The 56426-nt window shown below is 46.0% G+C and carries 60 protein-coding genes, 2 pseudogenes, 5 riboswitches and 1 other annotated feature (2 of these 68 cut by a window edge); of the genes and pseudogenes, 25 read left to right on the top strand and 37 right to left on the bottom strand.

The features are described 5' to 3' along the window. On the top strand, positions 1–1058 hold the 3' portion of the coding sequence (locus MHI30_RS07565; protein WP_081379904.1) for a tetratricopeptide repeat protein. Its footprint begins 73 nt before the window's first position; only the last 1058 of its 1131 coding nucleotides appear in the window; the start codon falls outside the window, past its left edge; it ends in the stop codon at positions 1056–1058. Further along, a complete protein-coding gene (locus tag MHI30_RS07560) occupies positions 1048–1173 on the top strand; it encodes a hypothetical protein (protein ID WP_256700671.1) in 126 nt (41 codons plus the stop codon). The genes MHI30_RS07565 and MHI30_RS07560 overlap by 11 nt, the downstream gene beginning before the upstream one ends. Before the next feature lie 662 nt (positions 1174–1835). On the opposite strand, the gene queF is transcribed toward MHI30_RS07560, so the two are convergent. The 5 genes from queF to MHI30_RS07535 all read right to left on the bottom strand — a co-directional run bounded on the left by queF (position 1836) and on the right by MHI30_RS07535 (position 5483). Beyond that, complete coding sequence (gene queF, locus MHI30_RS07555) at positions 1836–2333, bottom strand: preQ(1) synthase (RefSeq protein ID WP_009328607.1); 498 nt, start codon at positions 2331–2333, stop codon at positions 1836–1838. 21 nt (positions 2334–2354) lie between these two features. Further along, the gene (queE, locus tag MHI30_RS07550) at positions 2355–3086 is read right to left on the bottom strand and encodes a 7-carboxy-7-deazaguanine synthase QueE (RefSeq protein ID WP_075753127.1); all 732 of its coding nucleotides are present in this window, start codon (positions 3084–3086) and stop codon (positions 2355–2357) included. Next, entirely contained in the window at positions 3079–3519 is a 441-nt protein-coding gene (gene queD, locus MHI30_RS07545) for a 6-carboxytetrahydropterin synthase QueD (protein ID WP_020451153.1), read from the bottom strand. Before queD ends, queE begins: the two co-directional genes overlap by 8 nt. A gap of 2 nt (positions 3520–3521) precedes the next feature. Then, positions 3522–4181: a 7-cyano-7-deazaguanine synthase QueC gene (gene queC / locus MHI30_RS07540; RefSeq protein ID WP_020451152.1), complete on the bottom strand. Its 660-nt coding sequence runs from the start codon at positions 4179–4181 to the stop codon at positions 3522–3524. Positions 4182–4319: 138 nt separating this feature from the next. After that, positions 4320–4364, bottom strand: a riboswitch (PreQ1 riboswitch). A gap of 81 nt (positions 4365–4445) precedes the next feature. Continuing rightward, positions 4446–5483 (bottom strand): transporter YkvI, encoded by a 1038-nt coding sequence (locus MHI30_RS07535; protein WP_020451151.1) that lies wholly within the window; start codon positions 5481–5483, stop codon positions 4446–4448. Positions 5484–5703: 220 nt separating this feature from the next. Here MHI30_RS07535 and MHI30_RS07530 point away from each other — a divergent pair, with 220 nt between their 5' ends. The 3 genes from MHI30_RS07530 (at position 5704) to motB (ending at position 9574) form a co-directional block, all read left to right on the top strand. Next, entirely contained in the window at positions 5704–7800 is a 2097-nt protein-coding gene (locus tag MHI30_RS07530) for an ATP-dependent Clp protease ATP-binding subunit (RefSeq protein WP_075753129.1), read from the top strand. Positions 7801–7998: 198 nt separating this feature from the next. Further along, complete coding sequence (gene motA, locus MHI30_RS07525) at positions 7999–8802, top strand: flagellar motor stator protein MotA (protein ID WP_020451149.1); 804 nt, start codon at positions 7999–8001, stop codon at positions 8800–8802. After that, on the top strand, positions 8795–9574 hold the full coding sequence (gene motB / locus MHI30_RS07520) for a flagellar motor protein MotB (protein ID WP_075753131.1): 780 nt from the start codon (positions 8795–8797) through the stop codon (positions 9572–9574). Before motA ends, motB begins: the two co-directional genes overlap by 8 nt. 23 nt (positions 9575–9597) lie before the next feature. Here the strand turns inward: motB and MHI30_RS07515 are convergent, their stop codons facing one another. Then, a complete protein-coding gene (locus MHI30_RS07515; RefSeq protein WP_020451147.1) occupies positions 9598–10053 on the bottom strand; it encodes a MarR family transcriptional regulator in 456 nt (151 codons plus the stop codon). A gap of 237 nt (positions 10054–10290) precedes the next feature. Here MHI30_RS07515 and MHI30_RS07510 point away from each other — a divergent pair, with 237 nt between their 5' ends. Then, complete coding sequence (locus tag MHI30_RS07510) at positions 10291–11802, top strand: PAS domain-containing sensor histidine kinase (RefSeq protein WP_075753133.1); 1512 nt, start codon at positions 10291–10293, stop codon at positions 11800–11802. A gap of 58 nt (positions 11803–11860) precedes the next feature. Here the strand turns inward: MHI30_RS07510 and MHI30_RS07505 are convergent, their stop codons facing one another. After that, positions 11861–12103, bottom strand: a complete 243-nt coding sequence (locus MHI30_RS07505) for an aspartyl-phosphate phosphatase Spo0E family protein (protein WP_075753135.1) — start codon at positions 12101–12103, stop codon at positions 11861–11863. 215 nt (positions 12104–12318) lie between these two features. On the opposite strand from MHI30_RS07505, the gene MHI30_RS07500 reads away from it, so the two are divergent. Further along, a complete protein-coding gene (locus MHI30_RS07500; RefSeq protein ID WP_075753137.1) occupies positions 12319–12639 on the top strand; it encodes a YkvA family protein in 321 nt (106 codons plus the stop codon). After that, the gene (fosB, locus tag MHI30_RS07495; protein WP_020451143.1) at positions 12626–13090 is read left to right on the top strand and encodes a metallothiol transferase FosB; all 465 of its coding nucleotides are present in this window, start codon (positions 12626–12628) and stop codon (positions 13088–13090) included. The genes MHI30_RS07500 and fosB overlap by 14 nt, the downstream gene beginning before the upstream one ends. 27 nt (positions 13091–13117) lie before the next feature. On the opposite strand, the gene MHI30_RS07490 is transcribed toward fosB, so the two are convergent. From MHI30_RS07490 to MHI30_RS07470, 5 genes and pseudogenes are all read right to left on the bottom strand, one after another. After that, positions 13118–13654: a cupin domain-containing protein gene (locus MHI30_RS07490; protein WP_075753139.1), complete on the bottom strand. Its 537-nt coding sequence runs from the start codon at positions 13652–13654 to the stop codon at positions 13118–13120. 20 nt (positions 13655–13674) lie between these two features. Next, positions 13675–14295: a methylthioribulose 1-phosphate dehydratase gene (locus MHI30_RS07485; RefSeq protein WP_025805738.1), complete on the bottom strand. Its 621-nt coding sequence runs from the start codon at positions 14293–14295 to the stop codon at positions 13675–13677. Further along, a pseudogene (gene mtnX / locus MHI30_RS07480) lies at positions 14293–14958 on the bottom strand (2-hydroxy-3-keto-5-methylthiopentenyl-1-phosphate phosphatase); the annotation flags it as partial. The pseudogene mtnX and the gene MHI30_RS07485, both read right to left, overlap by 3 nt. Next, on the bottom strand, positions 14955–16172 hold the full coding sequence (mtnW, locus tag MHI30_RS07475; RefSeq protein ID WP_003181075.1) for a 2,3-diketo-5-methylthiopentyl-1-phosphate enolase: 1218 nt from the start codon (positions 16170–16172) through the stop codon (positions 14955–14957). The gene mtnW and the pseudogene mtnX, both read right to left, overlap by 4 nt. Positions 16173–16256: 84 nt before the next feature. Further along, positions 16257–16356: riboswitch (SAM riboswitch) on the bottom strand. Between the two features lie 49 nt (positions 16357–16405). After that, complete coding sequence (locus MHI30_RS07470) at positions 16406–17596, bottom strand: pyridoxal phosphate-dependent aminotransferase (RefSeq protein ID WP_075753141.1); 1191 nt, start codon at positions 17594–17596, stop codon at positions 16406–16408. A 95-nt stretch (positions 17597–17691) separates the two neighbouring features. Between MHI30_RS07470 and MHI30_RS07465 the strand changes: the two genes are divergently transcribed. The 3 genes from MHI30_RS07465 to mtnA all read left to right on the top strand — a co-directional run bounded on the left by MHI30_RS07465 (position 17692) and on the right by mtnA (position 21046). Continuing rightward, positions 17692–18471: a carbon-nitrogen family hydrolase gene (locus MHI30_RS07465; RefSeq protein ID WP_003181070.1), complete on the top strand. Its 780-nt coding sequence runs from the start codon at positions 17692–17694 to the stop codon at positions 18469–18471. An 83-nt stretch (positions 18472–18554) separates the two neighbouring features. After that, positions 18555–18698, top strand: a riboswitch (SAM riboswitch). An 84-nt stretch (positions 18699–18782) separates the two neighbouring features. Then, positions 18783–19979, top strand: coding sequence for an S-methyl-5-thioribose kinase (gene mtnK, locus MHI30_RS07460; RefSeq protein ID WP_075753143.1), 1197 nt, complete (start codon positions 18783–18785; stop codon positions 19977–19979). Positions 19980–19984: 5 nt separating this feature from the next. Next, positions 19985–21046 (top strand): S-methyl-5-thioribose-1-phosphate isomerase, encoded by a 1062-nt coding sequence (gene mtnA / locus MHI30_RS07455; protein ID WP_009328612.1) that lies wholly within the window; start codon positions 19985–19987, stop codon positions 21044–21046. A 6-nt stretch (positions 21047–21052) separates the two neighbouring features. Here the strand turns inward: mtnA and MHI30_RS07450 are convergent, their stop codons facing one another. The 3 genes from MHI30_RS07450 to MHI30_RS07440 form a co-directional block, all read right to left on the bottom strand. Beyond that, a complete protein-coding gene (locus tag MHI30_RS07450; protein ID WP_003181063.1) occupies positions 21053–21166 on the bottom strand; it encodes a hypothetical protein in 114 nt (37 codons plus the stop codon). Positions 21167–21257: 91 nt separating this feature from the next. After that, complete coding sequence (locus MHI30_RS07445; RefSeq protein WP_003181061.1) at positions 21258–21755, bottom strand: methylated-DNA--[protein]-cysteine S-methyltransferase; 498 nt, start codon at positions 21753–21755, stop codon at positions 21258–21260. Between the two features lie 7 nt (positions 21756–21762). Further along, on the bottom strand, positions 21763–23973 hold the full coding sequence (locus tag MHI30_RS07440; RefSeq protein WP_003181060.1) for a PAS domain-containing sensor histidine kinase: 2211 nt from the start codon (positions 23971–23973) through the stop codon (positions 21763–21765). 309 nt (positions 23974–24282) lie between these two features. Here MHI30_RS07440 and MHI30_RS07435 point away from each other — a divergent pair, with 309 nt between their 5' ends. Beyond that, positions 24283–25308: an acyltransferase family protein gene (locus tag MHI30_RS07435; RefSeq protein ID WP_003181058.1), complete on the top strand. Its 1026-nt coding sequence runs from the start codon at positions 24283–24285 to the stop codon at positions 25306–25308. Positions 25309–25360: 52 nt separating this feature from the next. On the opposite strand, the gene MHI30_RS07430 is transcribed toward MHI30_RS07435, so the two are convergent. The 5 genes from MHI30_RS07430 to htpX all read right to left on the bottom strand — a co-directional run bounded on the left by MHI30_RS07430 (position 25361) and on the right by htpX (position 30311). After that, positions 25361–25549 carry a hypothetical protein gene (locus MHI30_RS07430; RefSeq protein WP_003181056.1) on the bottom strand — a complete coding sequence of 63 codons (189 nt, stop codon included), beginning with the start codon at positions 25547–25549 and terminating at the stop codon, positions 25361–25363. Next, entirely contained in the window at positions 25546–25761 is a 216-nt protein-coding gene (locus tag MHI30_RS07425; protein ID WP_003181054.1) for a hypothetical protein, read from the bottom strand. Before MHI30_RS07425 ends, MHI30_RS07430 begins: the two co-directional genes overlap by 4 nt. A gap of 47 nt (positions 25762–25808) precedes the next feature. Continuing rightward, a complete protein-coding gene (locus MHI30_RS07420; RefSeq protein ID WP_009328614.1) occupies positions 25809–27809 on the bottom strand; it encodes a penicillin-binding transpeptidase domain-containing protein in 2001 nt (666 codons plus the stop codon). Between the two features lie 112 nt (positions 27810–27921). Then, positions 27922–29271: a TrkH family potassium uptake protein gene (locus MHI30_RS07415; RefSeq protein WP_003181050.1), complete on the bottom strand. Its 1350-nt coding sequence runs from the start codon at positions 29269–29271 to the stop codon at positions 27922–27924. 146 nt (positions 29272–29417) lie between these two features. Beyond that, positions 29418–30311, bottom strand: coding sequence for a protease HtpX (htpX, locus tag MHI30_RS07410; RefSeq protein ID WP_003181048.1), 894 nt, complete (start codon positions 30309–30311; stop codon positions 29418–29420). Positions 30312–30452: 141 nt separating this feature from the next. Here htpX and MHI30_RS07405 point away from each other — a divergent pair, with 141 nt between their 5' ends. Together MHI30_RS07405 and MHI30_RS07400 are read left to right on the top strand one after the other, a co-directional pair. Further along, entirely contained in the window at positions 30453–31172 is a 720-nt protein-coding gene (locus MHI30_RS07405) for a DUF1836 domain-containing protein (protein WP_075753145.1), read from the top strand. Between the two features lie 130 nt (positions 31173–31302). Beyond that, complete coding sequence (locus MHI30_RS07400; RefSeq protein ID WP_003181044.1) at positions 31303–31500, top strand: alpha/beta-type small acid-soluble spore protein; 198 nt, start codon at positions 31303–31305, stop codon at positions 31498–31500. A 12-nt stretch (positions 31501–31512) separates the two neighbouring features. On the opposite strand, the gene MHI30_RS07395 is transcribed toward MHI30_RS07400, so the two are convergent. The 4 genes and pseudogenes from MHI30_RS07395 to MHI30_RS07380 form a co-directional block, all read right to left on the bottom strand. After that, the gene (locus tag MHI30_RS07395) at positions 31513–32604 is read right to left on the bottom strand and encodes an anti-sigma factor domain-containing protein (RefSeq protein WP_003181042.1); all 1092 of its coding nucleotides are present in this window, start codon (positions 32602–32604) and stop codon (positions 31513–31515) included. Continuing rightward, positions 32601–33356: an RNA polymerase sigma factor SigI gene (sigI, locus tag MHI30_RS07390; protein WP_009328616.1), complete on the bottom strand. Its 756-nt coding sequence runs from the start codon at positions 33354–33356 to the stop codon at positions 32601–32603. Before sigI ends, MHI30_RS07395 begins: the two co-directional genes overlap by 4 nt. A gap of 292 nt (positions 33357–33648) precedes the next feature. Beyond that, positions 33649–34540, bottom strand: a pseudogene (locus MHI30_RS07385) (TerC family protein). A 147-nt stretch (positions 34541–34687) separates the two neighbouring features. Then, positions 34688–35329 (bottom strand): DedA family protein, encoded by a 642-nt coding sequence (locus MHI30_RS07380; protein WP_003181037.1) that lies wholly within the window; start codon positions 35327–35329, stop codon positions 34688–34690. Positions 35330–35618: 289 nt separating this feature from the next. Here MHI30_RS07380 and MHI30_RS07375 point away from each other — a divergent pair, with 289 nt between their 5' ends. From MHI30_RS07375 to MHI30_RS07360, 4 genes are all read left to right on the top strand, one after another. Then, positions 35619–36020, top strand: coding sequence for an MHYT domain-containing protein (locus tag MHI30_RS07375; protein WP_255220638.1), 402 nt, complete (start codon positions 35619–35621; stop codon positions 36018–36020). After that, positions 36008–37270 carry a diguanylate cyclase gene (locus MHI30_RS07370; protein ID WP_021837407.1) on the top strand — a complete coding sequence of 421 codons (1263 nt, stop codon included), beginning with the start codon at positions 36008–36010 and terminating at the stop codon, positions 37268–37270. The genes MHI30_RS07375 and MHI30_RS07370 overlap by 13 nt, the downstream gene beginning before the upstream one ends. Positions 37271–37423: 153 nt before the next feature. Then, positions 37424–38296: a Ku protein gene (locus MHI30_RS07365; RefSeq protein WP_075753147.1), complete on the top strand. Its 873-nt coding sequence runs from the start codon at positions 37424–37426 to the stop codon at positions 38294–38296. Positions 38297–38299: 3 nt separating this feature from the next. Then, entirely contained in the window at positions 38300–40150 is a 1851-nt protein-coding gene (locus MHI30_RS07360) for a DNA ligase D (RefSeq protein WP_075753149.1), read from the top strand. A gap of 5 nt (positions 40151–40155) precedes the next feature. On the opposite strand, the gene MHI30_RS07355 is transcribed toward MHI30_RS07360, so the two are convergent. The 3 genes from MHI30_RS07355 to MHI30_RS07345 form a co-directional block, all read right to left on the bottom strand. After that, on the bottom strand, positions 40156–40617 hold the full coding sequence (locus MHI30_RS07355) for a MarR family transcriptional regulator (RefSeq protein ID WP_020451117.1): 462 nt from the start codon (positions 40615–40617) through the stop codon (positions 40156–40158). 173 nt (positions 40618–40790) lie between these two features. Continuing rightward, positions 40791–40970 (bottom strand): hypothetical protein, encoded by a 180-nt coding sequence (locus MHI30_RS07350; protein WP_020451116.1) that lies wholly within the window; start codon positions 40968–40970, stop codon positions 40791–40793. A 104-nt stretch (positions 40971–41074) separates the two neighbouring features. Next, a complete protein-coding gene (locus MHI30_RS07345) occupies positions 41075–41230 on the bottom strand; it encodes a hypothetical protein (RefSeq protein ID WP_142238611.1) in 156 nt (51 codons plus the stop codon). A 191-nt stretch (positions 41231–41421) separates the two neighbouring features. Here MHI30_RS07345 and MHI30_RS07340 point away from each other — a divergent pair, with 191 nt between their 5' ends. Further along, positions 41422–41754 (top strand): MerR family transcriptional regulator, encoded by a 333-nt coding sequence (locus MHI30_RS07340; RefSeq protein ID WP_020451114.1) that lies wholly within the window; start codon positions 41422–41424, stop codon positions 41752–41754. A 32-nt stretch (positions 41755–41786) separates the two neighbouring features. Here the strand turns inward: MHI30_RS07340 and MHI30_RS07335 are convergent, their stop codons facing one another. The 3 genes from MHI30_RS07335 to MHI30_RS07325 form a co-directional block, all read right to left on the bottom strand. After that, the gene (locus MHI30_RS07335) at positions 41787–42194 is read right to left on the bottom strand and encodes a hypothetical protein (protein WP_075753153.1); all 408 of its coding nucleotides are present in this window, start codon (positions 42192–42194) and stop codon (positions 41787–41789) included. A 90-nt stretch (positions 42195–42284) separates the two neighbouring features. Then, positions 42285–43640, bottom strand: a complete 1356-nt coding sequence (gene mgtE / locus MHI30_RS07330) for a magnesium transporter (RefSeq protein ID WP_075753155.1) — start codon at positions 43638–43640, stop codon at positions 42285–42287. A gap of 248 nt (positions 43641–43888) precedes the next feature. Next, positions 43889–44053: riboswitch (M-box (ykoK) riboswitch) on the bottom strand. Between the two features lie 139 nt (positions 44054–44192). Next, on the bottom strand, positions 44193–44348 hold the full coding sequence (locus MHI30_RS07325; protein WP_020451111.1) for a transcriptional regulator SplA domain-containing protein: 156 nt from the start codon (positions 44346–44348) through the stop codon (positions 44193–44195). 292 nt (positions 44349–44640) lie between these two features. Here MHI30_RS07325 and MHI30_RS07320 point away from each other — a divergent pair, with 292 nt between their 5' ends. From MHI30_RS07320 to MHI30_RS07305, 4 genes are all read left to right on the top strand, one after another. Further along, complete coding sequence (locus MHI30_RS07320) at positions 44641–45594, top strand: S8 family peptidase (RefSeq protein ID WP_003181011.1); 954 nt, start codon at positions 44641–44643, stop codon at positions 45592–45594. Between the two features lie 132 nt (positions 45595–45726). Next, positions 45727–45914: riboswitch (cobalamin riboswitch) on the top strand. A gap of 149 nt (positions 45915–46063) precedes the next feature. Further along, complete coding sequence (metE, locus tag MHI30_RS07315) at positions 46064–48352, top strand: 5-methyltetrahydropteroyltriglutamate--homocysteine S-methyltransferase (RefSeq protein WP_075753157.1); 2289 nt, start codon at positions 46064–46066, stop codon at positions 48350–48352. A 207-nt stretch (positions 48353–48559) separates the two neighbouring features. Continuing rightward, a complete protein-coding gene (locus tag MHI30_RS07310; RefSeq protein ID WP_075753159.1) occupies positions 48560–48874 on the top strand; it encodes a DUF5082 domain-containing protein in 315 nt (104 codons plus the stop codon). Further along, a complete protein-coding gene (locus MHI30_RS07305; RefSeq protein WP_075753161.1) occupies positions 48871–49584 on the top strand; it encodes a hypothetical protein in 714 nt (237 codons plus the stop codon). Before MHI30_RS07310 ends, MHI30_RS07305 begins: the two co-directional genes overlap by 4 nt. A gap of 160 nt (positions 49585–49744) precedes the next feature. Here the strand turns inward: MHI30_RS07305 and MHI30_RS07300 are convergent, their stop codons facing one another. Further along, entirely contained in the window at positions 49745–50377 is a 633-nt protein-coding gene (locus MHI30_RS07300) for a histidine phosphatase family protein (RefSeq protein ID WP_075753163.1), read from the bottom strand. A 146-nt stretch (positions 50378–50523) separates the two neighbouring features. Between MHI30_RS07300 and MHI30_RS07295 the strand changes: the two genes are divergently transcribed. Next, positions 50524–50994 (top strand): nucleoside deaminase, encoded by a 471-nt coding sequence (locus tag MHI30_RS07295; protein WP_020451105.1) that lies wholly within the window; start codon positions 50524–50526, stop codon positions 50992–50994. A gap of 34 nt (positions 50995–51028) precedes the next feature. Here the strand turns inward: MHI30_RS07295 and MHI30_RS07290 are convergent, their stop codons facing one another. Further along, a complete protein-coding gene (locus MHI30_RS07290; protein ID WP_075753165.1) occupies positions 51029–51691 on the bottom strand; it encodes a hypothetical protein in 663 nt (220 codons plus the stop codon). Between the two features lie 71 nt (positions 51692–51762). Beyond that, positions 51763–52176 carry an organic hydroperoxide resistance protein gene (locus tag MHI30_RS07285; RefSeq protein WP_075753167.1) on the bottom strand — a complete coding sequence of 138 codons (414 nt, stop codon included), beginning with the start codon at positions 52174–52176 and terminating at the stop codon, positions 51763–51765. A gap of 160 nt (positions 52177–52336) precedes the next feature. Between MHI30_RS07285 and MHI30_RS07280 the strand changes: the two genes are divergently transcribed. Beyond that, complete coding sequence (locus MHI30_RS07280) at positions 52337–52789, top strand: MarR family transcriptional regulator (protein WP_020451102.1); 453 nt, start codon at positions 52337–52339, stop codon at positions 52787–52789. A gap of 40 nt (positions 52790–52829) precedes the next feature. Here the strand turns inward: MHI30_RS07280 and MHI30_RS07275 are convergent, their stop codons facing one another. The 4 genes from MHI30_RS07275 to purU form a co-directional block, all read right to left on the bottom strand. Next, positions 52830–53255 carry an organic hydroperoxide resistance protein gene (locus MHI30_RS07275; protein ID WP_075753462.1) on the bottom strand — a complete coding sequence of 142 codons (426 nt, stop codon included), beginning with the start codon at positions 53253–53255 and terminating at the stop codon, positions 52830–52832. Positions 53256–53364: 109 nt separating this feature from the next. Beyond that, positions 53365–54612 (bottom strand): glutamate-5-semialdehyde dehydrogenase, encoded by a 1248-nt coding sequence (locus tag MHI30_RS07270; RefSeq protein ID WP_075753169.1) that lies wholly within the window; start codon positions 54610–54612, stop codon positions 53365–53367. 12 nt (positions 54613–54624) lie between these two features. Further along, positions 54625–55722, bottom strand: coding sequence for a glutamate 5-kinase (proB, locus tag MHI30_RS07265; protein WP_075753464.1), 1098 nt, complete (start codon positions 55720–55722; stop codon positions 54625–54627). Between the two features lie 60 nt (positions 55723–55782). Continuing rightward, positions 55783–56001 (bottom strand) — a binding site (T-box leader). A gap of 55 nt (positions 56002–56056) precedes the next feature. Further along, positions 56057–56426 carry the final stretch of a formyltetrahydrofolate deformylase gene (gene purU, locus MHI30_RS07260; protein WP_075753171.1) on the bottom strand. Its footprint extends 533 nt past the window's final position, so the window shows 370 of its 903 coding nt (coding positions 534–903); the start codon falls outside the window, past its right edge; its stop codon occupies positions 56057–56059.

The raw sequence follows: 56426 nt of genomic DNA, 5'->3' as shown, positions 1-56426 counted from the left end.
GCGTGCCAGATGCAGAGGCTTTAAAAGAAGAAGTAGAGAAGGACATTAATCAAATGGAAGAAGATCAGGACTTACTCCTTTACTATCAATTGATGTGTTTTAGGCATCAATTAATGTTAGAATATTTAGAACCCACTAAAAAAAGAAAGCATGGGAGTTCATTACTCGAATTGTTGGCCCAAATTGAGGAGCCTCGAAGAGATTTAAACGGACTCCTTAGTTATTACTCATTTTTCTTTAGGGGTATGTATGAATTTGAGAAAAAACAGTATATTAAAGCGATAGAGTTTTATCGAAACGCAGAAAAACAGTTGTCACTCATTACTGATGTTATAGAACAAGCCGAGTTTCACTTTAAAATGGCTGAAGCGTACTACATCATGAAACAGACGCATGTATCCATGTATCATATATTAAGAGCCTTTAAAATATATAATAATCACGAACTCTACAAAGTCCGTAAAATCCAATGTTTATTTGTAATCGCAGGTAACTATGACGATTTAATGTGCCACGACAAAGCCTTACCCCACCTGGAAAACGCACTCGAATTAGCGATAGAGATTAACAATAAAAGGCTCATTAGTTCTGCCTATTTTAATATAGCCGATTGTCATGAATGTATGGGGGACATCGATGCAGCAGTTGAATATGCTGAAAAAGCCGTAGAGATTAACCTAAAAGAAGAATATAACAACCTACCACAATCATTATATTACTTTACTCAACTTCTTTTTAAGCAGAAAAACTACGAGCGCGCAATCGAGATATTTCGTATTGGTAGACAAACAGCTCGAAAATTCAACGATACCCTGTTCACTTCTCTATTTGAATACCTTGAGGCGTTATATATCTATTCTGTGAATAAAGAAGAGATTTTAGAGGTATTTAAATACTTGGAGGAGAATAAAATATATGCATACATAGAAGAGCTTTCACTTGAAGTTTCCAACCAATACCTTGAAAGAAAAGACCACAGAAATTCGATCGAATTCCTTCAAAAAATGATGTATGCGCAAACACAAATTAAAAAAGGGGAGTGTGTCTATGAGTATTAAAAAGCTCGTTATTCCCATTTTAGCCGCCGCGTTATTAACGATGGGTATGAGCGTTGTTTCAGCAACCGACCAGTCTGACGGCGTATATCAAATCGCTACCCGTAAGCAAACGTAAGAAACGCCCCAAATGTGGGGCGCTTTTTATTTCTACGGTTTCTTAACGTTAAACATCGTGATTAACTTCTTATCAGCTGTCGGCAAGATTAACGTATTCCATTCCGACTCAGTGCCAACCTTCCTTTAAAAACCTCCACAAATTCTTCAACGCACCTCCCGTCTATAACGATCGATTGTTTTTTTCGTAAGCCCTCCAACATCTTCACGTTACATATTTGTTTGTATACGAATGAGACATGCTCTTGGCACTATGTCTTCGTCTCTGCTATATACCTCCCATCCCCTCCTCAAAGTCAGAATAACTAAATTTTTATGTTTAAAGAAAAAACAGAAAACATCCTTTTTAACATGAGGACAAAGCTACATTTTTTCACGAATAAATGAACAAACAAGACTAAAAACAGACAGAAACCATCTAAATACCGAACGCTAGAGCATTCGCAGTTAACGACGAACTGACAAGCGGAGACGTTAACGAGGCGAGTGACGGCGAAGTTTCCTCCTCTTTACCCTTCAATTAACAATTCGAATCGTATTTCATATATCCGGACTAGCATTCGACTAATACGCTTGGTAATTGTTCGTGGAAATTTCGAACAAAAAAGACGCGTAACAGTACGCGTCTCGGTCACACATCGCTCACAAACTTTCGCTTCATCATCACCGGTTATCAATCGTCTCCGGATACAGATCATGGTTCATCATCCGATACTCGGCCATTTTTTCATACTTTGTGCCGGGTTTGCCGTAGTTGGTGTACGGGTCAATTGAGATTCCGCCTCTCGGGGTGAATTTGCCCCAGACTTCGATGTAGCGCGGGTCCATCAGCTCAATTAAATCGTTCATGATGATGTTCATGCAGTCTTCGTGAAAATCGCCGTGATTTCGGAAACTGAAGAGATACAGTTTCAAAGACTTGCTTTCTACCATTTTTTTATCAGGGATGTAGCTGATATAGATCGTGGCAAAATCGGGCTGTCCGGTTTTCGGGCACAGGGATGTGAATTCAGGGCAGTTGAATTTCACGAAGTAGTCCCTGTTTTCGTGTTTATTCGGGAAAGACTCAAGCACTTCCGGAGAATAGTCAAACAAATAATTGGTGCCTTGATTTCCAAGAAGGGTTACGCCTTCGAGTTCTGAATCTTTTCTTGTGGTCATCATTCATCTTCCTTTCTTAAATCAAACGCCTCGTTTGTTACCCCAGATCAGGGTGTGGAGCTGCGGGAGAACGCGGACGCGGTTCAATTCAGGGTCGCGCGTGACCGCTTCTACCAGCTGTTCATACTTTTGAAGCAGCCGTTCGACGAGCCGCTCTTGGTCTTCTGTATGAACGTCGTCATTTCCGACTTGGAGAAAGAACGGGACATCGGGATAACGCTGGTGAACTTGCTTTGCAAATTGAAGATCTTCCCCCGTGAATATGACGACCTTCAAACTTGCCGCTGCCGCCCGGCCGTGCTCTTTCAGTTTTTCAACAATATGATCAAGCTTGTTAAAATCGGTTTTCATATTGGAGCTCGGCGGCTTTGGCGAAATTGTTAAATCATCGATTTCGGCAAACCAGTCTTGATAAAACGTCCCTTGCGTCTCAAGCGCTGTCCGTATACCGTTTTCTTTTAAAAGGGAAATCAATCCGTCCAGCTGTTTTAAAAGCGCCGGGTTGCCTCCTGAAATCGTAACGTGTGAGAAGGCGTTTCCGCCGATGTCTTTAAGAGATTCGTATACTTCTTCCGCGGTCATCCATTTGATGTCTTTTTTCGCCGAACCGTCCCAGGTAAAAGCTGAATCGCACCAGCTGCACGAATAGTCGCAGCCGGCTGTTCTGACAAACATCGTCTTTTGCCCGATGACCATCCCCTCTCCCTGAACCGTCGGACCGAAAATTTCAAGTACGGGAATCGGCTTAGCCATTGTGAACACCCGGTTTCGGACGGTAGACGACATAGCTTGTCGGCGTTTCCCTGACAAACACCTGAACGCAATGCGGACGGTTTTTGAGATCTTTCAAATAAGCCTCTGTTTTATCGTAAATCGTTTTCGCCACCACTTCTGTCGAGGGGATCTGATCCGCGCTTTCACCCGAAAATTCCTGATGGTCATTTAAAAGCGTATGATCGTATTCCCCGTGGATCAATTTTTTAATGGTGCTGAAGTTGACAAGGAATCCTGATTCATTCAATTCATCCCCGGCAATCGTGATATTGATTGTATACGTATGGCCGTGGACTCTGCTGCATGCGCCCGCATCCTCTCTCGGAATAAAATGCGCGGCTGACATCTGCATATCTTTATTTAGTTCAAAAGAGTAAGGATGGCTTGGTTGCGGGTAAATTTGTGTAAGCACTGTTAAGCTCGCTCCTTTTTCATTTTCATATATTCATTGTAGCCATTCGCCCGAAGCTTGCAGGCCGGGCATTCGCCGCAGCCGTCGGCAATGATTCCGTTGTAGCACGTCAGCGTCTCGTTTTTCACGAAATCAAGCGCATCAAGCTCATCGGCGAGCTCCCACGTTTCCGCCTTGTTCAGCCACATCAGCGGCGTGTGGATGACAAACGGGCGCTCCATCGCCAAGTTGACAGTGACATTGCAGGATTTGACGAACTCATCCCGGCAATCCGGATAGCCGCTGAAATCCGTCTCACATACGCCTGTTATGATGTGCCGCGCGCCGACCTGGTAGGCGAGGATCGAAGCGAACGATAAAAACACGAGGTTGCGTCCCGGAACAAAAGTGGACGGAAGTTCGCCTTCTTTCGCCTCAATCTCGATATCATCCCTTGTCAAAGCATTCGGCGCGAGCTGATTTAACAGTTCCATATCAAGAAGGTGATGCTTGACGCCAAGCTTTTCAGCGATCTTTTTCGCGACTTCGATTTCCTCCCGGTGCCGCTGATTATATTGGAAGGTGACCGCTTCCACCTCCTGAAATTGCCGAAGCGCCCATAAAAGGCAAGTCGTACTGTCCTGACCGCCGCTGAATACGACGATCGCTTTTTCCTGTTTCATAATTCCTCCTTCTCCGCTTTTCGTCAGCATTTCATAAAAGAAGAGATTCACTGATATTTAAACGAAAAAACACCTTTCTCTGTGAGAAAGGTGCTCTAGCAAAAAAACAATAAAAAAGGCCATACCCCAAGGATACAGCTTTCCTTAGTTTTTTATAGAGGGTTTTGCTAGAACCTCTCCCGCAGTTTCAAGCGGATTTTGTTTCAATTTTCCTTCGCCATCTTATCACAAATCGCACGTTTCGCCAAGTGAAATGCCTGCCATTCAACGCTCAGGCACCCTTTTGACGATCAAAAAGAATATAAAGACGAGGCTCAGCTGGCCGAACAAAGGATAAATGGTCGATATCAGCTTTCCGTAGCCGATTTGTCCCGTCAAGTAGATTGTCAGCAGGATGAACATAAATACATACAGGCTTTTCATATGAAGATATTCATTAATCTGCTTTTCAAGACCATATAAATTGCCGATGACCGATGTGAAGACTTCCCCGAAAATGATAAACAGATAGATGATATGGACAGAATGCTGGACAATGAATACGACCTGTGCCATCGGAACTTCGTATAAAAGGACATCAGGCAATGTTGAAAGAGACAGAAAGCTCGCGATCAACACAAGGGTAAGCAGACACCCTCCGATTAATGCTCCTTTTATAATGAGCCGCTCAGATTTCAGTTCAGAAGCGATCGGCACGAGAACCGCCTGTGCGAGCGACAAATTAAAAGCGCCGTACGAAACAGCGGATAAAATCCAATCGGGTTTTGCCGCCGAGAATGCCGCCAAATTGTGGATCTCCGGCCCTCTGAAAATAAACGAATCAAACAGGACGATGACTGTGAACAGGAGCAGCAGCGGAACGACAATGACATTGACGCCGAATATCCCTTTGACGCCCTTCATCATGACAAACAGACTCAAGGCAATCGTCGCAATCATCCCCGCTTGGTTTGAAAAGCCGAGCTGCTCCTCAAATATCGCCCCCGCTCCGGACAGCATGACAGACGTCACCCCGAGCAAAATCACGAGCATGAAGACATTGACAAATTTCCCGAGCGTATGGCCGAATAAATATTGATTCAGCTCCTGATAAGATTTGGCATTGATTCTGACCGCAATCAGCATCATTTTTGCGCCGAGAAATGTAAACATCAGTCCGCTGATCAAAATTCCGGCCAATCCCGGCCAGCCGAATCTTAAAAAAAACTCGACGATTTCTCTTCCGGTTGCAAATCCGGCTCCCACGACCGTTCCTACATAAACAAATGCCAGCTGAAAGGCTGATCCATGTGATTGACTCATACGACTCCTCCGTAAACGAATTCCCTTTCTACACCATATGAGCCATGTCCTTTAAAAAGAAGGACAACTTCTCATTCAGGAACAAAAAGGAAAAAGCATAGAACTTGAAAGTCAAAGAAGGTCAATGTATACTATTAGTCAGAAATGGTCAAACTGCAGACCATTTTTTCAAAGTCGATTGGTCAAAAAAGGTCAAATTCAATAAAGGGGGTTTTGGCAAATGCGTTGTCAACATTGTCAAAAAAATGAGGCGACGATTCGCCTGAACATGCAAATCAACTTTACAAAAAAACAAATGGATTTATGTGAAGACTGCTATAAAGAGCTGACTCAGCCTTCTATGTTTTCAGGAAATCAATTTTTTGGCGGCGGAGGTTCTTTCTTCAGCCAGCCATCACAAGCGCAGACGCAAACCGCTGCCAAAAAAGGCTTGCTCGATGAACTTGCCGTCAATTTAACGAATGCTGCAAAGACCGGTTTAATCGATCCGGTGATCGGCCGCGATGATGAAGTGGCCCGTGTGATCGAAATCTTAAACCGCAGAAATAAAAACAACCCTGTCTTAATCGGTGAACCGGGCGTCGGTAAAACGGCCGTCGCTGAAGGACTTGCTCTCAAAATCGCCGAAGGCGATGTTCCAAATAAATTGAAAAACAAAGAACTTTACTTGCTTGATGTCGCTTCCCTCGTAGCCAACACCGGCATCAGAGGACAATTTGAAGAAAGAATGAAACAGCTGATGAAAGAGCTGAAAGAACGCAAAAACGCGGTCTTGTTTATTGACGAAATTCACCTTCTTGTCGGAGCCGGCTCTGCCGAAGGCTCGATGGACGCCGGCAACATTTTAAAACCCGCGCTTGCCAGAGGCGAACTGCAAGTCATCGGCGCTACGACGTTGAAAGAATATCGCCAAATCGAAAAAGATGCAGCTTTAGAGCGGCGCTTCCAGCCGATCATGGTCCATGAACCGACAATTGAGCAGACGGCGGCGATTTTAAACGGGCTGAAAGAAAAATACGAAGCGTATCACGATGTAACTTACACAGATGATGCGATAAAAGCCTGCGTCGTTCTGTCTAGCCGCTATATTCAGGACCGTCATCTTCCCGATAAGGCGATCGACCTTTTGGATGAAGCCGGTTCAAAAGCGAACTTGAAAATCGACACGGTCAGCGGTGAACAAGCTTCCCAACGCCTGAAAGAAATCGAAGCGGAAAAAGCCAAAGCGCTGCAGGAAGAAAACTATGAGCTTGCAGCAAAGCTCCGCGACGAAGAAGAAGCGCTGCACAAACAAATGGAAAACCATGCAACAGAAAAACGGGCAACCGTTAAAGCGGAAGACATTCAGGCGATCATCGAACAAAAAACAGGCATTCCGGTCGGCAAGCTTCAGCACGACGATCAGAAGAAAATGAAAGAGCTTGAAACAAACCTTTCAAGCCGCGTGATCGGTCAACAAGAAGCGGTGAAAAAAGTGGCAAAAGCCGTCAAAAGAAGCCGCGCCGGCCTAAAATCAAAAAACAGGCCTGTCGGTTCATTCCTGTTCGTCGGCCCGACCGGCGTCGGTAAAACAGAACTTTCGAAAAGGCTTGCGGAAGAACTGTTCGGCACGAAGGATGCCATCATCCGCCTCGATATGAGCGAATACATGGAAAAACACGCCGTATCGAAGCTGATCGGTTCACCTCCTGGATATGTCGGCCACGAAGAAGCCGGACAGCTCACCGAAAAAGTCCGGAGGAACCCGTACAGCATCGTTTTGCTTGATGAAATCGAAAAAGCCCATCCCGATGTCCAGCACATGTTCCTGCAAATCATGGAAGACGGACGACTGACAGACAGCCAGGGACGGACGGTCAGCTTTAAAGATACCGTCATCATTATGACAAGCAATGCCGGAGTATCTGAAAAGCGGACAACCGTCGGTTTTAACCGGGAAGAACAAGTAATGGGCGAACAATCAATGATCGATTCCCTAAGCGGCTACTTTAAGCCGGAATTCCTGAACAGATTTGACAGCATCATCGAGTTCCAGCCGCTCGAAAAAGAAGATCTGGTCAAGATCGTCGCTCTCTTGCTGGAAGAGCTTGAAGAAACGTTAAAAGAGCAAAACATGACGCTTGAAGTTTCAGATAAAGCAAAAGAAAAAATCGCTGAAATCGGATACCATCCGGCCTTCGGCGCCCGCCCATTAAGACGAACCATTCAAACAGCAGTCGAAGATCAAATGACCGATCTGCTGCTTGAAGAAGAACACATCAAAGGTTTTGCGGTTATCGTTGAAAACGATGAAATCTTGGTGAAACCAACCGCATAACACACATAACGGCCTCCAATTGCGGAGGCCGCTTTACATACAACGTAAGAATCACAAAAATTCTATTTTTTAACATTAAATAACCCTAAAGTCCCTTTTCGCCATGATTTTGAAACAATTTAAGAAACACCCTAAAGTTCCTATCGCGCAACACCGATATTAACGATAGAAAAGTTAGTTAAAGGAATTGGTGAAAAAATGGACAAAACATCGTTAATTGGAATCATCTTAGCTATCATCGGAGTAGGTGTCGGCATGGTCATGAAAGGTGTCAGCCCTTCCGTTCTCGTCAATCCCGCGGCATGGCTGATCATCCTTGTCGGGACAATCGCAGCAGTTGTGATCGCTTTTCCAATCCGCGAGATCAAAAAAGTTCCCAAACTCTTCGGCATCTTGTTCAAAGAGAAGAAGATGATCGAAATCAACGAATTGATCCCGATGTTTTCCGAGTGGGCGCAAATCGCAAGACGCGAAGGACTTCTCGCTTTGGAAGCAAATTTAAATGAGATCGATGATGAATTTTTGAAAAACGGCATGAGCATGGCAGTAGACGGCCAAAGTGCCGAATTTATCAGGGACGTTTTAACTGAAGAAGTTGAAGCAATGGAAGAAAGGCATCAAGTCGGAGCGGGCATTTTTACCCAGGCGGGCACATACGCGCCGACACTCGGCGTTTTGGGCGCTGTTGTCGGACTGATCGCCGCGCTTGCGGATATGAGCGACACCGAAGCGCTTGGACATGCGATCAGCGCCGCTTTTGTCGCGACCCTTCTCGGGATCTTCACCGGATATGTACTATGGCATCCTTTTGCCAATAAATTAAAGCGGAAATCCAAACAGGAAGTCAAAGTCCGCGAAGTCATGATTGAAGGCATCCTTTCGATCTTGGAAGGCCAGGCGCCAAAAGTCATTGAACAAAAGCTTTTGATGTACGTCTCTCCAAGCGAACGCTCCAGCATCGTCATCCCAGAAGGAGACAAAGGAGACAGCAGCAATGGCTAGAAAAAAGAAGCACAAAAAAGACCATGAAGAACACGTGGATGAGTCTTGGCTCATCCCATATGCCGATCTGCTGACACTGCTATTGGCCTTGTTCATCGTACTGTTTGCCATGAGCTCGATCGACGCCAAGAAGTTCGATATGCTGTCTAAATCATTCAATGCCGTATTTACCGGCGGAACAGGAATGATGGATTATTCCAGCTTCACCGAGCCGAAAAATAGCACAACCGAAGATGGAAAAAGCCCTGACCAAGCAAAAGATCTCTCTCAAGATCAAAAAGAAAAAGACAAGCAGTCGCTGAAAAAAATTCAGGAGCAGGTCAACCGGTTTATTAAAGAGAAAAATCTTGAAAAACAGGTCAATACGAAGCTGACAGACGAAGGCCTCCTTCTTTCCATCGAGGATAATATCTTTTTTGATTCCGGAAAAGCGGAGATCCGCCAGCAGGACATTCCGCTGGCCAAGGAAGTATCCGACCTTCTCGTCTTGAATCCGCCCCGCAATATCGTAATCAGCGGACATACGGACAATGTGCCGATTCGAAATTCTCAATTTAAATCAAATTGGCATTTAAGTGTGATGCGGGCTGTTAATTTCATGGGGCTTTTAATCGAAAATCCCAAGCTTGACGCCAAAATATTCAGTGCGAAAGGCTACGGGGAATTTAAACCGATCGCTTCAAATGACACCGAAGAAGGAAGAAGGAAAAACAGACGTGTTGAAATCCTCATCCTGCCGATCGGCCAGGAAAACCTGAATAAAAAAGAATAGGAAGCTGCCTTTTGGCAGCTTCCTTATTCTTTGCCCTTATAAATATTTCTTGCGTTCAGTCCGACTTTTTTCAGCATTTCGATGCAGGCTTCTTTCTCCTCATCGCTTAACACGCTGATCATGTGGTGAAGCTCTTCTGCATGACCCGGAAAAATCTTCTCCAGGAGCTTGGTGCCTTTATCTGTAATTTGCGCGTAGGTCACCCTGCGGTCGGTCGCACAGGCTCTTCTCGCGATCAGCTCCTTTTGCTCAAGCTTGTCAACCACATATGTAATACTCCCGCTCGCCAGAAGAATCTTATCCCCTATTTGCTGAAGGGGCTGATCCCCTTTATGATAGAGGAGTTCTAAAACGGCAAACTCGGTTGGATTCAGACCATGATGATGAATATGTTTATTCATATGATCATTAATGGATCTGTACGCTCGAGATAATACAATAAATAATTTCAAGGACTGTTCCTGTTCTCTATTACTCATATCTCTCATCTCCAAAGAAACAACTACAGGAAAACATTAATAAACTATGAGGAAAATGTCAACTGTTAACATTCAAACCATGTTATGATGAGTAGGAATCGAACATCAAATAGATATATCCGGAAATTCCCCGGTATTGTGTCCTATTTTCACGGTATTGGTTATCTTTTCTATAAATCGGCTCTCACTAGTGATATAATACCCCTATTCCTGTATCGATTGGGAGAGAGTAAAAATATGCGCAATTTGAAAAATCTATGGAAGAAAGTCAGGCTTTATTTGATCTTGGTGATGATCCCCGCCTTCATTATAAGCTTTTTTGTATACGAACAAGAACGAGAAAATATCACTGAAAAGCACCGTCAGACTGCGACTCTCATGCTCAATATTCACCGCAACCAAATCAACTACCTGATCGGCGAAACAGAAGCAAGGCTCAGCTCCCTTGCCACGGCCCTCAACCACCCTGTTAATGAGCAGCATATCAAACGAATCCTGACGGAAACGTATAAAAAAGAACCGCGTTTTTCGGCTTTATACCTTTTAAATAAAGACGGCGATGTCATGGTGAGCACGTCCCCCGTCAAAGAAAAAAAGAAGGTTTCGTACAAGAGCATTCTGCAAAAAGCGGAAAAATCAAAAAAATCCGTGATCACAGACGATATACATACAGTGTCGGACAGGCTGGAGCTGAATATTTTTACTCCTGTCTATGACAGCGAAGGCAGAACGACAAATTTTCTGCTGGCTTCGATCCGCGTCGATTATCTGAAAAATATCATGAACGTCCTGAGCCCTGAGCTTTATATCAAAATTCTCAATCAGAAGAATCAGATTGTCTTTACGGCAGGCCATTCTCCTCCTGAGAAGCCGGACGGCGGCACCGTCGACGCTTTTTTGGATCAGATCGACTGGAAGCTTGAAGTTTATCCGGAACCGGTCCAGCTTGATGAAATCGTTCACAGTCTTCTGCTGTCATTTTTAAGTATTTTCATTCTGCTGAATATTATGTTCCTCATGCTCCAGTATGTGCTGCTGAAGCGGCGGACCAAGCAGGAGCGCGCCCAAAATGAAGCGCAGAAGCTCGAATTAATCGGCACCCTTGCAGCGAGCACCGCTCATGAAATCAGAAACCCGCTGACAGGTATCAGCGGCTTTATCCAGCTCCTGCAAAAAAAATATCAATCAAAAGAAGATCAAATGTATTTCTCAATCATCGACCAGGAAATCCGGAGGATCAACCAGATTGTCAGCGAGTTTCTCGTGCTCGGAAAGCCGACGGCAGAGCAGTGGCAGCTTAACGCCATGAACGAAATGATTGACGAAATCATGCCGATTATTCATTCTGAGGCAAATTTATATAATGTGGAAGTGGAATTTCAAGACTGCGGAGAAGACCCGGCTTATGTGTATTGTAAAAAAGATCATATTAAGCAGGTTGTCTTGAACGTCGCCAAAAATGCTCTTGAATCGATGAAAAACGGCGGAAAGCTGCTCATTCAAATCGAACATCATCAAGAGAAGGCGCAAATTATTGTGAAGGATATCGGAGAAGGCATTCCAAAAGAACTGATGGAGAGTATTTTCCAGCCTTTTGTCACGTCAAAGGAAAAAGGAACCGGACTCGGCCTTGTCGTGTGCAAGCGCATCATTTCCATGTACGGGGGAACCATTCAGATCGAAAGCGAACAGCATAAAGGAACGACTGTAACGATTACGCTGCCGACTTCAAAGGAACAGGTTGACTGAGGCTTCCCCGTTCCTGCAAAGAGCCTGCCTTCCACGGCAGCTCTTTTTCGTTCAGTCACTATGCCGTATATTTTTCAACGGTCAGACAGTCGATGCAGCCTAAAAAATCCTGAAGCAGATTGTCAGACGCGTTTTCATTCATAGACAGTTTTTGATATTCATAAATTAATTGATCCAGCTCCTGGCTCCGCCTGATCGTTTCATCCCCTGTAAATCCATAGATTTCAGCGGCTTCAACCATCATTTGCCGCTTCTTGCTGATAGAAACGAGCAATGCTTCTTTTTCAACATAACTTTGCATACGCTTCACCCCTTACCGACATATCGTTTCTTAGAACCATCCAGATTTTGCGTACTTGAGCATTATTACAGATTATACTTATTTTGTAAACCTATTTTTCAAAAAATTATTTTGAAATCGAGTATAATAGATTTGTGGAATTAAAGGTGTAATACCCATCGATGAAATACGGCAAACACCTTTAAAAGAGTTCATGCGGATAGAAGGAGGTCTAAATGATGAAAAAACCAGTGTCAAGGCTCCGAACCATCTTTGCCGTGAAAGAAGCCTATTCAGGCCTCTTATTGTTTTTCAAGGCATTTAGAGCCTGGAGAAAGGGAGACTTCCCCTTATTCCCGAAAAAAACGATTTTACTGGCCGCGCTGGCATTGATTTATGTGCTGTCTCCGGTCGATTTGATTCCCGATGTTCTCGCAGGTGTCGGCTGGCTTGATGACGCGGCTGTGCTCGCTTTTCTATTCAGGCAAATCACTAAAGAGCTGGACGGATTTGAAATACATCTAACGGAAGGAATACACGGCAATGGCAAACAATAATATTCTCGGTATCAATCATCTCTTGTTTTCGGTCTCTGACCTGTCCGTCTCTATTTCATTCTATGAAAAGGTGTTTGATGCGAAGTGGCTCGTAAAGGCCGAGAAAACCGCTTATTTTGACCTGAACGGCATCTGGCTCGCATTAAACGAAGAGAAAGACATTAAGAGACAGGAAATCCACGACTCTTACACCCATATCGCCTTTTCGATTCAACAGGAAGATTTGCCGTTCTGGGAAAAGAAATTACGCGATTTAGGTGTAAACGTGCTAAAGGGCAGAAAACGGCATGAAGGCGACAAAGATTCAATTTATTTCTCAGATCCGGACGGCCATAAGTTCGAGCTTCACACCGGCTCTGTGTTTGACCGTCTTCAATACTATCAAAATGAAAAACAGCATCTCTCCTTTCATGAAGGCCACATCAAGGCCCTTTATGACAGAAACAAATAAAAAAGCGTCCACGCGGACGCTTTTTCATTATCGGCTCACACTCTCTTTCTCATAAATCGGCACCCATCCCTCTGTCGTCACAAAGATTCTGACAGCCACGACTTTTCGGTCTTCCTGAAGCGTGAAATAATGGCGGGTGTTTTCAGGAACGGAGATCAAATCTCCCGGATTTAAGAGGACATCAAAAAATGTGCCGTCTTTTCCTTCGATCGCAAAGATGCCGTGGCCGCTGACGATAAATCTGACTTCATCGTCTGTATGATGATGTTCCTGTTTGAAATTTTTCAAGAGCTCATCGAGTTTCGGATTTTGGTCGGAAAGCGAGATGACATCGCTCGCTTTATAGCCGCGGCGTTTTGAAATGTCTTTTATTTCAGCGGCAAAGACGTCTAAAATCTCCTGTTTCTCTTCATCGGTCAAATCGAATTTTTCTTTTAAGCCGGCCGGCAGCTTTGTGATATCCCACTTTTCATAAATGACCTCCTGCCGCTTTAGAAATTGTTCTACTTCTTCCTGGTTTTCAATGCTCGTGTTTTGTTCATCATGGATCCGAATTGTCGCCATGCTTTCTCCCCCTTTTTTAGTTAAACGTGATAAGCCTGCAAAGCTTTCAGCTTTAAATGCCAGCTGAACAAGAATTCATATGCTTCAAGCATCCGCTTTGCCTCAAATGCCGTTTTTCCCCAGACAGTAATGCCGTGGCTGCGAATCAGCACTGCGCCTGAATCGCCTGAAAGGTGCCCGGCAAAATCCGCCGCCAAATCAGGAATATGAGCGCTGTTTTCGATAATCGGGACCGTGACCTCCGCGTGCTCCTCCCAAAGTCCGAGCGCCTTTATGATTTCCTGGCCCCTGAATGTCACTTGCTTTTCTTTTGCATAAAGCTCTGAGATGACATTGTTGTCAACCGTGTGGACGTGAAGACAGCAGCCGGCGTTTGTGTGTTGATAGACATAGGTGTGCAGCAGCGTCTCCGCCGACGGCTTCAGCGCGTGTCCGGTCTCCGCCGGCCTCCCCTCTTCGTCCGCCAGGAGAAAATCCTCCTCGGTCTCTTTTCTTTTATCTTTTCCGCTTGCTGTGATGAGAAACCGCAGCGGGTCTTCTGATACTTTGATTGACAGATTACCGCTTGTCGCCGGGAACCAATCCCTTTCCGCAAGCTCTTTTTTTACCTCGGCTAGTTCCTGCCGTTTTTGCTCAGACATCCATTCTTTCACCTCCGCGGTCTCTTCGAGTATTCGCCTTACATCGCGGAAATCGCCGAATGCCGCATGCTTCAAGCCGAGCTCTTCACATTCCCGCAGCAAATAGTCGCGCGCGATGCATAAATCGGAACATTTGGCAGCTTCAACATCTGTAACAGAGTCCCCGATCATGACAACGAAATCGTCCCGGCCTTTCAGCCGGCGGATGATGGAAGGCTTGCAGCAGCCGCAGTCATTTCCGCAGCCGCCGTCACACGGATACGGCCAGCGGATCTCGATATTGCGGCTGGTGAAAGCGGCCTCGTTGCAATAAATGCGGTCCTTTCCGACAATTCCTTCAAGCAGAGGATAGACGAAAAAATCCATCCCTCCGCTCACAACGTAAAACGGAAGACCCTTCTCATCCAGGAAAGAAACAAATTCTTTAAATCCGGGGCGGGTCTCGGCTTGTTTCAGTACATATGCCGTAATGTCTTCTTTCAGGCTGGCCGGAAGCAAATTAAACATTCTGCCGACTCCGTCCCGAATCGATATGTCCTTGGACAGAACCCCGTCTTTTAGAGCGGTCCATTCTTCTGGAGCAAATTGTTTCATAATGCTGATGATGTTGTCGTTTGTTGTGATCGTTCCGTCAAAATCGCAAATGATAAGCGGCTTTCTCATACAGAGACCTCAACCCTTCCCCATTTTTCAAGGGCGAGCTTCAAATCGGGAGAGCGCTTTGCTTTCTCTTCGACAGGCTCCGCTTCTAAGACGGCATCAATGACCGCCCGAAACGCTCTTCCTCCGCCTGCCGCCCCGTTTGGATGGCCGTGAATCCCCCCGCCTGCATTGATGATGTGGTCAATGCCAAAGTCTTTCATCAAGAGCGGGACCATGCCGGGGTGAATGCCGGCCGACGGCACCGCGAATGTCGGTTTAAAGACGTCTTCCTTCGTGCATTCATCGTATATGGCAAGCGCATCTCGCTTCGGCAGAGCGACGCTTCCGTACGGAGAAGGGAACAGGCTGAAATCGGCACCCGCATACCGGTTCAGTTTGCCGAGCAAGAGCGAATGGGAAAAACCGTAATGCGGCGATGAAGTAAGTGCGCCGCTTACTGCCGGGTGCGCCATAATCGGCAGCGGGATGTCATCGTCTTCTGCAAAGCTTTGCAAAACATCGAGCCCGTAGGCAAACACATTAAGCAGCAAAACATCAGCTCCGAGCTCGGCTGCTTTTCTCGCTTTCGCTTTCAGCTCCATTGTCCTGCCCGTCAGGTTGACGGCATACAGCGTTTTGCGCCCTGTTTCTTCAAAGGCTTCCTCAAGCACTTTTTTTCCTTCCGTGATTCGTTTTTCAAAGGGGGCACTGCCTGTTTCGAATAGGATTTCATCGTCCTTGATCAAATCCACTCCGCCAAGAGCCTGCTGCCTCAGCTGTTCCTTCAAGTCTTCCATATCGCGGCCGATGACGCCTTTAAAAATGCTCATCAACAGCGGCCTTTCAAATTCGCCGATTTTTTTCCGGATCCCGTATACGCCGAATTTTGGACCCGGCAAAGATTGCTTAAAAGACCGCGAAAACTCCAAATCCGCCAATTTGATTTTTCCGTCGAGAGACAGCTTTCCAAAAACGGTCGTCAGCACAGCGGGAATGTCGTTTGTAAAATTGGCTTCCGGATAGGCGATGGTGACCGTTGCCTGTTTTTCCCCCAGCTCGCTTTCTGTTTCTTCGACGTTGACGACGCGTCCTTTATGCTTTTTCAGCTGCTCCTGCTTTAAGAGCGGCAGATCTGTCCACGATCCGACCGTCAGCCCGATCGCGATTTGCTCGGCCCGCTTTTCTGCGTCACAGCCTGGATCGGCCAAGATATATGTTGCCAAAAGTTCACTCATTCTGTAGCTCCTTCCTGCTTCATGCATATAAAAAAACCTCTTTTGCTGCTTTAGCTAAAAGAGGTTTCGCTTTTCAGGTTCGAATCCTTATCTCTCAGCGTCAGCTGCAAGAATTAGCACCGTGCTTAAAAAGTCGGTTGCCGGGCTTCATCGGGCTTGTCCCTCTGCCTGCTCTTGATAAGAATATTGATTTTATAAATTATTTTGAATTATCCCATCGTTTCTCCCGGTTGTCAATGACTGTCGCCGGTCTTTTTGAATATATTCAGCCTGGCAATACGCGAAGCCGCTTCCCGGAGCCGCTCTTCGCTTGTCAAGAGGCCGACTCTCACATACCCTTCTCCGTGTTTGCCAAAGCCGATCCCGGGCGCTGTGACGACATTCGCTTTTTCGAGAAGCAGATCGGAAAAAGCCTCAGATGTATAGCCGTCGGGAACAGGCATCCAGGCGAAAAAAGATCCTTGCGGAGCATCCGCATGCCAGCCGATATCGCGGACCGCGCGGATCCATGCATTCCGCCTTTTTTCGTAGCGCTCATTTTGCTCCTGGACACACGCTTGATCTGATAGGAGCGCGGCCGCCGCGGCGTCTTGGACTGCTTTAAAGAGGCTGACATACATATGGTCCTGGTAAAGGTTCAGCGCTTCGATCACAGAGGCGTTGCCGACTGCAAACCCGACCCGCCATCCAGCCATATTATACGTTTTGGAAAGCGTGTAAATTTCGATTCCTGCGTCTTTTGCTCCCGCCGTTTCGAGAAAGCTGACAGGCCTCTTGCCGTCGTAGCCGATCGCGCCGTAGGCAAAATCATGGACGACGCAAATTCCGTTCGACTTGGCAAACCGGACGGTCTCTTCGAAAAAAGCAGATGTGGCTTGGGCACCGGTCGGGTTGTTCGGATAATTTAAATACATGAGCTTCGCTTTTTCTTTCACTTCCTTGGGAATCCGGCTGTAGTCAGGCAGAAACTGATTGTCCGCTGTAAGCGGCATCGTTTCCATGTTCGCTCTTGCCAGTTCAACGCCCGACCAGTAGTCGGGATAGCCGGGATCGGGAACGAGCACTGTATCCCCCGGATTTAACAAACATTGCGGAAGTTCGACAAGACCGGCTTTTCCGCCGAACAATACAGCGACTTCGCGTTCAGGATCGAGCTCTACGCCGTATTCCCTTTGATAGAACGCGGCCGCCGCCTCCTTGAGTGAACGGCTGCCGCGAAAGGAAGAATACCGGTGGTTTTCAGGGTTGCGGACGGCTTGCGCCATTGTATCAACGATATGTTCCGGTGTCGGCTGATCCGGATTCCCCTGACCGAGATTGATGACATCATGGCCGGCGGCAATTTTTTCATTCACCTTTTTGACCAAGGAAGCGAAAAACTGCTCCGGCAGCTGCTTCAGTACATCTGAATGCTCAAATTTCATACGATTCACCCGCTTTTGAAAAATTCTTGAAATGATAGTCCATCATCATATATTGTTAAATGTAAAATGTAAAGAAAAAAATGAGGTGATCCAGAGTGAAGCTGACAATTTCATGCCTGCAATTCGATATCGCGTACGGCAATCCTTCTGAAAATTTCAAAAAAGCGGAGCAGCTGATCGAGCAGGAAAGCCGGAAGGCGGATATCCTTCTCCTTCCTGAGCTGTGGACGACGGGTTATGATTTAAAAAATCTCGGCTCCATCGCGGATGAAGAAGGCAGGCAAACGAAGAGATGGCTGCAGGAAACGGCAAAAGCAAACCGCATCCATATCGTATGCGGCTCAGTCGCAGTCAAGAAAAAAAGCGGTGTGTACAATATCATGTACATCGCAGACAAAAACGGACATTTGATCAAAGAATACAGCAAAGCTCACCTTTTTCAGCTGATGGACGAACACCTCTATTTGTCAGCGGGCTCAGGCGACGGGCGCTTCGAGCTTGAAGGGATGCCGGCTGCGGGGTTCATCTGCTACGACATCCGTTTCCCGGAATGGATCAGAAAACATACGAGCGAAGGTGCGGGCATCATCTTTGTATCGGCGGAGTGGCCGCTCGCCCGCCTCGATCACTGGCAAAGCCTTTTAAAAGCCAGAGCGATTGAAAATCAGTGCTTTGTCGCAGCCTGCAATCGTTCGGGAAAAGACCCGGCAAACGAATTTGCGGGCCACAGCACAGTCATTGATCCGCTCGGCCGCACCCTTGCTGAAGCAGGACGCGGAGAAGCGGTCATCAGGGCCGAAATCGACCTAAGGGACATTGAAAAAGCGCGGGGGCAAATTCCGGTTTTTGAGGACATTCGCAAAGATTTATATTAAAAAAATGTTGACAAGAAAACGGAGATGCTGGTAACATGTTCAGCAACTGACCGAACTGAAATTTCAAAATTTTATATTGATTTCTCTTATCGAGAGTTGGGTGAAGGACTGGCCTAATGATCCCAACAGCAACCGACCGTAATACCATTGTGAAATGGGGCGCGAATCTCTGCGCCGCTAGGGCACGGTGCTAATTCCATCAGACTTTGAATTCTGAGAGATAAGAGAGGCGTACGCGACAAATCAGCCTCTTTCTCTCGACGAGAAAGAGGTTTTTTTATTTGTTAACGACATTTTAGGGGGAATCACACATGACCGTAACAAAAACCGCAGCATACGAAACTTTGACTGAAAGCTCCGCGGCCGCGCTTGCCGTCCGTCTCGGGCTTTTTCCAAGCAAAAGCACCCTGACATGCCGAGAGATCGGGGACGGAAACCTGAATCTGGTCTTCCGCGTTTATGACAAAGAGCAGCAAAGAGGATTGGTCATCAAGCAGGCGGTGCCTTATGCAAAAGTCGTCGGCGAAAGCTGGCCGCTGACGCTTGACAGGGCAAGAATCGAAAGCAGTGCGCTGATCCGCCAGGCTGAGCACGTTCCGCACCTTGTTCCGAACGTGTACTATTCTGACACCGAGCTTGCCGTCACCGTATTGGAAGACCTTTCTCACTTGGAAATCGCCAGAAACGGACTGATTGACGGGAAGGATTACCCGCATCTGTCGGAAGATATCGGAGAATTCCTTGGAAAAACGCATTTTTACTCATCAGAATATGCGCTTGACCCAACGGTTAAAGAGCGGCTTGTGAAGCAGTTTACGAATCCGGATCTGTGCGATATTACAGAAAGCCTTGTGTTCACAGACCCTTTCTTTGACCATGAGACGAACGATTTCGAAGAAGAGCTTCGCGATGAAGCAGAAGTTCTTTGGCGCAATGAAGCGCTAAAAATTGAAGCGGCAAAACTGAAGCAGCGCTTTTTATCAGCGGAGGAAACGCTGATCCACGGCGACCTGCATACAGGCAGCATTTTCGCCGGTGAAGATGGCGAAACGAAAATCATCGACCCTGAGTTTGCGTTTTTCGGCCCGATCGGGTTTGACATCGGACAGTTTATCGCCAACCTGCTGTTAAACGCGCTTTCTCGCGAAGAAAACAGGCGGGCTCCTTTATACCGCCATGTTGAGACCGTCTGGAATACGTTCAGCCGGACATTCAGCGAAGCATGGGAAAACGATGCTGTTGAGACTTGCAAACATGAGAATGGGCGCCTTGAGTCAGTCCTGAGACAGGCGTTTGAAGACGCAGCAGGCTTCGCCGGCTGCGAAATGATCCGCCGGACGATCGGCCTCGCCCATGTTGCGGACCTTGATACAATCGTTCCATTTTCCCGGAGAATCAGCCAAAAAAAGCTCGCCCTTAAAATAGGCGCAGCATTCATAGAAAAACGCAGCGGTTTCCGGACGCCAAAAGACATGATTGAAGCGTTTCGAAACGCGCTTAAGGAGTGAATGACATGCCGGAACAATTTGCGGTGCCCCGTTCTGTCGAATGGGAAGAAACATCGGTAAAAATCCTGAACCAGCAAAAGCTTCCCGAAAAGACGGAGTACCTGCATCTCACAACTAAAGAAGACATCTATGATGCGATCCAAACGCTAAAAGTGAGGGGAGCGCCTGCCATCGGCATAACAGCCGCCTTCGGACTCGCCCTTTGCGCACAAAGCATCGATACATCTGATGTTTCCGCTTTTCTGCGGGAGCTCCGCAAAATCAAAGATGAACTCAATCAGGCAAGGCCGACAGCCGTCAATTTATCCTGGGCCCTCAATCGGCTGTTAAAAAGCGCAGAGGGCGCAAAATCGGTCAATGAGGCAAAAACAAACCTCGTCCACGAAGCGATTCAGATCCAGGTTGAAGACGAAGAAACATGCCGGCAGATCGGACAGAATGCTCTGCATTTGTTCAAATCGGGCGACAGCATCATGACCATCTGCAACGCCGGCTCGATCGCGACAAGCAGGTACGGAACGGCCCTTTCCCCGTTTTACCTTGCCAAAACAAAGGATCTCGACCTTCATATTTACGCCTGTGAAACAAGGCCTGTTCTTCAGGGGGCGCGCCTGACGGCGTGGGAGCTTATGCAGGGGGGGATTGACGTGACGCTGATTACAGACAGCATGGCTGCCCATACGATGAAGGAAAAGAACATTTCAGCCGTCATTGTCGGAGCGGACAGGATCGCAAGAAACGGAGATACAGCCAATAAAATCGGAACGTTCGGCTTGGCAATCCTCGCCAAAGCCTTTCAAATCCCGTTTTTTATCGCTGCTCCCCTGTCAACTTTTGATGTCTCGATTTCATGCGGCGACGACATTCCGATTGAAGAACGCGATCCGGATGAAGTCAGACGGATAAACGGAACGCAAATAGCGCCGCAAGAGGTGCCTGTGTTCAATCCTGCTTTTGATATCACGCCGCACGATTTAATCTCTGGAATCATCACGGAAAAAGGGATTATCACAGATAGATTTGAAGAAGAAATCGAAGCGCTGTTTTCCGCTGAAGCCCTTACTTAGGCCGCTTTAGCGGATTTTAATCGATTTGATGATGTCTTTCTTTTGCTCTTCGGTCAAAACGTGCAGCTTGACGAACAATTCCGCGTATCCTGCTATTTTTTTCGGGCGGTTTGTTTTCACTTATTCGTCCTCCTTTTTTACCAAGGCCAACATTTTTAACTTAATAAAATTATATGTCGCGGACGAAAAAAAGAAACGGCGTGCTCGTATATTATTTTCCTTTATACGCAATATTTTCGATGTCGAGCAGCACCGCTTTTTTATCCGTTTCATTTCCGGAATACCCCGTCAATGAACGATTTTTGCCGATGACACGGTGGCACGGGATCAAAATCGGCAGCGCATTTCTTTTATTGGCTTGGCCGATTGCGCGCACCGCTTTCGGATTCCCGACGGCGCATGCGATGTCTAAATAGCTCCGTGATTCACCGTACGGGATCGACTGCAGCGCCTCCCACACCTTTTTCTGAAACGGGGTTCCATCCTGGCGGAGAGGAAGGGTGAACGTTTTCCGCTCCCCCTGGAAATATTCTTCGAGCTGGCGCTTTGCCTCCTTCAACAATTCCGTTTCGGCCGGGCGAAGCTCCAGGCCGTCTTGTTGAAGCTGTTTTAGTTCTTCTTTTTCAAATAGCAAATGTGTAATATGGTTATTTTCCTCGACGATGTAGGCTTGTCCAAAAGGCGAGGTCATTTCAATATAAAAGCCCACGATGCGATTAAGCCTCCTCCTCATGCTGCTGTCTGATCGGGAGAGTCAGGTGGAATGTCGTGCCTCTCCCTTCTTCACTTTCAACTTCGATTTTTCCTTTATGTTCTTCAATAATTTTATAACTGACCATCAGCCCGAGTCCAGTGCCCCGTTCTTTTGTCGTGTAAAAAGGTTCGCCGAGCCTCTTCAATTTGTCTTCTGTCATGCCGATTCCTTCGTCAGCAAGCGAGACAATGATATGGTCGTCTCCTTTCGGTTTGATCGACACATATACATTGCCTCCGTCGGGCATTACTTCGATCGCATTTTTCAAAATGTTGATAAATACCTGCTTCAGCTGATTCGGCTCGCAGTAGATCAGCGGAATGCCGTCTTCGCACTTCAGATGCATCTGGACGTTGTCAAGGTTTGCCTGCGCATGCAGCAAATCCATTGTGTCCTGCATGATTTTGACGATGTTTTTTTCTTCATACATAATCGCCTGCGGTTTTGCAAGGATGAGAAACTCCGTAATAATGGATTCAATCCTTTTGAGCTCTGATGTGATGACATTAAAGTAAAGCGCGTGATCCTCATTTTGGATGCTGCCTTTCAGCAGCTGGATAAATCCTTTTAATGCCGTCATCGGGTTGCGGATTTCATGAGCAATTCCGGCTGCGAGTTCTCCGACGACATGGAGGGTATCAGACTTGCGGAGCCGCTCTTCAAGCTCTTTTCGTTCCGTCACGTCTCTGAGCATCGCCAGATTCATATTTTGAATGATGTTTCGCTTAAATGAAAATTCAAGTATCCGTTTTTGGTCGCTCAGCAGGAATGGGATATCATTGTCCATTTCTTCAAAGGAAATCGTTTTAGCGGGAGAAGCCGCGTTTTCGATGTGATAGCCGGAGATGACATCAAGAAGATTGGACGTTTTCAGCTGTTCAAGAGGGATGCTGAGAATTTTTCCGGCAAGGGGGTTCGCATCGATAATATCGTACTGGTTGTTGAAAAGAACGATTCCGTCCATTGATCCGTTGAATACTTTTCTGAACTTCAATTCGCTTTCCCGCAATTCTTGTTCCATTCGTTTTCTGTCGCTGACATTTCTCAAAATGGTTAAGTCCTGGCTGTCGAACATAATCCGTTTTGATGTGAACTCAAGCTCCTTATATTGTCCGTTTGCCATACGAAACAGCAGTTCCGCCCGGATTTCCCCTTTTTGATCGTACTGCTTTTGAATGGCATGATACCGCTGATCGGTTCGATCTATAAAATCAGTCATCTTCTTGTTGAGCAGCTGGTCCATCGGCAGTTCGAAGATTTTGCAGGCCGACTGGTTCGCTTTGACGATGCGGCCGTCGTTATTCATCAGAATGATGGCATCCATCGCATTTTCAAAGACTTCCCTAAAGCGTTCTTCGCTCTTAAACAGCTGTTTTTCCATTGAGCGCTTTTCGGTAATATCCCTCATAATCGACATGTAAAAGCCATTTAAAATATTCGAGGTTATCGTCAGCTCAAACAGCCTGTCTTCTCCTGATCTGAGGCGGACAGGAAGCTCCCCTTTTGCCTTCCCTCTTCTGAAAAGAGCGTTCCAGATTTTATCGAGCCGCCCCTTGTTTTCAGGCGATACGAATTGAGACAGCTTCAGTTTTGAGAGCTCTGATTTTTCAATTTCGAAGCTCTGGCAAAACGAATGGTTTGCATCGATGAAACAGCCTTGTTTATCAAAGATGACGATTCCTTCAACCGCACGGTGAAACAAATCTTTAAACAGCTTTTCATTGATGGTGCGCTCCCGCTCCAATATTTTTTTAGACGAAATGTCTCTCATGACGACAAAAAAGCAGTCCTCACCGATTCCTTTGCTTGCGGTAAATTCGATATATTTGACAGATCCGTTGTCAAGCCTGATGGCCACTTCTTTTTTCGCATATCCCCGCTCCAAGAAGCGGTGAATGTTCTGGTTTAGTTCATCCGGCGGAACGGCGTGCAGGAAGTCGAGCGCCGACCGGTTCAGCAAATTCTTTTTTTGGCTTTGCAGGATCTTGCAGGCGGCATCATTCGCCTTAATGATGTTCATCTGTTTATCCAATATAAAAATAGCGTCCAGCGTCCCGTTAAACAGCAGCTCATACTGATACAAATCCGCTTTCAGCTTGGCGTTTTCTTTCTTCAGTCTGTTCAGCTGGTTTTGCAGATTTAAGGATTCATTCAAATCAAGAGTTTCCTCCATTTATTACACTCCTTCTTGAAAACCTGTCCTCCAATTATTCTACAAACCGGAAAATCTTCCTTCATTTGTTTCAAACTTTTACAACCTTTCCGCCTATTTTACATGAAGATGACGATATAAAAGTTCCTTACTGTTCAATTACATCGGCCTAACAATAAGACTTAATGCATAGGAAAACACATGCTTTCTATTTTAAAATTTTAAAATGAGGCAAGACTGGTTGAAGACGTCATTCCGGAAAGAATGTAGCCGGGTTCAGACGCTTCCCGCACCGGCGCCTCCTGAAATTGTTTGCGAAAGGGTGATGTTATGGCGAATTCACGCGACAGCTATTTCGACAACGCAAAATTCCTATTGATTTTTCTCGTCGTCTTCGGACATATAATCAGGTCCTATATTCATGACAATGATGCACTGCTTCATATTTATAAATTTATTTACACGTTTCATATGCCTGCTTTTATTCTCATATCAGGCTATTTTGCAAAAGGGTTCAATCGGCCCGGATATGTCAAAAAAATCGCCTGGAAGCTGATCGTTCCCTATTTGATTTTCCAGGGAATCTATACGCTGTTTTATTCCTTTATCGATGATCAAAGCTTAACTGCCGCAAATCCGTTTGAACCGCAATGGTCGCTTTGGTTTTTGCTGAGCTTGTTTTTTTGGAATCTCCTGTTGTTTCCGTTCACAAAACTGCCGGCGAAATGGGCGTTTGCCGCAAGCTTTGCGATTGCCGTTCTTGTCGGGTATATCGACATGATCAGCAACACGCTCAGCCTGTCCCGCACGTTTGTTTTCTTTCCGGTCTTTTTGGCGGGCTATTATTTGCAAAAAGACCATTTTAAAATGCTGAAAGGCTGGAAAGGAAAGCAAGCGGCTCTAGCCGTTTTAGCAGCAACGTTCGTTTTCTACTTTTTTGCAGACTTCGATTACTCCTGGCTGTTCGGTTCCAAGCCTTATTCGGAATTCGGCGATGTCGGGATAAAAAGCGGGTTAAACCGGGTGGCGCTTCTCGTTATAACATTTGCCTCAACCTTCGCGTTCATGGCGCTGGTGCCTGAAAGGCGGTATTTCTTTACCCTCTGGGGAACGCGCACATTCTATGTCTACCTGCTGCACGGCTTTATCATCAAGTCGTTCAGAAAGACGGGCGCGGAAGAATGGCTTGCCGATTATCAGAGTCTGACGCTATTGTTCATCGCCACGGCAATTTTAACCTTCTGCTTATCAAGCGGATTTGTGAAAACGGTCGCCCAGCCGTTCATCGAATTAAAAATGACGAATTTAATAAGGCTGTTGAAAAAAGACAACGGATATAACCCTTATTTAAAATAAATGAAGGTCCAAATCGTTTCCGATTTGGACCTTTCTCGTTTGCTCTGCAGTTTCATTCTTTATCTTTATCCCGCTTCTGTCCGTCCGCCTTTTTGTTCTTCTTTTTATTGTTCTCGATCACATCGATAAATTTAAAGGCGTTGACATCGCCCAGTTCGTTCGAAAATTCCTCCTGAAGCACATCGGGATTCATCGGTTTTTTATGGTTTTGCATATCCTTGCTTTTTTGGTGTTTTTTCATTGGTGCGATTCTCCCTGCTTCCCGTGTTTCGAGTTGCGGTTGGCTCCCCTGTCTCCGTTTTCGGCGTCATATTGGGTCATGTATTGATGATCATGCATGCTTTCAGCAGGCGTTTTATTGTTAAGAGCCGCTTCATTCCTGGCAACTTTTCTTTTCATAATGACATTCCTTTCTTTAGTCGTTTCATCCATATCCTTTCCGTTTCGGCACATTCCACACATCCAGTTTTCGGCAAAAAAATAAGCACCCTGAAGGGTGCTTATTTAAACACTTTTTTCACTTTATTAACGACGTATGAGCTGCCGCCGCGGTCTGAAACATCCTCGATCATCATCGTGATTAAAAGGTTTTTGTTTTTGTAATCATAGGCGGTGAACCAGCCGTTTTCTTTGCCTTTTTCGTCTTTTTTCGTTTTCAGTTCGGCCGTTCCCGTTTTCCCTGCGATCGTAAGCCCTTTGACAACCGGCTTGTAAGCCGAGCCGCGCGGGTCTTCTACAACGCCTTTTAACCCTTTTGTAATCGCTTCTGCTCCGCCTGTGGGCAGTACGTTTTTATGCCATATTTCTTTCTCTTCGCCGTCCTTTTTGATCAGGTGCGGCTTGATCAGATTACCGTCATTCAAGAAAGGCGTATAGCTTGCCGCAAGGTGTATCGGCGACATCAGCATTTGCCCCTGTCCGTATCCTGAATCGGCAAGGAGAATATCCGAGTCGATTCCTTCGTTTGATATGGAGGAAGACTTCGTCGGGAATTCATAATCAAGCTTTTCCTCAAAGCCGAATGATTTCAGGCCTTCGACAAATTGATCCTTGCCTGTATCAAGGGCAGTCTGGGCGAAATAAATGTTGTCGGATGTGATCAGCGCGTTTTCCAAGTTGACGTCGCTTAGTCGATCGGAAACCCGTGTGACTTTATATCCGCCCCATGACGAATCTTTCTGCCATTCCTTCCCTTCGATCTTCTTAGGTTCATCCGCTTTGATCGCATCATTTTTCAGACCGATTGAAGCGGTGATCGGTTTGATCGTTGAACCCGGAGCATAAGTTTTATTAAATTTAGAGGTGAATGGCGCAGACGCATCTTTGTTGAGCTTTTCCCATTCTCCTTTTTTCCAGCCGAACAAAAACCCGTTCGGATCATATGAAGGCGCGCTGACAAGCGCCAGCGTTTCTCCAGTCTGCGGTTCTAAAGCAACGGCAGCGCCGGAGTCATCTTTTAACTGGCTGTACAGTTCTTCCTGTTTCTTAATGTCGATCGTGGTGTGGATGTCTTTTCCGTCTTTTGCATCCTTTGACGCAACCGTCGCGCCTGATTCAGGGATCGAAATCGTCCAGCCGATTTCTCCTCTGAGCTCTTTTTCATAAATATGTTCGAGACCGACGATTCCGAGCAGTGAATGCTCGCTGTAGCCTTCTTTATTCTGTTTTAATTCCTCTTCGGTAATCGGCCGTATGTAACCGGTAAGATGTGCGGCTTTTTCACCGTAAGGATAGTATCTTGACTGCGTATCCTGCTTCAAAACCCCGGGGAGAGAGGTCGCTTTTTTGAGAAGCTCGGTGCTGCCAGGCTTCACTTTTTTCAGGGGAACGAATGAATCGTCCGTCACCCAGCTTGCGGACAGCTGTTTTTCTATGTCTTCTTTTTCCATATCAAGCATGTTCGCGAGCTTTTTGATGACACCGTCTTTATCATCTCCGAGCTGCCCCGGAACGACGCCGATTTCAGGCACTGTCGCATTCGTAGCGAGCGCCTTTCCGTTTCTGTCATAAATGATGCCTCTAGTTGGCTCCTTGGCGGTAATCCGGATGGTCTCCCCTTTCTTCAGCTGTGAAAAAATAAAGGATTGGTTCCAGTTGACCTTCCATGAAGTGTCTCCGTCTTTTTTTTCTTTGACAAGCTTTGCCTTGCCTTGAAAAGAAACCGGACCGGCCAATGTCTTCATGCTGACTTTATACGGTATCGTCACCGAATCATTTTTCTCTTTATTTTTTTCATCTTCATCGTTGTCGACGGTTGAAACCTTCAAATCGGAAACTCCAATCTGTTCATAAATAGATTGATTACGCTTGATGAAATCGTCTTTTGAAATCGATTTTTGCGCTTCAGCCGACAGCTGTTCATACATTTCTTCAAATTTTTGCTCGTTCCATTTGTCTACATATTGGTCCATGCTTTCTTTTGCTGTCGGCTCGTTAGAACAGGCTCCGGCGAGCAATAGAAATCCGGCGGCTATAAACAAATGGATGACTCTCTTTTTCATCGTTGTTTCCCCCTTTTTTTCAAGTCCGCCATTTAAGCATTATATCATACAAATAAATACAGCGACCGACTTTATGATCATAAAAAAAGACAGTTTGACTAAACTGTCTTTCTTATCCGATAATGATCCTTTCCTTCGGGTAATGGTAATTCGCTTCGATTTCTTTTCTGCCGAATAAATAAAGCAGCGTGACAATGCCGATTCGGCCAATGAACATCAGAAGGATGATGACGCTTTTGCCAATCGTGCTCAAATCTGGGGTGATGCCCATCGACAAGCCCGTCGTACCGAAGGCCGAACACACTTCAAACAGCAGTTCAAGCAAAGAATGCTTTTCTGTCACTGTCAAAATGAGTGTCGAGACGAAAACAAGAATAACCGCCATCAGCGTTACAATCAATGATTTCATCAAGTCCGCTTGGTGCAGTTCCCTTTTGAAAACCTTCACCGATTTATTTCCCCTCGCGAAGTGGAACAGGGCCAACAGGTTTAAGGCAAAGGTCGTTGTCCGGATGCCCCCTCCGACAGAGCTTGGCGAAGCGCCGATAAACATAAGCATACACATAAACAAAATGGTCGTATGCGTGAATTGGCTGATATCGATCGTCGCGAGTCCGCCGCTCCTGGTCGTCGTCGACTGAAACAGAGAAAAGAAAAATACCTCGTGCCACGATTTCCCTGAAAAAGCAAAGCGCGCTTCCATGGCAAATATGCCGATCGCACCTCCAATTACTAAAAGGAAAAAAGTTACTGATGTCAATTTAGTAAACAGGCTGAAAGAGAATTTACGCTCTTTGCTGAGCAGAAAATCCTTTACCTCGATGAGGACCGGAAAACCGATCGCTCCAAGAATGATCAGCATCATCACGATAAACTGAACGAAATAATCATGCTGAAACGGAATCAGCGAGTTGCCTGTAATGTCGAAACCTCCGTTGGTCGTTGCACTGATGCTTGTAAAAAATCCGTGCATAAAGGCTTCTCCAGGTGTCTCAAAGTACTTTAAGAAATAAGTGCCGAGAATCAGCCCGCCAAACAGCTCGATCAGCAGGATTAAGCCGAGCACGTGCTTCATCAGCTTGACGAGGCCCGATAAGTTGGATTGATTTTGATCGGTCATAATCAGACGGCGCTCTTTCAAACCGATCCGCTTGCCGAAAATCAGCCAGACGAATGTACCCAAAGCCATCACGCCGATCCCGCCAAATTGCAGAACAAACGCCAAAATCCAAATTCCGGCCGTGCTGAATGTATCGGCTGTATCAACAACCGTCAAACCGGTTACACTCACTGCGCTCACCGCGGTAAAAAGGGCGTCGATAAAAGACCATTCAACATTATTTTTGTGTGCAACGGGCAGACTCAATAAAACAACCGAAACTGTCACCGCTAAAAAATAATAGAGCGCGATCAGCTGTACAGGAGACAGCACGCGCAGTAGTTTTCTCAATAAAACCTTCATAATCGTTCCTTCTTTTCAATATTCAAAAATTGCTTCTTGTGTATAACGTGTTCCATTTTAAAGGAAACATGCTATTATGTACAGCCGCTTTTCGATTTTTAAATTTAAAAAGCAAACCCCCTTGAAAAAGGGGGTTTGCATCTTTATTATTTTGCTTCCAGACGGCGGATTCTGTCGCTTAAATCAGGGTGTGTTGAGAAAAGCGATGTATGCTTTTTCCCGTTGATTTTTAAAGTTGCAACAGATGCCTGTTCTTCTTTGACTCTTGAAGTGTACTGCTCAAGCGAGCGGAGCGCGTGAATCATCTTATCCTTGCCTGCAAGGTCTGCTCCTCCTCTATCCGCATGATATTCGCGGTGGCGGGAGTACGCAAACACGACAAGGCTTCCGAGAATAGAGAACACAATTTGGAATACGATGACCGCGATAAAGTGAACGATCGGCGCCAGCTCTTCACGGACAACGCGTGAAACAGCCCATGCCGCAATCCTTGCAAAGAAAACAACGAACGTATTGACGATTCCTTGAAGGAGCGTCATCGTCACCATATCGCCGTTTGCAATATGCGCCACTTCGTGGGCAAGTACGCCTTCCACTGCGTCGTCATCCATTTCCTGAAGAAGGCCCGTCGATACAGCGACAAGCGAGCGGTTTTTAGACGGCCCGGTCGCAAAGGCATTCACTTCGCGTGAATTGTAGATGCCGACTTCAGGCATCTTTGTCAGTCCGGCAGCGCGGGACAGCTTATATACCCGGTCAACGAGCTGCTGTTCTTCATAGCTGAGCGTTTGCTTATCAGGATTCAGCACCTGAACGCCCATCGCCATTTTCGCCATCCATCTTGACATCAAGAGCGACATAAAGGAGCCGACAAAACCGACAACTGCACTAAATACGAGAAGCGCAACAATATCGATGCCGCCGTTAGCCGTGAAATACGTGCCTACCCCTGTCAGCGAACCGATAATCGAAAGCACGATACCGATCGTCGTAATGACTAAGATGTTCGATAAAAGAAAGAGAAAGATTCTTTTTCCCATGATTACCTCCATGTTATAATAAGATCAAATGAACTCGTATAATAAAATTATACGGCATAGAATTGAAAATGCAAGTGATAAGACGTAAGATAATGTTTATATTGTTTGCTATTTCATTTTAATACATAATGAGGTGGAATGATGAAACCTTTTAAACTGACTCGCCTGGAAATGGCCAAACTGATGTACGCTTTAAAAGGGCAGCTGGATGTCAGTCCGCTTGCGATTCTTTTGAGATCGGCCGATTTGGCGCCCGATGAGCCGGAAGACAATTTGGACATCCCCGAATTCATTGCCCGGTACGAACGGAAAAAACAAAAAACGGAACACGGACTTTCCACAAATGAAATTGTTGAACTTGGAAATTTGTGCGAACTGACATCCTTAAAATCGACAGCCATCCAAAACTGGATCAAACGCGATATAAAAGATTTGATGGGGCATCCGGAACTCGGCAAAAAATATTCCATCGACCAAGCCGTCATCCTTCTCATTGTACGAGACTTAAAATCGGTTTATGACTTCGAAACGACCCGTCCGATCTTAACAACGATTTTTAATACGATTACAGACCGCTCCGATGATGTAGTGAGTCCGCTGCGCTTTTATGAAGGGTATGCGCGGGTCCTTGATCATGTGTACCAGATCAAAGACTATACGCTCAATAAATCGGCGCTTGAAAAAATCGTCATTGAGCAGACTGGACAGCTCCGCGATTTTTATAAAGATCTGGCCGATCCCGAATGGAACAAAGCGAGAGACATCACCGCAGTCACTGTGCTGTCCGTCATCGCTTCGCACATTCAGGCGACCGCACATTCCATGATTGACAGCGTCTTCTTAAAATATGAAATGAAATAATCGCCGACCGGCGCGCCTGGCTTGCCAATTGCCAGGCGTTTTTTTGCCCTTCAACAATTGCCAGCATAAAAAGCCTCAGTCCAAATCAAACTAAACAAGCAGTACCAATTGAAAAAGGAGTTGAGAATGCATGGCAAGAACGAATAAGCTCCTCGTTCCCGGGGCAGAGCAGGTTTTAGACCAGTTCAAATACGAAATCGCCCAAGAGTTCGGCGTCCAGCTCGGCTCGGACTCGGTCGCTCGCTCAAACGGATCTGTAGGCGGGGAAATGACAAAACGACTTGTACAGCAGGCACAAGCTCAATTGAATGGGCATAATGACAAATAAATACCCTATGGATTATTCGCCGGGCCCGCTCGGCGGATATTCTTGTTTATTCGTTTGGTCAGAAGGCTTTTTCTCCTTTTGGTAAGGAGGTGATTTAGAGCTCTCTTGATTTGAACCGGAACCGCTTTTTGGCGTTCCTTCCTCCGTCTGCTGACCGTCTTTGTCATTATGGTTATGTTCCTGAGGGTTTTTGGTATTAGGGGAATTTGACTCCTTTTCTTTTTCCATTTCTTGATCAGGTTGAGACTGATCTTCATCTGAAGGTTTTTCGCCGTCCGGATGATCTTCCGTATCTGCTTCTTTATCATCCGTATGCTGTTCCGGCTGATCTTCTTCTTTCACAGCTTTCTCCTTTTCTCCTGTGTTTTCTTCCTGATTTTGATCATCTTTTTTATTTTCATTGTCATCATCTTTGTTTTTGTCTTCTAATTCATCTTTGTGGGAACGGATATAACGGCCTGTTGAGATGCCTTCTTTTTGGGCTTTTGCACGCGTATCAAGGTCTGATTCCACCGCTTCCATCTTATAATTCTGCTGCTCGTATTTTTTCGCTACATCATCGATTTCGCTTTTTACCGTCGCCTTATACGTGTCATCTTCATTGTTTTCGTATACTGTGGCGATAAGCACTTCTTTTGATTCGGTGACATAACCGCTCTTATCGCTGTCTTCGACAATTTCACTGATCACTTCTTTAAAGTCAGACTTTTCCCAATTTTTTATACTATCCATTAAGGCCTTCCCATCCTCGTTCAGCGGCACCAAATCGATAACTTCACAGTTTTTGTTGAGCGTCAATTCAAAGCTTGGGTTGATATCGATCGTCATGTAGGCGTATGCTTTATTGTTTAAAACATCAGGGATGATCATGAAAGCGAGCAGCATGATCGCGGCGATTGAAAAAACGCCGGCTTTCAGCGGACGGAGCGAAAGCAGATCAAAAAAGCCCGCACGCCTTCTCGACATTCTCGTCTCCGCGGGAAAAGCAATTTCCTGACCGATTTCATAATCTTCCTCTGTGCTCTTTGCTTTTAAAAATTGTCCGTCAGGGGTTAGCAATGTGACGAATTTTTTATTTTTTTCTACAATAATTCCTCTTCTCATGAATTGAGCACCCCTTTTAGATAATCTTTAAGGTAAACATAATCGCCCGTTATAATGATCGCCATAGCGATGATATATTTGCGGTTTCTCTCTACGGTTTTTCTGCTGACAGCCACAAGCTTTTCAAGCTGTTTGACGGGAAGCTGCTTCTTTTCAAACAAGATCTTTTTTAATTCTTCATGTTCGACAAGCGTATATGCCACTTTGATGGCGTTTTGCCTTGCATCCGTATGTTTCGGGGAATGCTCCAGCAAATCGGAAAAAGACAGGCCAAAACTTTTAAGCCTTTCTTTAAAATGGAGAATCTCCTCCCGCCTTTGCTCCTGTTCGAGCATGCGGTTGAATTCATGAATGGAAAGCTCCGCTTCAATCATGCTTTGGGAGGATTCCTGTTCTTCTCCTTCTTGCATGTCCATATTGATGTTCTGGGCATTTCTCGCTTCTTTTCTGATATAATCAATGACTTTGCGCTTAATGATCAGCTCTGCAAATGCAAGCAGAGAATTTCCTTTATCTGAAGAATATTTTTCAATGGCTTCATTGAATGCAATCAAGCCGATGCTGAATTCATCATCTTTTTCATCTATATATCGTTTGCACACGGATGAAACCGTTTTAGCCACAAAAGGCTTATATTGATCGATAAGCTCGTTTTGCAACTGCTGATTTCCTTTTTGTATGCTTATTACAGACTCTTCTAATGATTGTTTCCTTTTTCCTGTCTTAAACAAAAGGCTAAGCACTGGTTTCACCTCAGTTCCTCCCTATACTACTCATTAATGATAGCTAATTTGATAGGGATTCGCAAAGGAGAAAACGCGGTATTCATTTCTAATTTTTCAATTGTGACAGTCATTTGTTTGATCTCCTAGAACAATTCGTGATCTGTTTGACGATTAAGGGGGTTTTCCCGCCGTTTTTGTAACATGGCTGTTAATAAAATGAAATCTTATTTCGATTGATCTAGGGCCATCTTCCCCGGCTCTTCCTCGTGCGGGCAAAAAAAGACCGCCGGTGAAAGACCGGCAGTCTGGGAAAAGCTGTTTACTCCTCAGCAGCTTTATTCTCGTGTTTGTTCGGATTTGTCATAAACCATCCCCCGAGCGCAATGGCGATCAGCACCGCCCAGAAGATGAACTTCCAAGTACCTGAATGAATAAAATGTTCAGAGACGATATTGATTTGCGGGTGTGCGAGCGTATAGAGCGTCAGTTTCACACCAACCCAGCCGACAATCAGAAAAGCAGCCGTTTCCAGGCTCGGACGTTTCTTTAACAAGTTCACAAATTGACTTGCAGCAAAGCGCATAATAATCAATCCGATGATCCCGCCGGCTAAAATTACCATGAACTGTCCGCCGTCAAGCCCGCCGATTTGCGGCAGGTTTGTCGCCGGAAGTGTGACAGCCAGCGCAACCGCAGCTAAAATCGAGTCGACGGCAAAAGCGATGTCTGCCAGTTCAACTTTGATAACCGTCGGCCAAAAACCGCTTTGCTTCGTCTCCTTCACTTTTTCGTCCTTTTTGAAAACGTGGGTTTTCAAAATATGATGGACGGAAATGTAAAGCAGATAAACGGCGCCGATCGCCTGCAACTGCCAGACATTGACAAGGAAAGAGATCGCAAACAAAGCGCCGAACCTCATCACAAACGCGCCGGCCAACCCGTAGAAGAGCGCTTTTTTTCTGTCTTTTTCAGGCAAGTGTTTAACCATGACCGCCATGACGAGGGCATTGTCCGCGGCCAAAATGCCTTCCAGCCCGACTAGGATGAGAAGAACCCAACCATATTCAAGTAATAATGCTGCATCCATTTTGTAATTCCTCCTAAGTGATTGTCTCTTTCTCTTATTCCCGCTAATGCGGCAGGGTATTTTCAGAAAACAAAAAAGACCTCTGCCAACATTAGGCAAAGGTCTTGCTAGACATGGTTATCATTAATTAAAACATGCCAACAAAGCCGATGGATGAAGATCCATGAACTGACGACTTTGTTTCCGGTTAAACATCCGGACGCTACTCCCCTTTGGGATAAAAGAAAATATTGAATTATAAGATAATATTAACCTCATATGCGCACGGCTGTCAATCCTTATTTTTATTTATAAAGGCTGAAACGCTTTGCGATTTGATTTTGTTCCGCCTGCCCTTCAACCAAAGGTAAAGAACGAACAAAACGATGAACCCGATGCCGACCGGAAGAAGGTATCCGTCCAATAGGCTGCCGACCTTGCTCCAGTTTTCGCCGAGGTAAAAGCCTAAATAGACATAGACGAACGTAATCGGCGTGATCGCGAGGAATGTATAAATACAAAATACCCACACATTCATTTTCGCGAGTCCGCACGGAATGGAAATCAGCGTTCTGATTCCAGGTATAAAACGGCCGCTGAATGCGACAAACCCGCCGTGCTTTTCAAAAAACCTGTCCGATTTTTCAAGCGCTTCAGGCTTGATAAAGAAGTATTTGCCGTAGCGTTCCAAAAACGGCCGCCCCCCGTACCTCCCGAGCCAGTAAAGCGTCAGAGGGCCTGCGACACCTCCCAGTGAACCTGCTGCAACGACCCCGAACATCGACATATCTCCTTGATACACCCAGTATCCGGCAAGCGGCAGAACGATCTCAGCCGGCACGAATTCGATGCACAGCGCCAGGAAAATGCCTAAATACGAGAGGCTTTTAAATGCCTCAGCCATTGATAAAATAAACTCTTCGATATCGACCACAACCTTTGACGATTGATAATTTCAAGTTCTAAAGAACGTACAAAAATGATTTTAACACAATTCGAGAAAATTGAAGAGCAAAATGGGAAGTCCTCCTTAAAAAGAACAGGAGGATATCATTTTTTATTGGCGAATTTCATTATATATAGTATAATTCACGAATTATACCGGAATTAGCGCTATTGCCGCTTTTTTATGTCAACGGTTAAGAGTACGGCAGTCTAGCCTTTCACAATACAGTATAGTTATTTAGACTTTTCATCATAAGTACAAAAAGGCGGAGAAAAAAGTGACAGAAGTTCTTGGTGAATATAATGGATGGCTCGTCCTATTATCCTATTTCACTGCAGTTTTGGCAGCTTATACAGCCCTTGATTTATCTGAACGGGTCGTACATACAAAAGGCAGGAAAAATATCGGATGGCTTTTGGCCGGTTCCCTCACGATGGGGCTTGGCATCTGGTCTATGCACTTTATCGGGATGGTGTCATTTCAGACAGCAGAAGAAATGAAATACGATTTGAAATTCGTCTTGTTGTCGATTGTTGCCGCTTTCGCAGGCTCGCTCATCTCATTTTATGTGGTGAATGAAAAAAACCGACGAATGGAAGACTGGCGGCCGGGTCCCTTGCAATGGGATGCGCAATTGCCTCCATGCATTTTATCGGGATGGAAGCAATGGAAAATATGACAATCGTCTATCATCCCGTTCTTTATGCCGCCTCTTTTGCAATCGCCATTTTTGCCTCCTTCGCTGCCTTAAAACTGTCAGTTGTATTCGCCAAAAAAACCGGTTCTTTTCGGATATTGTTCATTAAAATCGGAAGCGCGCTTTTAATGGGCGGAGCGATTTCCGGCATGCACTATACAGGAATGTCAGCAGCTACGCTTTTCATGGCTGACAGCGTTGACACAGGCTATGAAGGAATCGATACTGTTGAACTGGGCATTATGATCGTGCTTGTCAGCCTGATGCTTCAATGCTTCTTGATTTTCGGCGCCTTCAATGACAAACGCCTGCTGCTTCATATCGAAAAAGTCAAAGATAACGAGGAGCGGTTCCAGTCCTTGATCAACCACAACATTGATCCGATCTATGTTTTTTCGCTTGAAGGCAAGCTGCTTTCCGCCAATTCATCGGGATACAGCCTTCTTGAAAAAATGGGAATTGAACCCGAGCGCCTGTCTTCCGTTTTTCGGCAGGAGGATCATGACAGGCTGCTCGGCTGGTTCCTTCAAGTCCAAAATGAAAAACAGGCCATCAACCGCGATACGGCAATCGCGATAGCTGAAAAGCGCTTTGATTTAAATGTGACGCTGATACCGGTGTATGTCAGAAAGCAGCTTGACAGCATTTATGTCATATGCAAAGATATGACAAACCAGCGTGAAGCAGAACGCAAAATCCATAGAATGGCCCACTATGACGCGTTGACGGATTTGCCAAACAGAAGGTATGCAGTCGACCGTCTGGCAAATGTTCTAAAGCGGCAGGAGACAGGGACGGCCGTGTTGTTTTTGGATTTAAACCGTTTCAAAGTGTTTAATGACGCCCTAGGCCACGACGTCGGGGACCTGCTGCTGGTGGCTGCTGCACAGCGTTTGGCGCACTGTGTGCCCAATGAAGGCTTTATCGCCCGGCTGGGCGGCGATGAATTTATCATTGTCGCTCCTTTACAAGGGATCGATCAGCTGACCAGGCAATTGATCAGTCAGTTTGAAACGCCTTTTCGCATTAAAGAGCATCGCCTCAAAACATCCGTCAGCATCGGAATCGCCGTTTCTCCGGACGATGGAACAGACGGCGATGAGCTGATGAGAAAAGCCGACATGGCTATGTACGCCGCAAAGCACAAGAGCGTAAGCAGATATCGGTACTTCTCGTCTTCCCTCGCCAGAAAGAACAGACCGTCTTTCCAGAAGGAAATCGAGCTGAACTAAGGCTTCCTTCAAGAAGAACGGCTCCAAACTTGTACCGCCGCAAGCATCCGGGCTTCAGCCCGGATGCTTTTTTCCTCTGTCATCCATAAGTTGCTATTCATGAAACAATCTGCAGAGAGGCATCAATAAAAGAAAAGGAGTTGAACCGAACCGATGCATACGATGTGGAAAGGCTCTATCAGCTTTGGCCTTGTCAATATCCCCATTAAACTGTTTGCAGCGACAGAGGATAAGGATATTAAATTAAGGTCGCTTCATAAAGAATGCCGCGCCCCGATTCAGTATGAAAAAAAGTGCACAAACTGCCATCAGGAAATCGCGCCCGACGACATCGTCAAGGGCTACGAATATGTTAAAGGCAAATACGTCGTCTTATCGGACGATGAGCTGAAGCAGCTCAAAGAAGAGCAGGAAGACAAGGCCGTCGAAATTGTTGATTTTGTGCAGCTAAAGGAAATCGATCCCATCTATTTCAACCGTTCATATTTCGTCGGACCGGGAGATAACGGTGTAAAAGCGTACTCACTTTTGCGCGAAGCGCTCAGAAAAACAGAAAAGATCGGGATCGCCCATATGACCATCCGCTCAAAAAAACAGCTCGCCATTCTTCGCGTCTACGAAAACTGCATTTTAATGGAGTCCATCCACTACCCTGATGAGGTCCGAAACGCAGCCCACGTACCCGGTGTTCCGGAAGAAACCGCAGTCAACGAAAAAGAGCTGCAAACCGCGATTTCATTAATAGACGAGCTGACAACGACATTTGCGCCTGAACAATATGAAGATACGTACAGAATCGCGCTGATGGATAAAATCAAAGAGAAAATCGACCATAATGAAGGTGTCACGCCAAATGCCGGGGCCGCCGCTCCGCGCGAGGATGTAATCGATCTCGTGAGCGCTCTCCAAGCCAGCATCGAACGGACAAAAGGGCCTGACCGGGAAGCGGCAAAAACGCCTGTTGCAAAAGGAACCGGGGAAAAAAAGAAAAAAACGTCGCGCAAAAAAGCTTCAGAGGCAAAATAAAAAATGGGAATCACGATGCAGCCCGTATTGACCACATCCGCTCCTTCAGGCGGCAATTGGCGGTATGAAGCCAAGTATGACGGGTATCGGGGGCTTTTAAAAATTTCTGCGGCCGGCGACGTTTCGCTCATCAGCAGAAACGCGCAGCCGCTCGAAAACACATTTCCGGAAATTACGGAATTTGCAAAAAGCATGATCGAAAATCTCAAAGAACATTTGCCGATCACGATTGACGGGGAAATTGTGTCGTTGACAAACCGTTTTCGTTCCCGGTTTGAATACGTCCAAAAAAGAGGGTTAAGCAAAAAGGCCGAGTTGATTGAACAAGCTGCCGCGAAGAAACCGTGCCAGTACCTCGCTTTTGATTTACTGGTCTTTAAAGGAGAAAGTTTAACCTCGCTCCCCTATACCGAACGAAAACGCATGCTTTCCGACCTGATGAAAGAGCTTGGCTTGCCGATGGCTCCCGATCCGATGGCTTACGCACGAATTCAATACATCCCTGACACTTCAGATTTCCATGCTCTTTGGCATGCTGTTAAAAGGTTTGACGGCGAGGGAATTGTCGCAAAGAAAAAAGACAGCCGCTGGGCTGAAAGTAAAAAAACAGCCGAATGGCTCAAGCTCAAAAACTACAAAAAAGCAGCCGTATTTATGACAGGCTACAACATGGCAAACCGTTATTTGACAATCGCCGTCTATGACCACGGTCAAATTAAAGAAGTCGGTTCGGTTTCCCACGGACTCGGAGAACAGGAAAGAAACGCCATTCTTTCAATCGTCAAGCAATACGGAACCGAAACAAAGCCCGGTGAATATACCATAGATCCGTCGATTTGCATGACGGTCCATTATTTAACGATTCATTACGGGACATTGCGCGAGGTGTCGTTTGTTTCTTTTGAATTTGACATGGCTTGGAAAGATTGTACTTACAAGCGCCTGCTGCTTCATTCAAGAAACGTCCACCCCGATTTGCAGCTGACAAGCCTTGATAAAATCATCTTTCCTAAAAGCAATAAAACAAAAGCGGATTACATCGGATATCTGAATGAAATCGGCGATTTTCTGCTTCCGTTTCTCGATAATCGGGCGCTTACCGTTATCCGTTATCCGCACGGTTCCGGCGGGGAATCTTTTTTTCAAAAAAACAAGCCCGACTACGCACCCGAATTTATCACGTCCATTCGGGATGACGAGCACGAGCATATTATCTGCAGCGATTATTCGGTTCTGCTGTGGCTTGCCAATCAGCTTGCGCTGGAGTTCCATATCCCTTTTCAAACAGCGGATACGACCCGTCCGACCGAAATCGTTTTCGATCTCGATCCGCCTTCAAGGTCGGAGTTTCCACTGGCCGTCAGAGCCGCGAAAGAGCTGCACCGTTTATTTGATCAGCTTGGCCTCTTATCTTTTCCAAAGCTGTCGGGAAATAAAGGGATACAAATCTATGTTCCGATTTCAAAAAACGCCTTTACTTATGAAGAAACCCGCCTTTTCACAAGCTTTGCGGCTTCTTATTGTGTCTCGCTTTTTCCCGATCTGTTCACAACCGAACGCCTGATTAAAAACAGGGGCGGAAAACTCTATATTGATTATGTGCAGCACGCTCCGGGAAAAACGATCATCTGCCCGTATTCCACAAGAGGCAATGAGCTTGGCACAGTGGCCGCACCGCTGTTTTGGGAGGAAGTCCATTCAGACTTGGCACCCTCAAATTTTACGATGGAGGCTGTCATCAAACGCACAAAGGAACTCGGATGCCCTTTCGAAAGCTTCTTCAGACAGCCCCAAGACAAACAGATCAAAGCTATTCTCGATCACTTAAAAGAAATTGACCGTTCGGAAAACTGACTTTTTCAGCGAAACAATAGGTGCTGGCTGTGGATTCCGGCTTTTTTTAAAAGGGCCATCAGCTGCTCCTGTTCCTCTTTTGTCAAGCCTGAAAAAGCCCGCGCAATTCTCAGGGAGTGGATCGGATAAATCTCATCGAGATATGCCTTTCCCTTCTCTGTCAAATTCGCATAGACAGACCGTTTATCTTTCGGGTCCTGCTCTCGTTTGATGAAACCGTTTTTTTCCAATTTGTCGATCACATAGGTTACGTTTCCGCTTACAAGGAGCAGCCTCGAGCCGATTTGCTGCAGCTTTTGGGCTCCCCTCGTATACAAAAGCTCCAATACAGCAAATTCTGTAGGATTAAAGCCGTGTTCCTTGCTGTCCCGAATACTATGTTCTGAAACGCTTTTAAAAGCCCTGGCAAAAACCTTGTACAGCGACATAGCACGGTGAACTTCTTCCTCATTAAACGAAAGTCTCATATCATCTACCTCTTATACTATTTTCTTAAAATGAACCCGGGAAATGAAAACCCTTACAAATGTAGAAAAAGAAAGGGTCATGCTTTTCCCATATTCTATAAGTATATATTTTCGTTATTCGAAAGAAAACTCCTGCTTATTTTTTTTAAGATATTAAAAAGAAGCCCGTTTTTTCAAAATGGCCGATTTTGAACACGGGCTTTATTTTTCCGGAAAAAATAAAAATATTCTTTTCTGAGCTCCGTAATCGTCATTCTCTGCAAAACATCCTGATTATACTCACCGAGTGAGCTCAGTTTTTTTGAATAATGGTTTCTTTCCTTTTCCAAAGCGTTTTTTAACAATCTGCTCATAATCTTCTCCTTTCATTTTCGTGTGTTGTAATATAAGAATAGACCTTATTTATTAACCAGGCTTTAAGGCCGTGTAAAGTTTGCTTTCACGCCCACTTCCGGATTTAAGAGGACTTTTGATAAAAGCCGTTCTGCACCGCCCTCAGCAGCGGAAACGCATCCTTTCCGGCAAGCTTCAGTAATGTCTCAAGCAATTCGTCTCTTTTATTGTCTAAGGCAACGATTTCTTTGGCGAGTGTGACTGCTTTGTGTTCCTTCATCCAATGATTCCCCCTCATCAGTCTGTACCTACAGCATACAAAACACTTTTACCCCTTGCATGGTTCCTGTAAACTTTTCTTCCGCGATTTTTTTAAAAGTTTTTCAACAATGTTAGATTTCCTGACAAACGTTAGGTTTTTTCGCGCGTTTTCTTATATAATACAAAAAAAGTCATCTTAGGGGTGGGAAAATGACAGTCGAAGATCTTTCTTATAAAGATAAAAAAGTGATTTCAATTGGCATTGTCAGCGAGCTGACGGGTTTGTCGGTCAGGCAGATCCGCTATTACGAAGAACGCAAGCTGATCTATCCGCAGCGCTCTTCAAGAGGCACGCGCAAGTATTCCTTTGCTGACGTTGAACGGCTGATGGAAATCGCAAACAAGCGGGAAGACGGTGTTCAGACGGCAGAAATACTCAAAGATATGCGCAAAAAAGAACAGAGGCTGAAAAACGACCAGCAGCTCAGAAAGAAAATGCTCGAAGGACAGCTTAACGCTCATTTTAAATACAAAAACCGCTAAAAAAAAACGAATCATTCCCTCCGGATGATTCGTCACCTGTTTTCCTGCTGTTTCGTTTCCTTTATGTATCCAATGAAATCGATCATAACGCCTTTATCTGGATCATTGCGTATCCGAAACGCGATCGTTCCGGGCTGACCGGTATTTTCCATCTTGTAAGCGGCATGAAACACATGGATGCTCGCTTCAGAAATTTGAAAATCATCAGCATGAAGCCCGGAAATTCCCCATTTCTGTTTGTTTTCCAGGATTGTTTCCGGAGAGGGGGTTGCGCCCTCCACGTACAACCGCTTCATCTTTGACACATCATCGTTCAATATCGCCTCAAGCATACCCTCGACTGCGACGAGCCGCCTGTCTTTTCCTTCATCTTCATTCTGACAGCCGGCAGCAATCATTGCAACGGCTAAACAAATCAGCACAGCTGCAAATCTTCTCATACCAATCCCCCCTGATCTCTGCCTAAAATATATAGGCTTTTACGAATTCTGGCAAGCAAAAAACCCTCCCTAAAAAAGGAGGGCTGCTGCTTACAGCGAATGAATGAATGCAGTTGCAATACCGAAGTAGATCAGCAGTGACAAAATGTCATTTAATGTTGTGATCAGCGGACCCGATGCAATTGCAGGGTCGACGTTGCACTTGTGAAGGATGATCGGGACGATCGTTCCCGCCATCGTTCCGATAATCAGTGTGGCAAAGAGCGAAGTCCCTACCACAAAACCGAGCAGCAGATTCCCCTGCCATACAATCGCGATTCCCGTAATCACGACCGCACACACGACGCCGATGATAATCCCGGCTCTGAGCTCCCGGAAAATCAAGCGGAAAATCGTTTTTTTATTGAGCTCTTCTTTAGAAAGTCCCCTGATGACGACAGCGAGAGACTGTGTTCCGGTGTTACCCGTCATTCCTGCGATCATTGGCATAAAAAAGGCCAATGCGACAACCTGCTGCAGCGTGTCTTCAAAAAAGCTCATGATGCTGCCAGAGATCAAACCGATGAACAGAAGCAAGATCAGCCACGGCAGACGACGGTATGCAGCGACATACGATTTTGTATCAAACGTGATCGCTTTACCAGATGCAGCAAATTTTTCGTAGTCTTCATTCGCTTCCTGGATAACGATGTCGATAATGTCGTCAACCGTTACGATCCCGACAAGTTCATGGTCTTTTTCTACAACGGGAATCGCCAGAAAGTCGTACCGCTCGATGAGCCTTGCGACTTCTTCCTGATCTTGAAGAGCGTCCGCCGATATCACCCTTGTAAACATTAAATCCTGAACCTTCTCATCGGGTTCTGCCAAAATGAGATCCCGGTATGAGATAACCCCGACAAGCTGCTTTTGTTCATTGATAACGTATAAATAGTTGATCGACTCTGCGATTTCCGCAAAGCTTTTCAGCTTGACGACCGCTTCTTTTACCGTGTAATGCTGCGGAATCCAGACATAGCGGTTTGTCATGATTCTTCCCGCTGTTTCAGGCGGGTAGTTCATCAGAACCCGGACCGCTTCAGATTCTTCCGCTTCCATACTGGAAAGAAGCTGGTCTTTCAGCTCTGGGTCCATTTCCTCGAAGAGCGCGGCAAGGTCGTCGTTGTCCATTTTATTCATCACATGGATCGCTTTTTCTTTGCCGACCTTGTTCAAAACGACAAGCTGCTCTTCTCTATCCAGTTCGCCCATGAGATCGGTAATGTCTTCAACCGTTAAAAAAGACAGATACCGGCCGCGGTGCTTTTCGGGCATCTCCTTAAACAGAATCGCCATATCATAAGGCTGCAGTTCCTCTAAAACGTTTTGAAACTCTTTTCGCTTTCCGTCTCTCAGCAAAATAATAATGCGTAAAATAAGTTCATCATATGTCATGTTTTTTACCATGGCAATCTGTACCTCCCTTTTCAGGAGATCCTTATATCACCATAGCAAAAGGGGTGAAGTATAAGGATCTCCTCATCAATCAATGTGTGATACTGTAAAATATTTCTCGTATGTTTAAACCGCCTCGAATGGGGAGAATCCATACTTCCACCTCCTTGTTTAATACGGAAAGTTCACTTTCCTCAAAAAATAAAAAAACACCTATTTCATTGAAATGAAGGTGTTAAAAGCCATACAAAATAAAACCCTAACGCCTTCCATCGTAGAGCTTTAGCACTGTATGGCATAGGCAACATGCCAGCTGCATTAAAAATCACCTTAGATCGATGATTTCTGTTGACCCATTGGCGTCTTTGGACATTTTTGGGCAGCAGCGTATCTCCATACAGGAGCCTCACCTAACGAAGAGCTGTATTTACCGGACACAATGAGATTACAGAAAAAAAGGATAACTGTCAATAAGAAAAGCAAACTTAATGCTCTCTATTATGGTTGATTCCCTTTTTCGTCAAAATTAAACCAGCTCTTTCGCCGAGATGCCGAGCTCCGTTCTTACTTTTCGCTATCCTGTTCAAGGTCGTCCTTTGACAGCAGGTGGTAGTTTTCGTGCAGCAAAAGCGCGTATTCTCCTTCATATTTTGGATGCGGCACAAACTCCGCCTGCTCGATTGACAATTCGTCTCTTTTTTCGTTTTCTTGTTCTTTCACCCTGTATCAACTCCTTTTTTTAATAGGATATCCTTTTGCCGGGATAATATGATGAAGCGAAATCTCATATATCTAGTGATTCTCTCGCCCTTTCACCGATTTCACAGGTCTTTTCGCTTACAATTCCAGCATTGTTCGCAGTTATTCGACTTTTCTCCTCTATTATCTATATTTTTTAACTTTTCATAAAATTCATACAAATGAACCTTTTTTTAACAAAGCGAATGTTTTACAATAAAATCACGCACCTTGTAACCCATCTAAAGCAGCATATAACAGGGAGGGCTTTGAAATGCAAATGCGATTAATTCCTTATGTCACTGACACAAAGCTGATGGACGTGAATGAATTGCCGGAAGGAATCGATGCGATTAAGGCACCGGAGCTGTGGTCACAAGGTTTTAAAGGAAAAGATATCACTGTCGCAGTGCTTGATACAGGCTGTGACGCAACCCATCCCGATTTGGCAGACCGAATCATCGGAGGCAGAAACTTTACTGATGATGACAACGGAAAAGAAGATCAATTTCATGATTATAATGGACATGGCACCCATGTGGCGGGTACGATTGCCGCAAACGATCAAAACGGCGGCATCTCCGGCGTGGCACCCGAAGCGAACCTATTAATCGTCAAGGTGCTCGGCGGTGAAGACGGCAGCGGGGATTATGAATGGATCATCAACGGGATCAACTACGCCGTCGAACAAAAAGCCGATATCATTTCAATGTCGCTCGGCGGACCTGCCGACGTTCCGGAATTGAAAGAAGCGGTGACAAACGCAGTGAAAAGCGGAGTGCTCGTCGTCTGCGCCGCCGGAAACGAAGGCGACGGCAATGACCGTACAGAGGAGTACTCATACCCTGCTGCATACAACGAAGTCATCGCTGTCGGGTCCGTGTCATTGACGCGGGAGTCTTCCGAATTCTCAAATGCGAACAAAGAAATTGACCTCGTTGCACCTGGAGAAGAAATCCTCTCTACATTGCCAGATCATCAATACGGAAAGCTGACGGGAACATCGATGGCTACACCGCACGTCAGCGGCGCGCTCGCTCTCATTAAGTCAGCTGAAGAAGAGGCGTTTAAACGGAAACTGACAGAACCGGAACTGTATGCTCAGTTAATCCGCCGCACGCTTCCTCTTGATTACTCAAAAGCGCTGATCGGCAACGGATTCTTATATTTGTCGGCGCCAGAGGTACTGGCAGAAAAAGCCGGCGAAGCAAAACTTCTTTCCCTTTAACAGCCTAAGGAGGCTGCCGACAATGTCGGCGGCCTTTTTCATGTCCGTCGATAAGGCCGAATCTTTTTAATTGCAAGAATTCAAAAATTATTTTGACTAAAAGATCGTGACGGTATATAATCTACTAAACAATTTCATCGCCGGGAACATGGTAATCTAACGAGGTTAGATTTTAAAAGGGAAGTTTGGTGAAAATCCGACGCGGTCCCGCCACTGTGAATGAGGAGGTTATTTCATAAAACCCACTGTTTCTATACGGGAAGGGGGAAATAACCGTCGATTCATGAGCCAGGAGACCTGCCTGTTCTGACGCACCATCAACCTACGGTCGATAGGAGGTGTTCGAGTTGACGTAACAATCGCTACGTTTATTTCTCGTTCGCAAAAATGCTGTTTTCAGGCATTCACCTTCTCATTGTCCGAAGTGTGAGTGTCTTTTTTTATTGAACATTAAAAGGAGGAGACCAGAATGACAAATGTAAAAACGAGCAGCTTGGGATTTCCAAGAATCGGCTTGAACAGAGAATGGAAAAAATCGCTTGAGGCTTATTGGAAAGGAAACACAGACCGTGAGACCTTTTTAAAAGAAATGGACGAACAATTTTTAGCAGCCCTCCAGACTCAGCTTGATCAGCAAATCGATATCATACCGGTTTCCGACTTTACCTTGTACGACCACGTTCTTGACACGGCGGTGATGTTCAACTGGATTCCAAAAAGATTCAAGGATGTACATGATCCGTTAGATACTTATTTCGCAATGGCGAGAGGCACGAAAGATGCTGTATCGTGTGAAATGACAAAATGGTTTAACACAAACTACCATTATATTGTGCCTGAATTTGAAAAAGGCGCACAATACCGCGTGACGAGAAACAAACCGCTTGAAGATTACAAAAGAGCAAAAGCAGCATTGGGAACAGAAACGAAGCCCGTCATACTCGGCCTTTACACTTTCGTAGCCCTTGCAAAAGGCTATGAACAACAAGATATCAAAGATATTTATAACCAAATGACGCCTCTTTACATCCAAGTTCTGAAAGAGCTTGAGCAGGAAGGCGGCAAATGGGTGCAAATCGACGAGCCCGCTCTAGTGACGGCTTCACATGAAGAAGCGGCTGCAGTCAAAGAAATCTATCAGACGATGACAGAGGAAGTCCCTGGACTGAATATCCTTCTGCAAACCTATTTTGATTCGGTTGACGCTTATGAAGAGCTGATATCGTTTCCTGTCGCCGGGATTGGTCTTGATTTTGTTCATGATAAAGGGAAAAACTTCGAGCATTTAAAAGCGCACGGTTTCCCTAAAGACAAAGTCCTTGCCGCCGGTATTTTAGACGGGCGCAACATTTGGAAAGCCAATCTCGAAGAACGCCTTGACCTGACGATTGAGCTGATCCGGAGTGCCGGTGTTGACGAAGTCTGGATTCAGCCTTCAAACAGCCTGCTTCACGTCCCTGTCGCAAAACACCCGGACGAGCATCTTGCCGATGATCTTTTGAACGGTTTATCTTTTGCAAAAGAAAAGCTTCTGGAGCTTACACTGCTGAAGAACGGGCTTGTTTCCGGAAAAGCGGCCATCCAAGCGGAAATCGATGAAGCTCACGGACATCTTCAAGCTCTCAAACGATACGGTGCAGCGACAAATTCGGCCTTTGCCGAAGAAAGAGACAAGCTGACCGAGGAAGACTTTAAACGTCCGACTGCTTTTGAAGAAAGACTGCGGATCCAAAATGAATCTCTCGGACTTCCTCTATTGCCGACAACAACGATCGGCAGCTTTCCGCAGACGGCGGAAGTGCGGAGTGCGCGGCAAAAATGGCGGAAAAAAGAATGGTCTGACGAGCAGTATGAAGCATTTATTCAGGAAGAAACAAAGAAATGGATTGATATTCAGGAAGAGCTCGGACTTGACGTTCTCGTTCACGGAGAATTCGAACGGACAGACATGGTTGAATATTTCGGTGAAAAGCTCGGAGGATTCGCCTTTACCAAATACGCCTGGGTTCAGTCATACGGTTCCCGCTGTGTCCGTCCGCCGGTTATCTACGGAGATGTCGAGTTTAAAGAGCCGATGACGGTAAAAGAAACAGTTTACGCCCAATCCTTGACCTCGAAGAAAGTCAAGGGCATGCTGACAGGTCCTGTTACGATTTTAAACTGGTCCTTTGCCCGCTATGATCTGCCGAGAAAAGAGATTGCCTTCCAAATCGCCCAAGCTCTCCGCAAAGAGGTTGAAGCGCTCGAAAAAGCAGGCATTCAAATCATCCAGGTCGATGAACCCGCCTTGAGAGAAGGCCTGCCGCTTAAAGAACGGGATTGGGACGAGTACCTTAAATGGGCTGCCGAAGCGTTCAGACTGTCCACTTCATCAGTAGAAGATACGACGCAAATCCATACGCATATGTGCTACAGCAACTTTGAAGATATTGTAGACACGATCGAAGATCTTGACGCAGACGTCATTACGATCGAGCACAGCAGAAGCCACGGCGGATTCCTTGATTATCTGGAACAGCATCCTTACCTGAAAGGACTCGGGCTTGGCGTCTATGATATTCACAGTCCCCGCGTCCCTTCCAGCGATGAAATGCTCACGATTATAGAAGATGCGCTGAAAGTCTGCCCGGCTGACCGCTTCTGGGTAAACCCTGACTGCGGTTTAAAAACGAGACAGCCTGAAGAAACGATCGCAGCGCTTAAACATATGGTTGAAGCAGCCAAACAAGCAAGAGGCAAACTCGCTCAGACTGTTTAATTCCACAATAAATCCAACACAAACGCCGCCTGTTCACACGGGCGGCTCTTTTCATGTCCTCAGCCCTTTTTAGGCCGAAAGAACCGTTATATAAGGTATGTCCGCCCAAAAATCATTAAGACTTTTGATTCATTCGTACGATTTCCTTCCGTATCCTTTTCTTTTAACATATTTGTAGTAGATGATGGAAGGGAAGGAAAATATGTAGTGATTGACGATGGAATAGCGTTAGAACGAAAAATCAAACGAAAAATATATCAGGAAGACATTCACTCTCTTCAGCTATACGTAAAAGAAGTGACTGCCGCCATTGACGAGCTGAGGCAGGAAATTTCTTCCATTTTAAAAGCACACCAAATGTATATCAACGGATGGCGCGGACAGGCGCGCGAAATGTATGACGCACTTTTGGACGATCTTGACCGGGCGGAATCGCGCGTGTATGACAGGCTGAGGGCCATTAAGGAGCAGGCGTCCGAAGAAATTGAGCGGCTTCAGCTGAAAGCCGAGGAGCTGACATGACGATCCGGCTGAACATCAATGATCTGCACGCGCTCGCCCGCCAATTTCGCTATTCCCACCAGCGAATCAGCGATTTAATAAACCTTTTGAACCGCCATTTTCATGTTCTTTTCTCCAGCGTGAAAACAGCAAGGACCTACGGGATCGATCAGGCGCAATCCGAAATGGAACATGAACTCAATGGATTTTTACACACGCTCGATGATTTGCAGCATCTTCTGCACTTTACAGAAATCCGCATGAAAAAGACCGATCAAATGCTTGCAGAGAAGCTCTTCCAGAGCGGCGGGCGTCTGGCAGGCTACCTGCCGATCATGTCTTTTTTGGCCGCGGCCAAATGTTCCCCTGACAGTTACAGACTGACCGCGCCGCCGCTGTCTGAACCGCTCGCTCTCATGAAGCAGATAAAACAAAACGGTCTGTCAGGACTCTTTACGAAAAAACGAGCCGCAGCATATATTCAGTTAGATAGAGAAGGACAGCAGCAGCTGTGGTCAGCACGCCGCATGATCAGCCGCACAATCGCCGACAACCTTTGCCTTCTGGCGTATCAGCAAATCGCAAAAGGCCCGCTTTCTCTTACGGTCTTCCTTTTCGGAAAAAAAGCGGAAGCAGATGCGGCAGATATCAAAACCGTTTGTCTTTCAAAAAACAAAACGATTTCCGCTGCCACGCTCCACAGCTTCAGTGCCAAAATGTATTCCGGCTAAGAGGCTCGGAGCGGACTTTCACAGGATATGATGACAGCGGCGGTCAGGTAGGACGCCTGGATGGTTTGCCGCCGATCCTGTGAGCACCGCCTTTGCAGGCCTACAAGGGTTTGTCGACACGCTAAAAGCCTGATTGTTGAAATCAGGCTTTTTGGCATGCCTACCAGGTGGCATTCTTTGCTTCTACTCTATGTTCCCCGTCTCCTTCTCTTTCGATTGTGACCCTTCCATCATCAGAAACTGTTACAACTGCAAGAGCTGTGTCATGAACATAGCTCGAGTTCCATAGTTCACTGACCGGCCTCTTTTTTAACAGATTCAAAAGCACCAAAATAAACACGGAATGGCTGACAATGAGGACATTGCCTTCCCGATGGCGGTGGAGAATGAATTCATACACCCGGCTGACCCGTCTTTCAAAATCGTAAAAGCTCTCCCCTTCATCAGGCATGTATGTTTCAGGCGCATTAAAATACGCTTCCAGCAAGTCAGGATCGCTTTGTTTGATCTCATCATACGTTTTTCCTTCCCAGCGGCCGATCGAGATTTCTTTTAATCTGTCGTCTGTTATAAAGGGAACACTGCGGTTCTGCAGCATAGCCCGCGCAGAATCAACAGCCCGGCCGCTTGGACTGGAATATGCGGCTTGGAATTGAACAGCTTTCAGCCGTTCGCCGAGGGCGTTTGCATTTGCCAGCCCCAAAGCCGTTAAATTGGAGTCTTCCCAGCCTTGCATTCTTTTTTCAATATTCCATTCCGTCTGACCGTGTCTTGCAATATACAATGTAAGCAAAACATCATCCTCCGTTCATCATTCTAGCATTCATTGTATGCGATGGTCCGTTCGAAATCAAACATACTGAATATTCTGATGCGCGTTTATTTTACAAGATTCATCAGCTATAATAAGAAGGCAAGACAACCAAGGAGGATACAGAAATGAATCATGAAACATTTTTGCAGCGCGCAATCGACCTTGCGGTGGAGAGCGTGAAAAGCGGCACGGGCGGACCTTTTGGCGCTGTGATTGTCAAAGACGGCCAAATTATTGCCGAGGGAAAAAACAATGTCACAACAAGCAATGATCCGACCGCGCATGCTGAGGTAACGGCTATTCGGCTCGCCTGTGAAGCACTTGGAGATTATCAGCTGAACGACTGCATTCTTTATACAAGCTGCGAACCGTGTCCAATGTGCCTGGGAGCCATCTACTGGGCGAGACCAAAGGAAGTTTACTTCGCCGCTCAGCATTCAGATGCCGCATCGGCCGGTTTTGACGATTCTTTTATTTATGAAGAAATCACAAAAACGCAAAGCGAACGGACAATTCCTTTTTATAAAATGGACCTTCAAGCAAAGCTTGAGCCCTTTCTCACGTGGGAAACGACCGATCAAAAAGTGGAATATTAAAATAAAGAAAGCTTCCTGGTGAAGGAAGCTTTCTTTATTTTGAAGCTGACGTCTCATACCATTCAAGCTTTTGATCTTCAGATTCCAAGTCAAGGCTTTCCGCCTTTCCATCCTTTTCAATTTCAAGCCTGACGATTTTCCCTTTCAGTTTTTCAGGTGCTTCGGCGACATCCCTCTCAAAATCGGCTGTTTTCTGATAAGTTTTTTCCCCTGCTTTTGTTTTGATTGTAATGTTTTGCTCCGATTCGCTGACAAACGCGGCAATGATTTTTCGGCTGCCGTCTTTCTCCTGTTCATATACGCCGTTTTGGTCGGCTTTTGACTGCGGCATGAGCTCGGCTTCTTCCGCTTCTTGCGTTTTTCCGTCCACCTCTACCTTCACAAGCTTCCCGATTAAGTCATCATGGTCGTCTTCGCTGTGAAAACGGCTGCTTTTCGGGACAATCAGTTCCTTATCCTTTATTTCAAGCGTGATTTGGTCGTCTTCGGCATGAACATACTTGCCTATCAAATCAAAATCTTCTTCAGACCGGATATTTTTGTCAAGAGAATATGTTTTCAAATCAGGCGCTTTCTGTTTGGCCGTATCAGCCGAGGGTTGATTTCCGTTGTTCTCCTTCGCTCCGGTTCCGCATCCTGCAAGGACGAAGGCGGCAGAGAGCACGGCGAATACAAGCGCTTTTTTAAGATATGCCATTTGCTGCTCCTTTCTAAAAAAGAAAGCAAACAAGCTTTGTTTGCTTTCTCGTTTTCATCTTTCCCGTTTGTTTATTTTACTTCAAGGCTGACGTCGATATTTCCTCTCGTCGCTTTTGAATAAGGGCAAAAGTCATGAGCGGCTTCGACCAGCTCTTTCGCTTTTTCTTTGTCTACCCCGCCTGAGGTAACGATCAGCTTGACGCCGATTTTAAAACCGCCGTCACTCTCATCCTTCAGCAAGCTCACATGGCCCTCGACCTCAGAATCGATGTCAATGCCTTTTTGTTTTGCAACATGCTCTAATGCGCCGCCGAAGCATGCCGCGTATCCCGCCGCAAAGAGCTGTTCAGGATTTGTCCCTGATTCGCCTTCTTTTTTTTCATTTGGCATGACAATGTTGTGGTCCAAAACCCCGTCATCTGATTTGACATGTCCTGATCTTCCGCCTTTTGCCGTGACTTTTGCTGTAAATATTGCAGTCATCCTGATTCCTCCTTACGTTTTTTTCCTCTACTCTTTATATTTCACAAAATGAGTTTTTTAAACATCCGTTTTTGTTTTTTCGGATTTTTTGCAGAGCAATGGGAAAAGAACGAAAAATCTTATACAATAAAAAGGAACATAAAAAAGAGTTGGTGAAACGATGACAAACGAATTTGAACATATGAGGCTTGACAGACAGCTTTGTTTTCTCCTTTATGCCAGTTCGCGTGAAATGACGAAGCTTTACAAGCCGCTGCTTGATAAACTCAATATTACGTATCCGCAGTACCTCGCACTCCTTTTATTATGGGAACACGGGGAATTAAACGTCAAAACAATGGGCAAGCTCCTTTATCTCGATTCCGGCACACTGACGCCGATGCTGAAGAGGATGGAGCAGCACGGGCTTTTAACAAGGGAGCGGTCACCTGAAGATGAACGGTCTGTGGTCGTCAGACTGACAGCAGGCGGCCAGGCACTTCAGGAAAAAGCGAGCAGCATTCCGCAACACATGATCGCCCAGACCGATCTGTCGGCTGGCGAACTGAAGAACTTGAAACAAACGCTTGAATCCCTTCTGGCTTCATTGACGAAAAAAACAGATGCGTTGTAAAGACAGCAAAAAGGCGCCTTCATATCGAAGGCGCTCTTTTTTAAGAAATCACTTCAAGGCTGACATCAACATTTCCGGAAATCGCTTTTGAATACGGACAAACGGTATGAGCTTGATGAACGAGTTTTTCGAGCTCCGGCTGTTCAACACCGGTTCCTTTTACTTGCAGCGTGACACTGAGCTTATAGCCTCCATCTGCTTCATCTTTCAGAAGGCTGACGTTAGCCGTCACCTCTGTCTCCATTCGAAGACGCGCTTTTTGGGCGGTCAATTGCAATGCACTGTCAAAGCATGCCGCATATCCGGCGGCAAACAGCTGCTCCGGATTGGTGGCATTTTCGTTCTTTTTGGCTTTTGGCGTTCCCGGCATGGCCAGCTCCAGCTCAAGGACGCGGTCAGATGAGGTGACTTGTCCGTCTCTGCCGCCTTTGGCAGTAGCTTGCGAGGTAAATAGCGGTTTCATGATTGATCGTCTCCTTTCATTTCGATTGTGCACAATTTAATTTTATAAAATTAAATACGATAACGCAACAAAAAAACATCCTGTCTGCATGTCAAGACAGGATGTTTCACTTTCATATCCGGATTTGCCCGTTTCCTTTAATGATATATTTAGAAGAAGTCAGCGCTTTAAGGCCCATCGGCCCCCTTGCGTGAAGCTTTTGCGTGCTGATGCCGATTTCGGCGCCGTAGCCGAATTCAAAGCCGTCCGTAAAACGCGTGGAAGCATTGTGGTAAACCGCTGCAGCGTCAACAGACGTTAAGAAAAACCGGGCGTTTTCCTGATTTTCAGTCAGAATCGCTTCCGAATGACGCGTGCCGTACTGCCTGATGTGCCGGATGGCTTCTTCGATTCCGGCGACAGTTTTGATGCTGACAACCGGCGAAAGAAACTCGGTTTCCCAGTCGGTCTCGCGAGCAGGAACCGCAGATGGCAGCATCGCGCATACGGCTTCGTCTCCCCTGATTTCAACACCTGCTTCTTCAAGCTTTTGAAGCAGCGCTGTCGTATGCTCTTCCGCCCAGTCTTTATGGATGAGCACCGTTTCAATCGCATTACAGACAGAAGGACGCTGCGTTTTGGCATTGATTACAACCTGCTCGGCCATGTCGGACCGAGCCGATTCATCAATGAATATGTGACAGTTTCCCGCGCCTGTTTCAAGGACAGGCACTGTGGATTCCCGTACCACCATATCAATGAGGTCTTTCCCTCCTCGAGGAATCAGCACATCCAAGCCGTCGTTTAAAGTGAACAGCTGTTTTGCCGCTTCCCTGCTTGTATCTTCAATGAGCTGAACGGCATCCTGCGGAAGCGCAGATTGTTCGAGCGCTTCTCTGATCACGCGGACGAGCGCTTGATTGCTGTTGATGGCTGATGAACTGCCCCGCAGGATGACGGCATTTCCCGTTTTCAAACAGAGGGTCGCAGCGTCGACCGTTACATTCGGCCGGGCCTCGTAGATCATACCGACGACTCCGAGCGGCACCCTGACATTTTCAATGAAAAGCCCGTTGTCTTTGCGGATCGTTTCAAGCGTTTCCCCCACAGGATCTTCAAGCTTGATGAGCAGCATGACGGCGTCTGCCATATCATTCAGCCTCTCCGGCGTTAAGGCAAGGCGGTCAAGCAGCGCAGGTGAAACGCCTTTTTCTTTGCCGCGAGCGATATCTTTCTCGTTTTCTGCCAATATCTCATCTTGCTTAAAGCGGAGCGCCTCGGCGATGAAGGAAAGCGCCTCATTTTTCTTTTCAGTCGGCTGATGAACCAGTTCTTCTTTTGCGGCTTTAGCCTTTTTTGCTTTTTCAATCACTTCGCTCATTTTTTCATCCCCTTATTCTTTAATACTTACCCAATCATTTCGATGGATGACTTCTATCCCTTCTTCATGATGGAACTCATCGCTTCGTTTCCCTTTCACCTCTTCAAGTTCTGCTGCGGAATACAGCGTTTGGCCTTTTCCGGCCAAGCCGTTCGGTCCGTAAACTTCGACAACCGCCCCTTTCGGAAAATCCCCGGATATTGCTGTTACGCCGGCCGGCAGCAAGCTGCCGCCATTTTCGGTAATCGCCAGCTCAGCCCCCTCATCAATGGTAATCTTCCCTGAGACAGGAGAATGAAAAGCGATCCACTGTCTATGATTGTTGACGGAAGACAGATCGGATTGGCCGATATAGGTGCCGTCCCCGTTTCCTTTTAAAATCTGAATCAGCTTATCATCTCCCTCTCCGGCGCCTATGAAAACATTGACGCCAAGTGAAAGAGCGGTTTTTGCCGCCAAAAGCTTCGACTTCATTCCGCCCGTCCCGACTTTTGAACCGGCGGATGCGGCGAAGCCCAAAAGTTCGTCCGTAATTTCGGGAATGTATTCAAAACGGCGGGCATCAGGATGTTCATTCGGATTCGAATCATAGAGGCCGTTAATATCCGTTAAAATGATGAGTTTGTCGGCATGAATCAGTCCGCTCACCAAGGCGGATAGCATGTCATTGTCCCCAAACGTCAATTCTTCAACAGATACCGAATCATTTTCATTAATAATCGGGACAAGCCCCCGTCCAATCAGTTCCATTATGGTTGCATATGCATTTCGATACCGTTCCCGTTTGGCAAAATCGTTTCTCGTCAATAAAATTTGCGCAGGCTTGATATCACATTCTGCAAAATGCTCGATGTATGTCTGCATTAACAGGCTTTGGCCGACGGCCGCTGCAGCCTGTTTTCCCTTTAGCGTCACAGGCCTCGCGGGATAGCCGAGCTGTAAAAATCCCGCAGCGACAGCGCCGGACGAAATAAAGATGACTTCGTGGCCTTCTTTTTTCAGAGCGGCTATCGCCCGAACATGGTCATTGATCTTCTCCTCATCGATGCTGCCTTTCGAATTGGTTAATGAACTGCTTCCGATTTTAATGACAATCCGTTGTTTTTTCACGTTTTTTCCCTCCGAGATGATCTGGCAGAAGCCAACAAAAAAAGCCCTTTTCGTCCAAATAAAAAGGACGAAAAGAGCTTTCCGCGGTACCACCTTCATTGAATGCGCGAGAAAAAAGCGCACTCCTCTTTCCCCTTTAACGCCAGGGTATGCGCCCAGGTTTTCCCCCTGAGACTCCGAGGCAGGTTCAGCAGGTTTCATGTGGTGAAATGTTTCAGCATGCCATTTCACTCTCTTTCACAGAAAGAACTGCTTACTGGCCCTCTTCAACGCTCGTGATTTTTTATAATTATGCCTAGGAAAAACGCCTCTGTCAAGAGGGAGATCAAACAATTTAATTAAAGACGATCGTCTTGTTTCCATGCACGATAATCCGGTCTTCCAAGTGCCATTTGACCGCTCTTGCCAAAACGCTTCTCTCAATCGTGCGGCCGATGTTTTTCAATGCTTCCACATTGTCTCTGTGGTCGACCCGTTCGATATCCTGTTCGATGATCGGTCCTTCATCCAATTCGTTTGTCACATAATGCGATGTTGCCCCGATCAGTTTAACGCCTCTTTCATATGCCCGTTTATACGGATTCGCTCCGATAAAAGCCGGCAGGAATGAGTGGTGAATATTAATGATTTTGTTCGGATGAGCCGAGACAAAATCAGGCGTTAAAATCTGCATGTAGCGGGCGAGAACGATGACATCCGCACGG

Source organism: Bacillus sp. FSL L8-0528 (genome assembly GCF_038593085.1).
GTDB lineage: Bacteria > Bacillota > Bacilli > Bacillales > Bacillaceae > Bacillus > Bacillus paralicheniformis.
Note: the sequence above shows the minus strand (reverse complement) of the source record. Positions and strands in the feature narration are given on the sequence as shown.

Excerpts from the sequence above, each read along its gene's own strand:
- MHI30_RS07560 (WP_256700671.1), top strand. The coding sequence starts at position 1,048 with ATGAGTATTAAAAAGCTCGTTATTCCCATTTTAGCCGCCGCGTTATTA.
- queF (WP_009328607.1), bottom strand. The coding sequence starts at position 2,333 with ATGACCACAAGAAAAGATTCAGAACTCGAAGGCGTAACCCTTCTTGGA.
- queE (WP_075753127.1), bottom strand. The coding sequence starts at position 3,086 with ATGGCTAAGCCGATTCCCGTACTTGAAATTTTCGGTCCGACGGTTCAG.
- queC (WP_020451152.1), bottom strand. The coding sequence starts at position 4,181 with ATGAAACAGGAAAAAGCGATCGTCGTATTCAGCGGCGGTCAGGACAGT.
- MHI30_RS07535 (WP_020451151.1), bottom strand. The coding sequence starts at position 5,483 with ATGAGTCAATCACATGGATCAGCCTTTCAGCTGGCATTTGTTTATGTA.
- MHI30_RS07530 (WP_075753129.1), top strand. The coding sequence starts at position 5,704 with ATGCGTTGTCAACATTGTCAAAAAAATGAGGCGACGATTCGCCTGAAC.
- motA (WP_020451149.1), top strand. The coding sequence starts at position 7,999 with ATGGACAAAACATCGTTAATTGGAATCATCTTAGCTATCATCGGAGTA.
- motB (WP_075753131.1), top strand. The coding sequence starts at position 8,795 with ATGGCTAGAAAAAAGAAGCACAAAAAAGACCATGAAGAACACGTGGAT.
- MHI30_RS07515 (WP_020451147.1), bottom strand. The coding sequence starts at position 10,053 with ATGAGTAATAGAGAACAGGAACAGTCCTTGAAATTATTTATTGTATTA.
- MHI30_RS07510 (WP_075753133.1), top strand. The coding sequence starts at position 10,291 with ATGCGCAATTTGAAAAATCTATGGAAGAAAGTCAGGCTTTATTTGATC.
- MHI30_RS07505 (WP_075753135.1), bottom strand. The coding sequence starts at position 12,103 with ATGCAAAGTTATGTTGAAAAAGAAGCATTGCTCGTTTCTATCAGCAAG.
- MHI30_RS07500 (WP_075753137.1), top strand. The coding sequence starts at position 12,319 with ATGATGAAAAAACCAGTGTCAAGGCTCCGAACCATCTTTGCCGTGAAA.
- fosB (WP_020451143.1), top strand. The coding sequence starts at position 12,626 with ATGGCAAACAATAATATTCTCGGTATCAATCATCTCTTGTTTTCGGTC.
- MHI30_RS07490 (WP_075753139.1), bottom strand. The coding sequence starts at position 13,654 with ATGGCGACAATTCGGATCCATGATGAACAAAACACGAGCATTGAAAAC.
- MHI30_RS07485 (WP_025805738.1), bottom strand. The coding sequence starts at position 14,295 with ATGTCTGAGCAAAAACGGCAGGAACTAGCCGAGGTAAAAAAAGAGCTT.
- mtnW (WP_003181075.1), bottom strand. The coding sequence starts at position 16,172 with ATGAGTGAACTTTTGGCAACATATATCTTGGCCGATCCAGGCTGTGAC.
- MHI30_RS07470 (WP_075753141.1), bottom strand. The coding sequence starts at position 17,596 with ATGAAATTTGAGCATTCAGATGTACTGAAGCAGCTGCCGGAGCAGTTT.
- mtnK (WP_075753143.1), top strand. The coding sequence starts at position 18,783 with ATGACCGTAACAAAAACCGCAGCATACGAAACTTTGACTGAAAGCTCC.
- mtnA (WP_009328612.1), top strand. The coding sequence starts at position 19,985 with ATGCCGGAACAATTTGCGGTGCCCCGTTCTGTCGAATGGGAAGAAACA.
- MHI30_RS07440 (WP_003181060.1), bottom strand. The coding sequence starts at position 23,973 with ATGGAGGAAACTCTTGATTTGAATGAATCCTTAAATCTGCAAAACCAG.
- MHI30_RS07435 (WP_003181058.1), top strand. The coding sequence starts at position 24,283 with ATGGCGAATTCACGCGACAGCTATTTCGACAACGCAAAATTCCTATTG.
- MHI30_RS07430 (WP_003181056.1), bottom strand. The coding sequence starts at position 25,549 with ATGAAAAAACACCAAAAAAGCAAGGATATGCAAAACCATAAAAAACCG.
- MHI30_RS07425 (WP_003181054.1), bottom strand. The coding sequence starts at position 25,761 with ATGTGCCGAAACGGAAAGGATATGGATGAAACGACTAAAGAAAGGAAT.
- MHI30_RS07420 (WP_009328614.1), bottom strand. The coding sequence starts at position 27,809 with ATGAAAAAGAGAGTCATCCATTTGTTTATAGCCGCCGGATTTCTATTG.
- MHI30_RS07415 (WP_003181050.1), bottom strand. The coding sequence starts at position 29,271 with ATGAAGGTTTTATTGAGAAAACTACTGCGCGTGCTGTCTCCTGTACAG.
- htpX (WP_003181048.1), bottom strand. The coding sequence starts at position 30,311 with ATGGGAAAAAGAATCTTTCTCTTTCTTTTATCGAACATCTTAGTCATT.
- MHI30_RS07405 (WP_075753145.1), top strand. The coding sequence starts at position 30,453 with ATGAAACCTTTTAAACTGACTCGCCTGGAAATGGCCAAACTGATGTAC.
- MHI30_RS07400 (WP_003181044.1), top strand. The coding sequence starts at position 31,303 with ATGGCAAGAACGAATAAGCTCCTCGTTCCCGGGGCAGAGCAGGTTTTA.
- MHI30_RS07395 (WP_003181042.1), bottom strand. The coding sequence starts at position 32,604 with ATGAGAAGAGGAATTATTGTAGAAAAAAATAAAAAATTCGTCACATTG.
- MHI30_RS07370 (WP_021837407.1), top strand. The coding sequence starts at position 36,008 with ATGGAAAATATGACAATCGTCTATCATCCCGTTCTTTATGCCGCCTCT.
- MHI30_RS07365 (WP_075753147.1), top strand. The coding sequence starts at position 37,424 with ATGCATACGATGTGGAAAGGCTCTATCAGCTTTGGCCTTGTCAATATC.
- MHI30_RS07360 (WP_075753149.1), top strand. The coding sequence starts at position 38,300 with ATGGGAATCACGATGCAGCCCGTATTGACCACATCCGCTCCTTCAGGC.
- MHI30_RS07355 (WP_020451117.1), bottom strand. The coding sequence starts at position 40,617 with ATGAGACTTTCGTTTAATGAGGAAGAAGTTCACCGTGCTATGTCGCTG.
- MHI30_RS07350 (WP_020451116.1), bottom strand. The coding sequence starts at position 40,970 with ATGAGCAGATTGTTAAAAAACGCTTTGGAAAAGGAAAGAAACCATTAT.
- MHI30_RS07345 (WP_142238611.1), bottom strand. The coding sequence starts at position 41,230 with ATGAAGGAACACAAAGCAGTCACACTCGCCAAAGAAATCGTTGCCTTA.
- MHI30_RS07340 (WP_020451114.1), top strand. The coding sequence starts at position 41,422 with ATGACAGTCGAAGATCTTTCTTATAAAGATAAAAAAGTGATTTCAATT.
- MHI30_RS07335 (WP_075753153.1), bottom strand. The coding sequence starts at position 42,194 with ATGAGAAGATTTGCAGCTGTGCTGATTTGTTTAGCCGTTGCAATGATT.
- mgtE (WP_075753155.1), bottom strand. The coding sequence starts at position 43,640 with ATGGTAAAAAACATGACATATGATGAACTTATTTTACGCATTATTATT.
- MHI30_RS07320 (WP_003181011.1), top strand. The coding sequence starts at position 44,641 with ATGCAAATGCGATTAATTCCTTATGTCACTGACACAAAGCTGATGGAC.
- metE (WP_075753157.1), top strand. The coding sequence starts at position 46,064 with ATGACAAATGTAAAAACGAGCAGCTTGGGATTTCCAAGAATCGGCTTG.
- MHI30_RS07305 (WP_075753161.1), top strand. The coding sequence starts at position 48,871 with ATGACGATCCGGCTGAACATCAATGATCTGCACGCGCTCGCCCGCCAA.
- MHI30_RS07295 (WP_020451105.1), top strand. The coding sequence starts at position 50,524 with ATGAATCATGAAACATTTTTGCAGCGCGCAATCGACCTTGCGGTGGAG.
- MHI30_RS07290 (WP_075753165.1), bottom strand. The coding sequence starts at position 51,691 with ATGGCATATCTTAAAAAAGCGCTTGTATTCGCCGTGCTCTCTGCCGCC.
- MHI30_RS07285 (WP_075753167.1), bottom strand. The coding sequence starts at position 52,176 with ATGACTGCAATATTTACAGCAAAAGTCACGGCAAAAGGCGGAAGATCA.
- MHI30_RS07280 (WP_020451102.1), top strand. The coding sequence starts at position 52,337 with ATGACAAACGAATTTGAACATATGAGGCTTGACAGACAGCTTTGTTTT.
- MHI30_RS07270 (WP_075753169.1), bottom strand. The coding sequence starts at position 54,612 with ATGAGCGAAGTGATTGAAAAAGCAAAAAAGGCTAAAGCCGCAAAAGAA.